The organism is Micromonospora sp. WMMD737 (assembly GCF_049179055.1).
GTDB classification, from domain to species: domain Bacteria; phylum Actinomycetota; class Actinomycetes; order Mycobacteriales; family Micromonosporaceae; genus Micromonospora; species Micromonospora reichwaldensis.
In genome coordinates this window covers 1-56,824 of the sequence record NZ_JBMHMH010000001.1, presented here as the reverse complement: position 1 = coordinate 56,824, position 56,824 = coordinate 1, and the positions used below count along the sequence as shown (strand labels likewise).

The following is a 56,824-nucleotide window of genomic DNA, read 5'->3' as shown; positions in this document are numbered from 1 at the left end:
CGGTGGTTGGTGCGCCTCTCAGGTTGAGATTCGCGGTGGTGGTGTGTGACTTTGGGTTGGTCTCTGTGACCTGGGTTACCGGACCGCCCGCTGCGGGTGTGTAGGCGATGGTGGTGGTCTGGTCCAGGCCGTCGGCGGAGGTCAGGACGCGGCCGAGGGCGTCGTAAGTGGCGGTCGACCGCTTCAGGTATGTGGGGGTCGTGCCGGTGAAACCCGACAGCGCTTCCGTACGGGTGGGCAGGCCCCGGCTACCGATGGTGCCGAGCGGATTGGTGTCGTAGTAGGTGCGGCTGCCGGACAGGGTGTCGTTGGGGCCCGGCGTGGCGGCGCAGGTCGTCGTCGTTGTCTGTGACGGAAAGTCGATGAGCCAGGCCGTCGTGTTGCGGGCGTACTCGTAGGTGGTGCAAGTGTCGTCGGTGGCGACGTTGATGTCGCCGTGGTCGGCGACGCCAGTGATGGTGCCGTAGGTGGTCTCGTAGGTGTTGACCGTCCTGGTCGTCCGCCACGTCGACGACGCGGCCAGCCAGGTCATGGACCTGGTGGTGCCGGCGTCGGTGTAGAAGGCGTAGGCGCTGGATGGCTGCGCGACAGCGGCGGCGGACTGGCGGTGCGCGGTTTGATGCTGCCACGGTGCGGTGATCGACTTGCTGCGGGCCGCACCGGCGGCGCCGTCGTATTCGATCTCCTCGTGCAGGATGCCGGCGAGGTGCGAGTGGTCCTCGGTCGCCTCACCCAACGAGTTCGTGATCTTCGCGTCTCGGATGCCCTCGCCGTTGTCGGTGCGGTCGCCGTCCATCCCGCGGAAGTACAGAGACTTGGTCCGGGATTGAGGCGTACCGGTAGCACCGGCGGTGACGGTCACGGTGGACCAGCCACGAAAGTCCGACCAGGTCCGCTTGTCCAGCGGGCTGGCCCAGGTGGCGGCGCCGTCGCTGTGATGCCACAGCACCGTGGTGGAGGATCCGTCGGTCGAGTAACTGTAGGTTTCCTCGAGGTCCGGGTTGCCGCCGACGAGGTCCTTGTCGACGACCTTCGTGACGCGGTACTTGTTCCACCAGGACCAGCCGGGGGCCGGTGCGAGCGGCGGGTAGTAGTACTGGGGGAAGCAGCGCTTGGAGTTGACGTCGGGGTCTGCCTGCGAGGTGACGGTGCAGTCGGACCCTTCGTAGGTCACGACGGTTTCGCCACCGTGCTCGTCACTGACGCGGGTGATGCGGTAGCGGTTGACCATCGGCACGCCGGCGGACAGGTTGTAGTCGGTGCGGTTGGCGTAGCGGGTACCACCGAAGTCGATCATCGGTAGGGCCTTGCTGCCACCGTCCTTACCGGTCTTGACGATGTTCGCCAACCACAGTGCCGGGCTGACTGACGCCTCTCCCGTGGCGGGGAACTGGTGGGTCAGGGTCCACTCGTCGATCGGAGCGTGGGTGGATCCGTTCCACACCTGGGTGGTGACCTTCGCCAGCCGCTTCGTCGTCCAGAACGACGGGCTGAGGTTGCTGGCGCACGACGTGGCGGTGGTTGCGCAGTTGAGGTCCCATGGCGTGTCTGGCCAGTTCGCCACCGTGGGCGTCGTCCCGGACCAGCAGGACGTCAGGCACCGATCACCTGGCGAGAACACCACTTGCATACCCGGGGTGCCGGTGGTTTCCTGGCCGACGCGGGTGCCGTACTCGATGCGCTCCAACCTGCCGCCGCGCTCGTAGACCGCGGTGGTGTTGGCGTTGTTCGCCAACCCTGTGCGGGCCTGCTCCCGGCTGTACCAGTAGGACATCGAGTTTTGGTGCGGATCCACGACGTGGTCGAGGTTCCACCGCCACCCCTGCGAACAGTAGGAAGATGCGAAGCCGCCATTGCGCCAGCAGGGCTCAGCCGCGCTGTTGCCGAACACCGGGGCGGTCCACACCGATGCGGTCTCTCGCTGGTTCGCGGTCCACCCCGGCAGGCGGGTGCGGCCGAAGTAGTACTGCACCCCGTCGGTGGTGGTCAGCCGCCAGTGCTCGCCGTTGTCGTCGCCGTTCTTGAGACGGACCGGATCGGTGATGTTGACCGACACGCCGGTCTTCCACCCTCCGGTGCCATTGCCCGTGAACAGGTAGACGTCCTTACTGCTGGCCTGGCGCCACATCACGTCGGACTTAGCGTCGCCGTCGTGGTCACCACCGGAGAAGACGATGTCGGCGCTGCCCGGGCCGGAAGCAATCTGCGTACCAATGCCCGAGATCCACCCGCCGGTGCCGTTGCCGGTAAACAACATCAAGTTCTTGGTCGTGCCGTCACGGGTGATCACGTCGACCTTGTTGTCACCGTTGAAGTCACCCGGCGAAAGCATCAGGTCCTGGCTGTTGAAGCCCGTGCCGATCTGCTCGCTTTGAGCGGTCACCCAGCCGCCGGTGCCGTTGCCGCGCATCATGAACAGCACCCCGTCAGAGGCCCGGCGCCACAGCACATCGACCTTGCCGTCACCGCTGAAGTCACCGCGACCGAACATCACATTCGCGGTGCTGAACGAGCCGATCTGCTCGCTGGTGCCTGAGAGAAAGCCTCCAGCGCCGTTACCACGTAGCAGCCACAACGTGCCATCCGACGCCTTGCGCCACAGCACATCCGGATTCCCGTCGCCCGTAAAGTCGCCCGGAGAGAAGACGATGTTCGCGGCGTCGAACGAGCCGACCTTCGTCGCCGCGCCATCGTTCAGCCAACCGCCGGCTCCGTCACCACGCACTAGGTAGAGATCCGCGTCGGCAGCCCGACGCAGAAGCACATCCGTCTTGCCGTCGCCGTCGAAGTCGCCGGGTGAAAACATGTCGGTGGCGGCGTTCCAGTCCGCGCCATCCTGCAACAGCTCGACACGACTGCCATCGTCGTCGGCCAACCGCCACGAACCGCTGGCCGTGTCGCGCACCAACTCCGTGGAGCGGCCCTGCCACACCAGCGTCGCGTTGTCCTGCCTCCAGCACAGATCCCCGGTCGCGTTGGTGTAGGTCGGGGCCGGCAGCTGGTCGTCCTTGCACGAGCGGTACGACCGCTCGACATAGCCCGGCTCGAAGCCCCAGCCCTCCCCCAGCCACGACGTCTGCCCATTCTCACCGTTCGTGCGGCCGTCCACCGCCCCGGACGAGTAGCTGAACTCCACCTCCGGCTCCACGCCAGCCGGAGCCGCCGGAACGTCCACCTCATACGAATAGCTGAAGTCGCCGGACGGCTTGCCTGCCTGCCATCCCGACGATCCGGCCAACGAAGTCTTGGCAAACGACCCAGTCTCGCCATCCGTGCCGGCCACCAACGCCACCACCGCATCAGCAGCGATCTCACTATCGGCCGAGTTCAGGGAGTTGAAGTCGCTGCCAGTACTGGCAGCGAGATCCACGCCCGCTGACAGCACACCGGAGGTGGCGTCGTTCGTCGACGGAAGCACTTCCTCAACACCGCAACCCGCAGCCGTGCCCGCCCGCTCACCGGAGCAAGGCGTCAACCGCGCCAACCGCAGCCGCGAAGCCCAATCCGCCCCGTACGCATCCCGAAAACCTGAGTAGTCCACCTCAAGACGCACACGCGCACGACTCTCGCCGTCGTCCACCCGGTCCAACCGCAACAACACCGGCACACCCGCCGCCGTCGACTCCGCCCGATCAGCCACCTGCACCCGCATCTGCGCAGGCGCCGGCAACGGCACAGCCGCATCCGCCGTAAACCGAAGCGGAAGATCCCCCACCAACTCACGCTCGCCCCCGCCAGGATCGGGCGAAGCAGGCTCAACATCCAACACCGCAGACGCGGGCCCCGGCAAAGAAGCAGGCTCCGTCTCCCACTGCTGCCCGTCAGACGCAGACACTCCACGCTCCCGCGCAGCCAGCCTCTGCACCGGCACCGAACGATCCTTCACCGCCCCCGGCGAAGACGGGCGCGCCACCGCAGGCACAGGCGGCAACAGCGTCACCGCCAGCAACGACGCCACCGCCAGAGACCCCCAGCGAACCGCCTTCTCCAGACGGACAAACAGAGACGACGCACCAACGCCATCAACCACTCGGGGCCTCCCCAGCCACACAACACGTGATCGCGAAGGCTAGGGAGATCAACCCCATCGGTCAAGATCGATCACAAACTGCAACCACAAATATCACTAAAGCTACCCAATCACCTTCACCAGAAACACACTCCGTGACCGTTTGGAGTCCAGCCAACCCGACTTACGGCTAATGCCCACAAGTTAAAGCGAATCGGACGCCGCCATGAATGCGATTCCGCGAAGACACCATCGGTGCAGACAACAGTAATCGTCATCTCGGTCAAATCATCGAATTCAGGCCTGCCAGCAACCAGCCGACCAGTCGGCCACCGAATTGAGACTGTTCGTCGACAGGATCCTGATCTCCGGCGGATTGAGGTAACGAGGCCGCAACGCCGATCTCCCACGAACCGAGAAGCCACCCCCGGCAGCTAACTCAATCCGCTACGCTCCTCCCAAGCACACTTCTTGCTAGATGAAGTGCACTTCACTGGCGATGCAGAGAGCTAAGCACGGACTACGCAGCGGCGTCAACTACAGTTCCGGGTTACGGCTACGAGTGGCTGCAGTTGGGAGGCTCCATGAAGAACACACCAGCCGACCAGACCGAGGCCGCGACCTCCGACCTTATCCAAGGCAGACTCCGCGCCCTCTTCGCCGCCAGCCCTCCAGGCCGACCGCCATACACAGAACACGAAGTCGCGGTCGCACTGACCAAAGCCGGCCACAGAATCACCGCAAACGGCATCCGACACCTACTCAGAGCCGAACGCATCAACCCCAAAGCATCGACACTCCGTGGCCTCGCAGAGTTCTTCAACGTGCCAGTCGGCTACCTCCTAGGCGACAGCAGACAACCCGAAGAGCCCAACCCCCAGATCCGCCTGATGACACGATCAATCACGATGCTCTCACCCGCCGCACAAGACGGCCTTCAAATGATCATTGACAACCTTCTTCGAGTTGAAGAGGGCGCACGGGGCACTGAAAGCAAGAGGCACCCACAGCGATCCGATTGAGCCCCCGCAAGCACCACCCATAGCGCCACTGTTCGCCCTCCTGCCGTGGGCCTCGCAAGCCGCCGACCGAACGATCGCCGCTCACCCAGCAGCGCTCGCCACACACCAGCGCTACGATGAAGCAGCACCTCGCCCACTCGGTTTCGGATGAGGATCTCGCAGAACCTAGTGATGCAAAATCGACTTGTTGATCTTTAGCGTCGCAGGTCAGCAAGTCTGCTCCCCGCGCATGCGGGGGTGGTCCCCAGGGGTGCTCCCGCTGGGGCGCGATGTCGTCCTGCTCCCCGCGCATGCGGGGGTGGTCCGGCACTGCCCGAGATCCGCGCGCACCAGAAGGACTGCTCCCCGCGCATGCGGGGGTGGTCCGTAGGTGACGACGATGACGACGCCAGGCGAGCCCTGCTCCCCGCGCATGCGGGGGTGGTCCGGTGCGTGAAGAGGCGTGGGACATCGCGGCCAATGCCGGCCCGCGCCGCCGCGTACTGCTCCCCGCGCATGCGGGGGTGGTCCCCGCGATGGACGTGGTGGGAGCGCCCGCCACGCCTGCTCCCCGCGCATGCGGGGGTGGTCCGCCCCCGACCCGCCAGGGCCGAGGGCTCGTCGTCTGCTCCCCGCGCATGCGGGGGTGGTCCCCGAGGATGGAGACGCGACCGGTGACCAAGGTCCTGCTCCCCGCGCATGCGGGGGTGGTCCGTCAGCGGCACCACCACGAGCAGGGGATGGGCGCTGCTCCCCGCGCATGCGGGGGTGGTCCCTCCGACAGCGTCTCCAGCACCCGCAGCGTCCCCTGCTCCCCGCGCATGCGGGGGTGGTCCTGATCCGCACAGCTGTGGCGGGCACGTCCAGGGCTGCTCCCCGCGCATGCGGGGGTGGTCCGAAGTTGGGCGGCAAGGTGGTCCGGTCGTGGCCCTGCTCCCCGCGCATGCGGGGGTGGTCCGTCGCTGGCGTCGGCGGTGCCGGTGGTGGCCTTCTGCTCCCCACGCATGCGGGGGTGGTCCCCGCCACCATCGACAGCGACGCCACGTCAGCCCCTGCTCCCCGCGCATGCGGGGGTGGTCCCATGAAGGGGCCGGGACATGGCAGAGGACAGCACCTGCTCCCCGCGCATGCGGGGGTGGTCCTGCCGGCCGTAGCCCGACCAAGGTCTTGCATGACTGCTCCCCGCGCATGCGGGGGTGGTCCTGGCCGCCGAACGGAACTACTGGAAGGCGGTGACTGCTCCCCGCGCATGCGGGGGTGGTCCCGGCGCCGCGAAGGGCTTCAACACGGCGAAGGGCTGCTCCCCGCGCATGCGGGGGTGGTCCCGTGTTCTTGGCCGACAACGTGCGGCCGTACCCCTGCTCCCCGCGCAAGCGGGGGTGGTCCGGACCCCGCGTGCCCGTGTGGGGAGTACCAGGCCTGCTCCCCGCGCATGCGGGGGTGGTCCCGAAGCGGCTCCGCCCGCACATCGCCAAGGCGACTGCTCCCCGCGCATGCGGGGGTGGTCCGACAACGACATCCGGGCCACCCTCGGGGCCGTCCTGCTCCCCGCGCATGCGGGGGTGGTCCGATTTCCGGCCCCGGCGAGTTCCGGAACTGACCCTGCTCCCCGCGCATGCGGGGGTGGTCCGACGGCCGTCTGGAACCTGCGCACGGGGCAGACCTGCTCCCCGCGCATGCGGGGGTGGTCCCGCGAACGGTCCCGTCGTGTGGCTGGACGTCGTCTGCTCCCCGCGCATGCGGGGGTAGTCCGCCCCTGAACCCGAGCCCGATTAGCAGCGTTCTCTGCTCCCCGCGCATGCGGGGGTGGTCCGGAAGGCCCCCTGACTCTCGGAGTTTCCCGAGGCTGCTCCCCGCGCATGCGGGGGTGGTCCCGTGTAGGCGCCGTCGTCGGACGGCTCGACGTGCTGCTCCCCGCGCATGCGGGGGTGGTCCGCCGGCGGCGTCACGCACCAGGGTGTCGAAGACTGCTCCCCGCGCATGCGGGGGTGGTCCCTGCGCCGCCGTGAAGACGCTGTTCGCGACGGCCTGCTCCCCGCGCATGCGGGGGTGGTCCCTGCGCCGCCGTGAAGACGCTGTTCGCGACGGCCTGCTCCCCGCGCATGCGGGGGTGGTCCCACGATGCCCTCCACCTCCTGGACCCGCGCGATCTGCTCCCCGCGCATGCGGGGGTGGTCCGTGCTGGACGCGATCGGCAAGGGGGCCGACGAACTGCTCCCCGCGCATGCGGGGGTGGTCCCGACGGCCCGCTGCGGCCGGTACGCACCTCGACCTGCTCCCCGCGCATGCGGGGGTGGTCCCGATTTCGTGCTCGGCACCGCCAACCACGTCGTCTGCTCCCCGCGCATGCGGGGGTGGTCCCCGCAGGTGGATGCACTCCCGCTGCTCGGGAGTCTGCTCCCCGCGCATGCGGGGGTGGTCCTCCTCGTCGACCGACAGCTCACCGCGCTTGATCCTGCTCCCCGCGCATGCGGGGGTGGTCCTACTCGATCTTCCGGCCCCTGGTGGTGAAGCTGCTGCTCCCCGCGCATGCGGGGGTGGTCCGGTACGTGTCGATCCACTTCCGGATGCGGGCCTCTGCTCCCCGCGCATGCGGGGGTGGTCCGGTGTAGAGGTTGTGGGTCACCCCGCCCACGCGCTGCTCCCCGCGCATGCGGGGGTGGTCCGTGCCCGTTGACGAGGGGCAGGTGCACGACGTCCTGCTCCCCGCGCATGCGGGGGTGGTCCGCTCCAGTCGGTCATCAGGACCACGCCGAAGAACTGCTCCCCGCGCATGCGGGGGTGGTCCTTCGACGTTGCCGGTCACCACCAGCGGCGCGGCCTGCTCCCCGCGCATGCGGGGGTGGTCCCGGTGGGCGGGGCATGTCTCCTCCTCGGAGAGTCTGCTCCCCGCGCATGCGGGGGTGGTCCCGGCCACGGGGCAGCTCGGCGGTTGCGGTCGACCTGTTCCCCGCGCATGCGGGGGTGGTCCCTTCGCCGTCGACAACCGCTGCGTCAGGCCCGCCTGCTCCCCGCGCATGCGGGGGTGGTCCTTCGAACGGAGTCCGGCTGGCGCACGGAGCATCCTGCTCCCCGCGCATTCGGGGGTGGTCCCTTCGCCGTCGACAACCGCTGCGTCAGGCCCGCCTGCTCCCCGCGCATGCGGGGGTGGTCCTTCGAACGGAGTCCGGCTGGCGCACGGAGCATCCTGCTCCCCGCGCATGCGGGGGTGGTCCCGCAAAGCCGAAGCCCGCACCATCGCCGCCGCCCTGCTCCCCGCGCATGCGGGGATGGTCCGTCGCGGTTGTTCCTGCCGTGGGCGGAACGCATCTGCTCCCCGTGCATGCGGGGGTGGTCCCGCGTCGTGGTCGCGTACCAGTCGGGGATTACGCTGCTCCCCGCGCATACGGGGGTGGTCCCGGGGTGCCCAGCGGCACCTGCAAGAGCCCGTCCTGCTCGCCGCGCATGCGGGGGTGGTCCCACGGCGGCCACCGGCCGCACCACCGAAAGGACCTGCTCCCCGCACATGCGGGGGTGGTCCACCGTGGATGACCTGGTGACGTGGCTGCGTGCCCTGCTCCCCGCGCACGCGGGGGTGGTCCCGGGTTCTCGCCATCCTCGCCGTCGCCCCTCACCTGCTCCCCGCGCACGCGGGGGTGGTCCCCCGGGCGCGGCCACCGCGTGGCCGGTCTGGACCTGCTCCCCGCGCACGCGGGGGTGGTCCCAGGCCCTCCTGGAAGGCCAGGAACCGGAGGGTCTGCTCCTCGCGCACGCGGGGGTGGTCCTTGGATCGTGGAGATCCAACTGAACGGGGCATCCTGCTCCCCGCGCACGCGGGGGTGGCCCGCGCGAGGCGATCCGCCAGGGCCGGATCCGCCGCTGCTCCCCGCGCACGCGGGGGTGGTCCGGAGACGAAGTGGCTCGACGGTGAGTGCTTCGTCTGCTCCCCGCGCACGCGGGGGTGGTCCCCACGGCCCGCTCTTGATCTTCACGTACCGGGCCTGCTCCCCGCGCACGCGGGGGTGGTCCCCGGGTCGGCGCGACGTACGTGCCGTAGGTGACCTGCTCCCTGCACACCCGGGGGTGGTCCACGCAACGGCACGACGGTGTTCACGACGCATGCCTGCTCCCCGCGCACGCGAGGGTGGTCCGCCGGAATTTCCATCCCCGTTGCCCTCGTCACCTGCTCCCCGCGCACGCGGGGTAGTCCACCCCACCCCGGCGAGTCCGTGCGTATGGCCGTCTGTTCCCGTGCACGCGGGGTGGTCGAGCTGGGCGTCGAGGTCGAGGAAAAGGGCTGCTCCCCGCGCATCCAGGGGTGGTCCGGGCTTCGCTTGACCCCCTCGTGAACTGGGTTTCTGCTCCCCGCGACTGCTCACCACACACGCGCGGAGGCGGTCCCGCGCTGGCGAGACGTCCAGTGGGTCCGCGTCGCTGCTCCCAGCGCATGCGGGATGGTCCCGACCAGCTCGTGCGGTATGCCGGGTGGCAGGACTGCTCCCTGCGCAGGCGGGGGTGATCCGGCGGCCCCGATGTCCCGGCCATGAGCGGCGGTCTGCTCCCGCCCATGCGAGGTGATCCCAACACCGTCGCCGTCCGCGGCCCCCGCGCACGCGGTAGTTATCCGATCGCGCTAGGCACGGAGAGCGTACGGGGGATTTGCTCCGCGGGGGGTAGCCCTCTCCGCCCCGACATCGCTGCGGCCCTGCTACCGCGCACCGATGGGATGGTACGTCGCAGATGACGGCGACGACGCCGTGCCACGCTGCGCCCTGAGCGCGGGTGATAGAGCGGCTGATGGGCCCCGCGGGGTGAGGTTCTGCTCCCGCGAACGCAAGGCTGATCGCTGATCGCGCCGTACCCGCGTGACGATCTTGCTTCCCAGCACACGCGACGCCAAGAGTCCTCGAGCTCTCGTACCTATCGCTGCACGCCAGGCACACAGGGGTCTCCCCAACCCGAACTCGCCCCATCGACTACGTGTCGCATTCTCACCGTCGACCAAGGATGGATCGCCTTGCCTGTTGGCGTCCTCTACGCTGGTCGCCCACGGCGCCCGAACCGGCGGCGCTTGGCCGCCTTGCTCCAGCCTCCAGCGATCGCAGGGTTGACCATCGGGTCAGCGGGGCGCCGCATCAGGGTCACTCCATCCACATCTACCGGAATCCAGTGATGGTCGTGGGCGAGGAACGATAGCCGCTGTTCTCCGCGGACCTGGAAGACCATCAACGCCCTGCCCGCACCAGCCATGTCGATAACGCGAGCCCATAGCCTGTCGCGTACACGGGTGCTTACATGCCCGACGTACACGCCAGCGGAGATCTCGAACAGCCACTGCGTCAGATGCCCGCGCAGTCCGGGCGGGCAGGCGGTGAGGATGATGACGGTCACCAGAAGTCGACCTCGCCAATGTCGGCGTAGTTTCGACCTGCTGTCAGTTCGATGCCGGTGTCATCCCAGAGGCGTAGGGAATCTTCGTCCTCGATCTCACCGCCGGGCTGGGGTTGAAGCAGCAACATGCGGATGTCACGTACACACCGCGCGAGGATGGCTCCGTCGTGCACGCGGTCACGTACCGCGCGTCGGGTGTCGGTGCCGATGTCGGTCGAGCCGCTTGCCACCACGTCGAAGGCAACGGGGATTGTTATTTCAGCCTTGTACAGGTCAGCGATGTCGTACACGAAAGCGCGTTCGTGCCCGGTGTGAACGAAGCCGAGACCAGGCGCGGCTCCAAGCGCGACGATGACCGTGTGCACGATGCCGTACAGGCAGGCGTGGGCGGCCGACAGCGCTTGGTTGATGGGGTCGCTGCCGGCAAAGTCGGTCCGGTCGTAGTCGCGGTGGCGCCAGGCGACACCAGTCCGCTCGGCATGCTCACGGTATGTCCGGCGGACTCGTGCGCCCTCTTTGCCGCGCAGTTGCTGCATCGTGAGGTTGGCGGTGTTCTCGCCGGGGAAGCGCATCGCGTACATGGTGCGGGCTACGGCGAGCCGGCGGTCTCGATGGCTGACCGCAGCGGCCTGCGCGACGAGCAGACGGCTGGACGCCGCGAGTGATCGTCCGTGCGCGTAGTAGCGCACGCCCCGCTCGCCGACCCAGACGGCGGTGGCTCCATGGTCGGCGAGCAGGGCGATGGCCTGGTGGGTGATGCTGGTGCCGGGCCCGAGCAGCAGCACACCCACCGAGGCAGCCGGAATGTGCACAACGCCTTGATCATCGGTGGCGGTGATCGCGTTGCTGTCCCGGTGGATCACGCTGCGTTCGAGGTAGAGGAAGCTGATCCGGTCCTCGGCTCGGGTAAGGTCGCCGAGCTCGGCTGGCGGCACGCCTGGGATCTTCATCGGTCAGCCCGGATTCAGCCTGCGGGAGCGAGAGTCAGCAGGCCGCAGCCGTACGCCTTCGCATGTCCGATCCCGCTGGTCAACGCTCTGCGAAAGGCGTCTGCATCGGTAACGTGGAGGATGCCGTCGTAGGTCACCGTCGTGAGAGTGACAGCGCCCATGCCTCGTCTGAAGGTTTGCGTCTGGCGGCGGTGCAGCCGCAGGTTAGGGCGACCGTCCTGCTGGGTCGCCAGGGCGAAGCCGTTCCGGGCGGCTCGGCTGGCCAACCATCCGACCTGATCCTCTTCGCGAAGGTAACCGAAGCGCTGTGTCTCCTTGGCGTCGGTGGTCTTACGCCCGTTGTGTGTGGGGTTCGCGGTGAGCCGAAACGCCCAATCCTGGCCGGGACGAAGCGAGCCGAGCAGCCCGCCGTAGTCGCGGGTTACCCAGGTCTCCGTGGTGGGCCAGCCGGCCTGCTCGACCAGATGGGTGAGGTCGGGTCGGCCGGGGCTGACGATGTAGAGGTGGACGGTGGCGGTGGCTGGGGTGTCGAGCCGCCACAACGTACGGGTGCCGTCCCGTTCGTGGTCCTCCGCGACGGCGAAGGCGGCGCGGACCGCCGCGTGCATGGCATGTGGTGAAGAGAGCAGCTTCCGTGCACCTCTGCGAGCGGGGTTGATCTGAAATCGGGTGAGGAATGCTCAGCCTCCCAGCAGGCTCAGCGGGTCGTGCTCGGCGACGCCGGCCCGTTCCGCGAGGTCGTTGGTGACGTCGACGTGCCGGCGCAGCACCGACCGCCAGGTGTGCTGCCGATGTGCGGGATCGAAGCTGACCGGCTCGTCGGGCAGGGTCTCCGTGACCGGCTCGCCGGGCCGGGCGTCGCGGATGATCTCCAACCGGACCGTGCGGGCCGCTTTGCGGCGGTGCCACTCGGCGGCGAGCCACGGCCATGACGTCAGGGCGTCGTCGACAGTGCCTTCGTGTACGCCGAGGCTGATCGGGAGGGTCGGCGGGCACGAGCGGCGACCGAGATAGAGCGGAAACCGGGGCCGTTTGAGTGCCTCCATCAGACCGTGCAGAAGCTCCTGCTCACCGCTGACGGCGGCGAGAAAAGCGGCGTCGGAGAGGTAGAAGCGGTAGGTGAGTGGCGCGCTGTCGCGTCCGTCGAGAGAACGGGCGGTCTGGAAGTCCCGCAGGATCTGCCCGGGCTGGTCCAGCCGTACCCCGAACTCCAGGCCCAGCAATTCGGTAAGCGGCTCAGTGCGTCGGATGCCCTTGGCGGCGGCGAGCAGGCCGATCACTCCGCTCTTGGTCGGTGCGACCTCGGTGCCCCGGCGAGCAAACCGGCTGGACGACCCCCACGACTGGAGTGGGCCCGCCAGCCTCAACAACAACACACTCATGCTGGCTGTCCGAGCGCCACAGCGACCTGCTCTCCCACTCCGGTGACCAACTCGCTGAAGCTGACCGCCTTGCCGAGGTCGGCCAGCACCGCGGTCTTGTCACCGACCTGGGTGACCCAGCTGCCGACCGGCCGCTCGCCGAACGCGTTCTCGACGGCCGTGGTGTGCTTCGCCAGTGCTGCTGCGGCCAGTTCGATTCGCCCGGCCGCGTGCGTCTCCCGCACGGGCGTCTCGAACGCCCCGACCAGGTTGATCGCTTGCGTGTCACGCAGCCGCACCAGCACCGCGTCGGGCAACGTACGGTGGGCGAACGTGTTCTGCTTGCCAGTCGGCATGCTACGCGCGAACGCCGTCAGGAACGCCTCGACCGCAGCTCGGGTCGCGCCCGCGTCGCCGAGGGTGCGGTGCAGCGCGTCCACGTCGACGGTCGCGTACCGGTACAGGGTGGACGAGTTGAATTCGATGGTGCCGATCATGCCCGCGCCGGTCTCGGCGGCGTCCGCCTTGCGGTCGTCGACGGCGGTGAAGTAGTCGAACTCGTTGTCGACGGCGTGCACGCTGATGGCGTGGGCCACCTGGCATGCGGCGTCGACGTTGATGTCTGTCATGTCGGCCACCATCCGGCCGAACATCGCGATGTCGACTGAGTGTTCGGTGTTGGCCAGTGCCTTGAACCGGTTCTTGTCGAGATTGGTGCCGGCTCGGGAGGCTTCCAGTGCTGCGGCGGCGAGGTTTTCCACCTGCCGGTGGCTCAGGAACATGAGGTAACCGGACTCGACGTCCTTCGCCTCGCTCTTCTTCTTCTCCGCCTTGGCGAGGCCGGCAGCCACGAAGACCTCGGCGGCCAGCGTGGATGCGGCCTCGTCGGACAGGCTGGGGTCGAGGGCCTTGATCCGCGCCGCGAGGGACTCGCCCACGCGCTTGGTCCGTTCGCCGAGCTGGGAGCGGTCGAGCAGGCCTGCGAACGCTAGCCGGATTGCGCGCTTCCATGCCTGGCTGGACACCCGCGCGCGCCGTACGCCGCCGTAGACGGCGGTCTTGGGTGAGCCGGTGTCGTCTCGGTTGAGGTTGCTCGGTGGCACCGTCTGCAGCGCGTAGACGTCAATGATGGTGCGGCTCATGACAGGTTCTCCTCGTGGGCGTCGGTGGCGGGGGTCTCAACGTCAGTGCTGGGCCGGCTGCGGAAGAACTCGCGGCCCCAGATGGCCTGGACCTGAGGCCGGCCGGTGGGCAGGCGCAGGGTCTGCAGGTCGTCGGCGAGCAGGCCGTAGTCGAGTGGGATCTGCGGTTCACGCAGCATCGTGATCAGGCTGCGCAGGTGGTAAATGCCCTCGTGGTAGGTGCTGGCAGTGCCGAGCGCGGCGAACCGGCGCCGTACACCGTCTGGCCCAGCCGACACGCGGACGAGCTCAGCCAGGGCCTGGCCAAGCCCTCGTCCATCCAAATGCATCCGTTCCCGGCGCGACTGCTGATGCAACGCGTACAGGGTCACCGCGTCATGCATGGCGTACTCGGCGTCGGTGGCAACGGCATCGTCTGCCGGCCGGTAACCCAGCAGGTCTTCCGGGACCTGCAGGTAGCGCTCGAGCGTGTAGTCGAAGCCTGGTGCCCGACCAATGCCGCGCCGCAGCCGGGCAAGTGCGCTGACCGCCTCCGGCTGGGGCGCCTCACGCAACAGCCGCACCTGCAGGGCACTGACCGTCCGTGCGACATGTTCGCCGAGGCCTCTGCGACGGCGTGCCCACGGTCTACGTGCCGGGGCGTCCGGCCGGCTGGTCTCTGTCACTGTCATACTGCCTCCTCCTGCCTCTGATGCTCGAGTTCAGCCGCCATCGGCAGCGCCTTGGCCAGACCGAGGCGGAACCACGCCTCCGCCTGCGAGCTCGAGAAATGCACATCCCTCCCGGCGCGATCGACGCCAGGCCGGCCGGCCCAGGCCGCCGGGCCGGCAGCGGCGACCATGTCACTGCCCAGCCGTTTCACGGCCCGCCGCACCAAGCGCTGCCACGAGGCTCGCTCGGCCACCGGATCGCTGTCCGGTCCGAGCCGTGCCAGCCAGTCCCGGAACGCGCGATCCAACAGGGCGTATCCACGTTCAGCCGCGCGTTCGGCATCGCCGCTGTCGATGTCCCGGCTACCGGCGGCGCGCACCAGGTTGTCGGCGAGCCGGCGTAGCACCTTCACTGCGGACTCGGCGTCGCCGGCAGCGTCGACCGCCGCCGCACGCAGGGCGGAGTCCTCGACCAGCAGCAGCACGTTCATGGTCAGCGCGTCGCTGAACACCTCGTCGACGACCGCCTGCTGGGTGCCGTAGGTGACGCTGGTGGCGCGCGTTCGTGCCTGGAAGTTCGACCCGACAACCCCGGTGACGGTCAGCCGGGCCAGCCACTGCACCACCATCGGCGACAGCCGCTGTGGCGCCTCGGCGCCGGGAAGCGGCGGCGCCGGCAGCAGGGTCTGCAGCCCTCGCCACAGCGCCCGGCTGTGGTCGTGCGGCCGGGGCAGGTAGATCGGGGTCCGCTTCTGCTCACGCTCGCGTGGCCCGCTGCGTCCCCAGACGCTCATCGGCTCCAGCAGGTGTCGATCCTGCCACTCCAACCGATCACCGTTGGAGATCATGGCGCCGGTAACGCCACCAGCATCGCCGAACAGCCGGATCCGTCGTGACTGCCAGGTGTAAAGACTGAGCAGCCCGTGCGGGCCGCGTGCCGAGTCTGCCTCCTCGACGGCCGTCTGCGGCTCGCGCTCCCACACCGGCAGGTCCCGCTCGTCGGATACCTGCCAGCCGGGCGCGATCGGCACCAGATTGAGCAGCAGCGTCTCCAACAGGGTCGCGCCCTCGATGTGCACGCCGCCCAACGCCCCGAGCGACGCCACCCCGATGGGATAGCCCCGCCCACCTTTGACCCGCGGGTCTCCGACCGCTCCCGTCTTGATTCCGGAGGGGTCGTACGCCTGGCAGTGCACCACCCAGCGGGCCGCCTCGGCCAGCGCAATCGACTCCATGCCCTGTCCGGCGCGAGTCGTCAGGAACGGCATACCGTTCGGCACGTCGGCGATGAGGCGCTCAAGTCCGTACGTGTTGTTCTTGGCCGCCCGCAGATCGGCCACCTGGTAGAACGGGTGCTCCGGATGCAGCAGATCGAACCGGTCGCGGAAGACGCCGAGGTAGTCGGCAATGTCGGCGACCGGCAGCCGCCGGTCCCGCCACAGTGCCCGCCAAGCGGCCTCACCCGGTGGGCCGCCCGTCGTCCGGTGCAGGATCGCCAACGCGAGCCGCAAGATCGCGAACGTCTGCGTGGGCAGTTCACAGGCAATCATGCGGACGTCGCCGGCCTGTTCGAACAGGCCGAGCAGCGACACGTCCCGTCGCTGTCCCTCGGCGTCCAGTACCGGAATCCACGCCTCGTCTACCAGCGAAAATCCGGCTGGGTGCGGTAGGCCGCTCACTGGCAGCACCTCCTTTGCGTCTACGGTCGAAGGGAACTCAGGTGTTGGCACGGGTAACGCGCAGCCCTTCCTCCGGGTGGTAGTGCAGGTCGAAGCCGGCCACCGTGGCGGTCCCGTCGGTGTCGATGTCGAGCACTAGCTCGCCGGCCAGCCAGTGACTGTCCTGCCAGGCGCTGAGGTCGGTACGCCGTTCCAACTCGGCGATCACCTCATCGATCACGTCCGTGGCAGTCATCGCGCGCGGCAGTGGTGAAGTGACCCCCTGAAGCCGGACACCTCCTGACTTGGCATTCTGCCGAGGAGGAGGAAACGCTGTGGCTCGACAGAGCAAGTACCCCGAGGAGTTCCGGCGCCAGGCCGCGGCATTGGTGCTCGACTCCGGTCGCCCGATCCGTGACGTCGGTCGGGAGTTGGGCGTCAACCACGAGACGCTGCGCAACTGGGTCGACCGGCTGCGGCAGGAGCGCGACGGCGGCCGGCCCAGCGACCTGGCCGCTGACGAGCGGGCCGAGCTGATCCGGTTGCGGCGCCAGGTCGCCCAGCTGGAACTGGAGAAGGAGATCCTGAAAAAAGCCGCGGTCTTCTTCGCACGCGAGACGGAGCGGTGAACCGTGCCGACGTGTACCGGTTCATCGACGCGGAGAAGACCACCTACCCGGTCCGTCTGCTCTGCCGGCTCCTCGGCGTCGGCCACAGCGCCTTCTACCAGTGGTTACGCGCCGGCCGGCAACGCGCCACCGACAGAGAACGCCACGACCACGCCCGGGTCGAGCTGACCCGGCAGGCCTGGTCGGAGCACCGCGGCGTCTACGGCGCCCGCCGGCTGACCGCAGAGCTGCACGAGCGCGGCCACCGCTGGAACCGCAAAGCGGTAGCGAGGCTGATGCGCCTGGCCGGCATCGAGGGCGCCCACCGGCGCCGACGCGGCAAGCCCCGCCGCAAAGCCGCCTCGACCGCGACCGCCCCGGACCTGGTCCAGCGGCAGTTCAGCACGACCGCACCGAACCGGCTCTGGGTCGCCGACATCTCTTACCTGCGCACCTGGGAAGGCTTCCTCTACCTCGCGGTCGTGGTCGACGCCTACTCCCGCCGCGTCGTCGGGTGGGCAATGGCCGATCACCTGCGCACCGAGCTGATCCTCGACGCCGTCGGCATGGCCATCCAGCACCGCCGACCCGCCCGCGAGCAGCTGGTTCACCACTCCGACCGCGGAGCCCAGTACACCTCGTTCGAGTTCGGCCGCATCCTGCGCTCCTGCGGCGTCCTGGCCTCAATGGGTTCGGTCGCCGACTGCTACGACAACGCCATGGCCGAGTCGTTCTTCGCCACCCTCAAGACCGAGTTGGTCTATACCCGGGCCTGGCCATCGCGGCATGAACTGGAGATGGAGGTGTTCTCCTACATCGAGGGCTTCTACAACCCTCGCCGTCGGCACAGCCGTCTGGGTAACGTCAGCCCCGACACCTACGAGAAGCTCCACCAAGAGTCCCTGACAGACATCGAGGTGTCCGGCCGATAGGGGTCACTTCAGCTGTCCGGTCTCAGCGAGGTTAGCGGGTTCTCGGCGAGTTGACAGGCTTCCCGATGAGTGTGCGTGTATTTGGTCTCGACCGGCAGTCAGCTGTGTGCCGATCGGGCACTACGGCGCGGCGACTGTTGCGGCAATGGCCGCGTACTTGCGGTCCGGGCGGTCCGGGGACTGCTGCTGCAAGCGCTGAAGTTCGGTGAAACCAGCCTTTGCCAGGCGGGCAGAGAATGTGTCTACGGGCCAGCGGTATGCCGTGTGGACCTTGTGGTCGAACGCGGCCACATCGTCGTCGCTGTCGAAGAAGCCGATCACCAGGTTCCCGGAAGGAGGCAGCATCCGGCGGAACTCGGCGAGTACCGCATCCAGCTCCGATGGCGGTAGGTGGATGGTCGAGTACCAGGAGAGGATGCCTGCCACCGAGTGGTCGGGAAGGTCCAGGTCCGTCATTGATCCGAGCTGGAACGCCGGCCCGGGAAAGTGGGTCCGGGCGTAGCCGATGAACTCAGGTACCAAGTCGACGCCGGTCACGTTGGCGCCGAGCGAATGCAGGTAGGCGCTCCAATGCCCGGGGCCGCAACCGAGATCGAGCACGGCGCCGTCCAAGCCGACGAGGTGGTCTCGGACAAGGGCCGTGTCATCCACGTGGGCCTGCCAGTCACCATCGAACAGGGCGATGTACTGCTCGGACATGTGCGAGTAGGCGTCGCGGACCGGCTGGTTGCTCACGGCGCCACTCTAAAGTCTGCCCGCGTTCCGCCCCGAACCCAGTACGCGTCCGGGTTGAGGTGGCACGTCCGGTACGGTGCCGGGGTGCTGCGCGCGGTGCCGGGCCTGGGTGGGCCGCTGACGGCTGAGTTCGAGGTCGGCTACGTCGGCGCCGAGGGATCGGAGGTCCGCACCTCCTTGATCGACTCGGCGGGGGTGCTGTTCGAGCTGGTCAAGCCGGTACGCGGCTTCCCGTCGTACAAGCGGCAGCGCAACTTCCCGGGCTTGTGGTGGTCGTCGACGACCGGCGCTCACGTCGGGTACGAGTCGTGGCTGGAGCGCGATCACCTGATGCTGCTCGACTTCGACCCGGCGGTGGCCGGGATCACGTCGCAGCCGTTCTGGCTGTTCTGGAACGACGAGGCTTCCGGCCGGCGCCGTTCGCACGCGCCGGACTACTTCGCCCGGCTGGCCGACGGGCGGGGCCTGGTGGTGGACTGCCGACCAGTCGACCGGATCAAGCCGCGTGACGCTGCGGCGTTCGCCGTGACTGGCCGGGCGTGTGAGCTGGTCGGATGGGAGTATCGGCTGGTCGGCGCGCCGGAGCTGGTGATGGTGCGCAATGTGCGCTGGCTGGCCGGTTACCGGCATCCGCGGTACCGGCTGCCGGCGGTGGGCGCGGCGTTGCGGGAGGTGTTCGCCGAGCCCGCGCCGTTGATGGACGGTGCTGGTGCGGCGGGTGAGCCGATCGCGGTCCTGCCGGTGTTGTTCCACCTGCTGTGGTGCGGTGAGCTGGCCTGTGACCTCGGGGTACGGCTGCACGAGGCGACCATCGTGACCACGGCCGGGGCCTGCTGATGGGCGCGGGCAAGTTGCCGGTGCTGCGTGTCGGGGAGTGGGTGCGTTTCGACGGCGACGAGCACCAGGTGGTGGCGCTGGCCGGCACGTCGGTGCGGCTGCGCTCGCGGGGTGGGGTTGCGCAGGTGGTGCTGCTGGCGTTCCTGCTCGCCGCCGCGGACTTCGAGCTGCTCGACGAGCAGCAGGCGGTGCCGGCGGTGGAACCGCTGGGGCTGCTGGAGACCCTGCCGCACGAGGTGCTCGAGCGGGCCCGGCGCTGGGAGCGGCACCTCGTCGAGGTGGTCACCGGCCGGGCACCGGAAGCGCCGGAGGGCGCCGGGCCGCGGCCGGGTTACGACCCAGCGGCGAGCACGCTGAAGGACCGCGACGCGGCCAAGGCCGTCGAGCTGAGCGCCGCCGGGCAGCCGACCTCGGCGCGGACGGTGACGCGGATGCGGCTGCGCTACGCCGAGCAGGGCCTGTGGGGGCTGGTCGACCAGCGATACACCCGCGGCAGCGACCCGGTCGGCCGGGCCGAAGAGCGGCTGGTCACGGCGATCCGCGCCGAACTGGACGCGCAGACGCACGCCTCGACGGGCACCCGCGGGCGCCTGATGCGACGGGTGCGCACCGCGCTGGACGCCGAGCACGGGCCCGGGGTGGTGCCGATTCCGGGTCGCAGCGCGTTCTACGAGCTGGTCGGCGTGCTGGCCGGCGGGCGGCACTCGTTCGGCGCGGCGACCACGCGCCGGTCCCTGGCCAACCGGCCGGTTGCGCCGTTCACCCCGACGTTCGCCACCCGGCCCGGTGAGCTGGTGCAGATCGACTCCACGCCGCTGGACGTGATGGTGCTGCTGGACTCCGGCGTCCCCGGCCGCCCCGAGCTGACGATGGTCGTCGACGTGGCCACCCGCACCATCGCTGCGGCGGTGCTGCGCCCGGCCGGCACCAAGGCCGTCGACGCCGCGTTGCTGCTGGCCCGCACGCTGGTCCCTGAGCCGATGTGGCCCGGCTGGTCGGCCGCGCTGCGCATGTCCGCCTCCCGGCTGCCGCACACGCGGCTGCTCGACATCGACGCCCGGCTGGAGACCGCCGCGGCCAAGCCGGTGATCGTCCCGGAGACGATCGTCATCGACCACGGCCGGGTGTTCGTCTCCGAGGTGTTCTCCCGCGCTTGCGACCGGCTGGGCATCTCTATCCAGCCGGCCCGCAAGGGCACCCCGACCGACAAGCCGCTGGTCGAGCGGCAGTTCTCCTCTATCGCCAGCCTGTTCTGCTAGCACGTCGCCGGCTACACCGGTGGCAACGTCACCCGCCGCGGCGACCGGATCACCGACGAGCCGCTCTGGAGCCTGCCCGAGCTGCAAGACCTGCTCGACGAGTGGATCGTCGCCGGGTGGCAGCACCGGCCCCATGACGGGCTCCGCGACCCGCACGCGCCGCGCCGGGCGTTCAGCCCGAACGACGCCTACGCCGCGATGGTCGCCGTGTCTGGCTACCTGCCCCTGACGCTGTCCGGGACCGACTACCTGGAGCTGCTGCCGGTGCACTGGCGCCACGTCAACGAGTACGGCATCACCATCGACCACCGCACCTACGACGACGACGCCCTGCCCCACGGCGAACGCTCCACCGTCGCTGAGCAGGGCGGGCGCTGGGAAGTGCACTACGACCCCTACGACCTGTCCCACGTCTATGTCCGCACCCCGGCCGGCTGGATCACCGCGGCCTGGACGCACCTGCCGATCGTCAGCGCGCCGTTCGCCGACTTCACCTGGCGCCACGCCCGCCGGATGGCCGCCGCCCGCGGCCTGCCCGACGACAACGAGACCGAGGTCGCCCGGGTCCTCGACGAGCTGCTCACCCGCGCCGGCAACGGGCCGCAGAACAAGGCCACGGCCCGCGTCGCGGCCCGCACCCGGGCGGCACGCCGCCGGGTGCTGCCCGAGGCGCAGGTCATCGACCTGCCCACGCCCGCACCCGCACCCGGCGCCGGGCCGGCGCCGGTGGAGCCGTTCGGGCTGTTCGACGTCGACGCCGAAGCCGAGCGCTGGCTATGACCCGGCGCAGGGCCACAGTCCCGGCTCCCGTCTCGGTGCGCCTCCGCCGCAAACGTCCCTTCCGATTGAGAGGCAAAGGCCACGCCCCGATGGAGCACCTGAGCCAGCCCGACCAGCCCAAGCAGGTCCTGGCCGACGAGCCGTTGACCACCAAGGAGGGCTGGGCGCGGTTCGTGGACCGTCGGCCCACCCCGCCGGCCGCCGGCGACGGGACCGACACCGACGACGCGCGCATCGACTACCTGTCCGAGCTGGTCATGGTCAACACCCCGGTCGTTGCCGAGGTCGTGGCGACGGCACGGCGCTTGGTGCTGCTCAACCGCCGTCAGCTGTCCGCACGCCGCGGGCTGATCGTCACCGGCGTCCCGGGCACCGGCAAGACCACCGCAATCACCGCGCTGGGCCGCACCCACGAAGTCGCGGTGCGTCGCCGGCACCCGCACGAGAAGAACCGGCTGCCGGTCGTCTACGTCACCGTCTCGCCCGCGGCCACACCCCGGATGCTGGCCGTCGAGTTCGCCCGCTTATTCGGTCTGCCGCTGGGCCGCCGGGCCAACATCACCGACGTGACCAACGCAGTCTGCGCGACCGCCGCTCACGTCGGTGTCGAGCTGGTCCTGGTCGACGAGGTGCACAACCTCAACCTCGCCACCCGCGCCGGGGCCGAGGTGTCCGACCAGCTCAAATACTTCGCCGAGCGGCTGCCCGCCACGTTCATCTACGCCGGCGTCAACGTCGAACGCGTCGGCCTGTTCGCCGGCCCCCGAGGTCAGCAGCTCGCCAGCCGGTTCACCACCATCCCCACCACCGCGTTCGCCTACGGCACCGCCGACCAACGCGCCGCCTGGCACGCCCTGGTCGCCAGCCTGGAAGCCACTCTGCCGCTGCGCGCCCACCAGCCCAGAACGCTCGCCGCGCTTGACGAGTACCTGCACCGGCGCACCGCCGGCATGATCGGCAGCCTGTCGCACCTGGTCCGCGGCGCCGCCATCGACGCCATCCTCGACGGCACCGAACACCTGACCCGCGCCCACCTCGACCGGGTCCGCCTCGACCACGCCGCCGAGGCATACGCCGCGACCCACCCCAGCCCCGCACCGGCGCCACGGGCGCCGGCCGCCACGACCGCATGATCCGAAGGTTGCCGATCACGGTTCGGCCTGCCCAGCAGGAAACCGTCACCTCCTACGTCCGGCGCCTCGCCGCACTGCACTCCATCGGCTACCGAGACCTCTGGCAGCACCTCAGCGCTTCGGTGCCCTACAGCGGCACCAGCAAGCGCCGCCAGCTCATCGTCGCGCAGCGGCTCGTCGCCGCAACCGGCCACCAACTCGCCGCGCTCGCGCACGCGATGCCCGAACTGCGTGACCCCGCCCCGCGCTGGCGGGAGTTGCGTCACCTTCCCCAACGGGCCTGCCCCGTCTGCACCGCACGGCACCCGGGCGGGCCGGTCGTCCGGTTCTTCGCCCACCACGAGTTCGTCTGCACCCGCCACGGCTACTGGATCGGCCCGCCGGTCCCCACCATCCCGGACCTACGTCCTCGACAGCTCGCGCGGCTGGTCCTCGAACTCGTCACCGCGCAGCGACGGCACACTCGGCTGCTGCGCCGCCGAGGCTGGCGGCACGTCTTCAACGCGTTCGACGTCTCCATCGCCGTCTGCGTCGACCGGCGGTTTCAGCAACGTATCGACTTTCCCGGACGCCGCAGTTGGCAGGAACGCATCGACCTGCTCATCCCTACCCGCACCCGGTTCAACACCTCGGTGTTCCTCGCCGCGTTCTACCCCGAGATCGTCAACCTTGCGCGGCTGTTCTGCTCGCCTACGTGGCGGGCCGTTGCCCGCCGGGCGCTGACCTCCGCGGAGCACCGGCTCACCATCACCGCCGAGATCAGCCGGCAGATCGGACCTGAGCCCGTCCCCCATGACTGGCCCGTCACCCAGGAGTGGACCGGGTACGAAACAGACCGTTGGCTGCGGGCGATGGCCGGCCTGCCGGATGTCGTCGTGCCCAACCGCACGTTCCCGCAGACCCGCCGGGTCACCTTCGACGGCGTCCCGGTCAACCACGCCACCTCCGACGAGACCCTCGCCAAGAAAGCCAACAAGGAGTTCAACAAGCGCCGCCATGTTCCGAGCTGGGCGCTACCGAACTACGCCGACCGGCCCACCAACCACGACCTGCCGCTCGACTACCAACCCGAGCCCGAACACCACCCACGCCTCAGCCTGTCGCAACTGCTGGACGCACTCATCGCCGACAGTGCCAAGTAGATCCGGACGACTAACCTGATCTTGTCCGCGCGGACCTGGCACAACCGCAGCTCAGGCACCGACACCAGTGCCACTTTCCGCCGGACGGGACAGCTGTCGGACACAGTGGTCCGGTTGCGCTCGGACGCTGGTGAACAACTCATGCTCGCCCGACACCTTGTCGGTCGCCTGGCTTCGCGGTCCTCGACGCCGAGGGCCCCAGCGGTCGACCCGTTCGGGCTGCTCGACGATCTACCGAAAGCGGTGCTGGCCGCGGCGAAGCGGGAAGTGGCTGCTGACGTACTCGATCCGGGCGAGCTTGACCTCGCGCTGCGGGTCGGTGGACTCTTTCCACGTCTTGGTCCGCTGGAAGGTGATCCGGTGCCGGTGCAGGATCTGCCGCAGCCGTTCCCGCCCGATCCGGACCCGTCGGGTGGAGTGAACGCGCAGGTGGTCGGCGAGCTTGCGGACACTCCACCGGATGAATGGCCGCCCCAGCTTCTCGGGGCGGGTGTTGGCAGTCTCGACGATGAACTGTTCCTCGTCAGGACTGATCTGGCGGGGACGGCCACCCGCCCACCGAGGGTCCAGGCTGGCCATCCCCATCTCATTGAACCTGTGGATGACCTGCCGGATCGTGTCCTCGTCGGCCTGAACGAGACGAGCGATCGCCGGCACCGTGTTCCCGCCGGCCGAGGCGAGCACCACCATCGCCCGCCGTAACCGGATCGGAGAGCCGGTACCTCTACGAGTAATCCTCAGCAGCTGCTGCCCCTCCTGGTCACGGAGCCGCCGAACGCGAACGAGTTCTGCCACCGCCACAGCCTGACCGCCACAGCCTGACCGCCACCGCACTACCGGCCTGGCGACCCAGACGGCATGTCATCCGACGTCGCCAACGACGTGGGGCACCAGCGGTGGGTCACGGAGAAGTAAGGTGGGCGGTGATCTTCGTCAGGAACCGGCGTTTCGGCCTGCTCTGGACCAGCACGCTACTGTCCAACCTGGGCAACTGGCTGATGATCGTCGCGGTGCCGGTCTACGTCTATACGATGACCGGGTCGACGCTCAGCAGTGGTTTCGCCTTCGTCGCGCAGACCCTTCCCGCGATCGTCTTCGCGCCCCTGGCCGGGGTGGTGGCCGACCGGTGGGACCGGCGGGCGGTCATGGTCGGGGCGGACCTGCTGCGCATGGTCATAGTGCTGGCGCTGCTCGTGGTCGACGATCCGGGCATGCTGTGGCTGCTCTACACGGCGATGTTCTTCGAGAGCGCGATCGGGCACTTCTTCCAGCCGGCGGCCCGGGCGGCGGTGCCCGGCATCGTCGGTCGGGGCGTTGAACTGGAGGCGGCGAACGCCTGGAACACGGTTGCGGGCGGCCTCGTCCGCCTCGCCGGCGCGCCCCTGGGCGGCGCGCTCTACGCCCTCGTGGGTTTCGACGGCCTGGTGCTGATCGACTCCGCGACGTACCTGCTCTCCGCCGTGCTGATCTTCGGAATGGGCCGGCTGCGGGTGGCCGACAATGGGCGCCAGCGGAACACGTCCTCCTGGTTGGCCGTCTTCTGGGATCAGGTCCGGGAGGGCCTGGCTTTTCTCTTCAGGCACTCTGTCCTCCGCGCGACGCTCATCGTCTCCAGCCTCTTCCTGTCGGCCAACGCCGCACTGAACGTGCTTCTGGTGCCGTACGTCCTCGACGTCCTTAACGGCGACGCCGGCGACGTAGGCGTTCTGATGGCGGCACTCGGCGGCGGCTTCCTGGCCAGCGCGTACGTCGGCAACGTGCTGTCCCGCAGTGGGCTTCTCCGGCTGTCGTTCACCGGTTGCCTGGCGGTGATCACCCTCTGCTTCGCCGGGCTCTTCCTCATCCATCACTTCGTCGCCGCGCTGGTCTTCATCGCCCTGGCCGGTCTGCCCGGTGGCGCGCTGCTGATGCTGGTCCAGGTCCAGGTTCAACGCCAGACCCCGGACCGCCAACTCGGTCGGGTCGGATCCGCCTTCTCGGCAGCCGAGATGGCCGCGACCGTCGTCGGCGCCTCGAAGGGCAGCATCGCCGGACAACAACTGCCCCTCACCACCACCGTCTGGCTCGTGATCGGCGTGCTGGCGGCCAGCGCGGTGCTCGCCGCCGCGCTGCTACCCACCCGACCCGGACTGGCGGCAGCGAAGCCGGAGGCTGCAGCGGAACCGGCGATGGCGAAAACCGGTGACAATGGCTGACCCCCATGCATTGGCGGTGCGGGTTCTCGCGTCGATCGCCGCGACCCAATGGAGCCCACACTGACCTACTGGTAGTCCCGGCTGGCTCTGGAGCCCTCCCCCACGATCGCCTTACACAGGCACCTCGTCCAGCCTCCTGAACCTCCTGGTGGCCGAGCCGCCGCGCACAGAACGGGTTCTGCCGCCGCCACAGCCTGAATGCCACCACAATGCCGGCCTGGCGACCAGACGGCATGTCATCCAACACCGTGAACGTTCGTGGTCACGGCACTAGGTGACCCTCGTCGGCCGCCGGATCACCCGACCTGGCGCGACCAAGCTGCCGAACTCCTCTCCCGCGAATCTGTGGCACTGCCGGTTGCGTTGCCGTCAACCCAGGCAGCGGCGGCCGGTGTTGGATGAACGAGGCGCTACCAACGCTCCGGCCTCCGCAACCAAGGAGAGGTAGCGCCACAAGCAACGCCCAGGCCACATGGTCGTGTCGAGGCATGTCGGACCATGCCTCTCCAGCCGGACGCCCCGGTGTCCGCTCCCCTCGACCAAGGAGCAGGGTGATGACCGTCAGCACTCTCAACCAGGACGAGCTACTCCAACTACCCGCGATGGTCGATCTCGCGACCGCCGCTCGCGCTCTCGGCGTTGGCCGCACGAAGGCTTACGAACTGGCGAAGAGCGGTGCCTTCCCCTGCCCGGTGCTTCGGATCGGGATCACCTACCGCGTACGCACCGCGGACCTGCTCAGGCTCGTCGGCATCGAACGGCAGCAGCACGGCGGCGAGGCCCGTCCAGCCCCGACGGACACGTGACTACGCCTCACGCTGACCGCTGGCCCCGTCAGGCCCAGCGGCCGCCCACGCAGGCCGGTACCGCCCGGCGAGCACGTCGTCGACGAGCAACGCGAGAATCCCGGAGGGCGTGAGGTCAGGCCGCATAACTACCAGCCTCTCCATCTCGGAAGGCGTGAGCCGGATCTTGACCTGCTGATCCCGCTTCTCGCGTGCCGGCAACGGCGGCAGGTTCTCGGCGACAGGGCGCTGTCGCGGCATGCCTCAACTCCTCGGCGAGTGCTCGAACGGCTGGATGACGAGTTGAGGTTCCCACATCCCACATCGCCTATCACCAACCGCCATCTCACGGGCTGCCTTGGGACCGAAAATTGGTACCCTTTTTGGGTACCATCAGGGTCAAGCTCGCCGCTGTTTCAGACACTGAAGGCAGGGCGTTAGCCCCTCCCCCGCGAAAGGAGCAGGACCAACGTGAGCACCTCGGACCCGATCAAGAAGGTCACTCTTCGCAGCGGCAAGACCCGCTACCGGTTCGTCATCGACGTCGGGCGCAAGCCGGACGGACGTCGGGACCAGCGGACCTACACCTTCGATACCAGGAAGGAAGCCAAGGCGGAGTACGCGCGGATCAAGCACGAGACCGACCGCGGCACGTACGTCAAACCCGGCAAGGTCACGGTCGACGAGTTCCTCGACGAATGGTTGACGTCTGCCACCCGCGATGTCGAGAAGGCCACCGCCGCCAACTACCGCGATGCGCTCCTGCCGGTCCGCGCTCGTCTCGGCAGCAAGCCGCTCCAAGACGTCACCGAGGCTGACATCGAGGCGCTGATCGACTGGATGCTGACGGAGGGCCGGCGGCGCGGCGGCAAGCCGGGAACGGGACTGGGCGTCCGTTCGGTGCGCCTGACGCTCGGCCGTCTCAGGACCGCGCTGAATGTGGCGGTTCGCCGCCAACTCGTGGTGCGCAACGTCGCAGCGTTTGTGACCATCCCAAGGGCGGCAGCGAAGGCCGACGCCGAGACGCGGGCACAGCGCAAGCCCTGGACCCAGAAGGAGGTGAAGACGTTCCTGACGGGCATCGCGGGCGAGCGCCTGCACGCCCCCTGCCTGCTGTCGCTGATGGGCCTGCGCCCGGCCGAGGTGTGTGGGTTGCGCTGGTCCGATGTCGACTTCGAGGCCGGCACGATCGCGGCCGGGGAGAACACGCGGACGCTCGTCGATGGCGAGATCGAGGAGAAGGAGGCCAAGTCGGCGGCCGGCAAACGCGGCCTACCGATGCCGGCGACGGCCGTGAAGGCTCTGAAGGCGTTCCAGACCCTACAGAAGAAGGAGCGCCTGAAGGCGGGTGACGTCTACGTCGACAGCGGCTACGTCCTGGTCGACGAGCTCGGCCAGCCGCAACGTACCGACTGGTTCCGCCGCCGGGTGTACGAGCTGATGGCGAAGGTGGGGGTTCGCAAGGTCCGGCCGTACGACGCGCGGCACGCCTGCCTGACCTACCTCGCCGGCGCCGGAGTACCGGACGTCGTGCTGGCGGCCTGGGCCGGTCACGCGGACGGCGGCACGCTGGCCAAGCGGGTCTACGTCCACCCGGACAGCAGCCACCTCAAGGTGGCGGCCGAGCACCTCGAATCAGGCCTGTTCGGCTGACTCCCGTGACACGAAATTCAGCAGCACGCGCGTACGTGATGAATTGTGAGACGGAACAGCAAGAAGGCCCCGACTCACCGAAGTGAATCAAGGCCCTGACCTGCTGCTTTACTGTCGGGACGGCCGGATTCGAACCGACGACCCCTTGACCCCCAGGACGCTTCGGTAAGCGTTCCCGCACGTCACACACGCTATCCCCAAGATCAGGCCGTGCAGCCGAAGGCATACCGACCACCACCGCGCACGACGTGTGGTCCCCACCTGGTCCCCGGATCCGGACGGGCATCCAGCCACATTCACGGCGCTCGCCAGCCGGGCAACTCGCCGTACTATGCACGGATGCCTGCGAGTCAAGCCAGTCGCCAGAAGCAAGGTGCCATCGAAGGAGCGCCTTGCCCCATCAAGGACGCGCATCGCCGCCTAATGGACTGCCATGTGCATTGGCACATGACCGCAGAGAAATACATGGATCCAGAAGGCTTCCGCCTAAACCTGAATTCCCTGATCCAGAATTTGCGAAACGTCACCTGGCTGCTACAGAAGCAGAAGAGCAATCTTCCGGACTTTCAAGAATGGTACGGCGCATGGCAAGACTCAGTCAAGGCAGACCCCGCGATGGGTTGGGTTGTTAAAGCCCGAAACCGAATCGTCAAGGAAGCCGATCTCGAAATTCACAGTGAAGCGCGAGTAAGAATTTCATACGACTGGACCCACGAGTACGAAAAGACCTTCCGTTTCCCACCACGCTTCACCACCAGACAGATCCTGCGGACAATCCTGACCCAAAATGCATTGCGACCCGAGGGCACTATCTCCATAGATCGCCGCTGGGTCGATCGCATGCTGCCCGATTGGGAACTGCTGGATGCCACGTCCCGCGCATACAGCCGTATCGCCCACGTGATTGGCACCGCCCACAGCAAGGCGGGCGTGGACACCTGCAACCTCCCGACACGTGAACCAAGCTGCGTGGATTCGCACACAGGGACGCGAGCTATTTGCATGGATCCAGTTGACCAGAATCGCGCACTGCATGTCGACCTGAAGTCGGGATATGAGATTGCCGAGATACGGGTACCCATAGGCATAACCACCGAGGAACAGGTTAGAGGAGCTGTCGAGAAATACGGGATGGATTTTGACCCTGGATCGGGGGACGCCATAGCGCGCGTTCCGAATCTCCTAAAGACTGCAAAAATGGTTCTGAGCGTTGATGAATCCCACCACACATTCGCTTATCTTCTGATTGACGATCGAGTGGTCGCTCAACTGCCGATGCAATTTCCGAATCAGGAAACCAAGCGGCTAGCCCTACAGCGACTCGCCGACGAAGTTCGCAGAGAAAGCGCTAACGGCCTAATTCTCGTCGGGGAACAATGGGTGGCATTCGTACACCCCGATGAAGACTTCAACGCACCAGGGTTCAAACCCGCAAGAGACCGGCCGGATCGCGAGGAAGCCATCACCGTGACAGCGATGACAAAAGATGGTCGCCTCCTACAGGCATTTTCTATCTTCAAGGACCGGGGAGGAAAGCGAACTTTTGACGAAGACAACTTCACTGACCTTGGCGGGGCGATCCCTAATTTCCTGCTGCCCGTTGCGCGCGTCTGGGAGATAGGTCCATTTAAGTCTGACGCCTAATCCCTCACCCGTCCTTGGCGTTTCCTACCGGCTGATGAGTGCAGTGGGAATGTCGGCGGTCCCGATCACCTGGCGCGGACCGATGAACCGCCGTGCGACCAGTAGTCCCGCCTCGTGCGCCTGAATGCCCGCATGGCTTGCCGAGGCATCCGCGAGCAGCCAAGGCGTGAGGTCGTGCTCAAATGCGTCCACCGCACCCTTCAAGACGCAGCTTTCGGTAGCGATCCCACAGAAGTAGAACTCTTCCCATCCGCGCTGCTTGAACAGCGCCACACCCTCCGAGGTGAATGGACTATAGATCCTTTTGTCAAGCGTTACGCCCTGATCTACGTACGGGCGCAACTCGGGCACGAAATCGATGTCAGGGGAAGACTGAAGCCGTTGCCAACCAAAGAAGCGCTCGAACGGACTTCCTGGATAGTTCAGGTACCGGGTGAATAGCGTGTCGCCGCCAACTGCCTGCCAACGGCGCACCAGGTCGACAACGACAGGAACGACGTGTGCTGATTGCTCACGCACAAAACCGTTTTGCATGTCGGTCACGACAAGTACAGGGCGACCCGATGTCATTGGATTAACCTCGATCCGTCTCACGGAGGGTTTCGATGGCTTGGTCTAGGGCTGGCATGAGATCGCACGTCCGCAGGATCGCCCGACGCATCGCCTGATGCTGTCCGGGCTCACGCAGGCGGGAAATAGTGAGGCGAGAGCGCACCCCCCGAAGGTAGCGCCAACCATACTCGGACGGCACCTGCGGGTCTTGCCCCTGCTCGACCTGACGGGCGATCGCGTCGCTATACGCCCACATGGATTGGATCGCTAGCTCGCAGGAGATTACCTCAGCCTCCGTCAAGGAACGCTCGGCAGCGATCGGATGGTAGACGACTCCGGACCATGAGGCGTAGCCCACCGAGATGCCCTGCAAGCCGAACGACTCGATGCCCACGTGATCGTACGCCTCGGATAGCAACGACTGCTCGATCAGTTCGGCGTGCGCCAGGTGTTCGTCATCCATAGGGCGGTCACGGTGTAGCAACACCTTCGGCGTCGACATGATGCGTAGCGCAGTTCCCAGCAACTCTGCCGGCCAGGCTGGCTCAACGACCCAGTGAGCACCGAGCACATACACCGCAGACTCATCTTCGACCGGCGCAATGGGCGCGAGGTAGTCGATAGCCCAATTGATGTTGTCGCCGTACGACGCTACCCGCCACGCGGCCAGCGCCGCAATCGTGGACAGCTGCACAGGCTCGACAAGGTGGAAGACCACCGACCCGCAGGGCCAGACGTACAGGGTGCAGTCACCTTCCGGGTGCTCGACGGGTACCGAGTAGCAGGTATGCCACTCCCCCACCGCTGGCGCGCAGCCTGCGACCTCCCGCAGGCGGGCAGCGCCGTCGGCGCCGACAAACGCCGTCACGAACTTGTGAGATCGCGCCGAGAAGTGCGGCCGGTCCTCAGCGCCACTGGTTAGCTCACCGAATAGGTCGTGGGGCTTCGCTCCGTACGCCAGGCAGTAGAGCTGCCGGTAAATCGGGTCGGTGACCGCGACGCGGCCGGTCTCGTGGCGGTACATCGCTTTCTCGATGGCCTCGACCGTGGGCGTCTCTCGGATGCCGCGCTGTTGGCCAATGCGGTGCAGCTCTCGCGCCGCTCGCTTGCGTGACTCCCAGCCGGCCGCCTTACGGCGGTTGACCAGCACAAGGTTCGGCTTGTACTGCCGAGGGACCTCAGTGGACATACCCCATGTCCTTACGTGTCCGTGCGTAGGAGATGCCCGAAACGATGCCGGCCAGGCAGTCTCATTGCCAGGCGAGCAAGGTGCCGCCGCAGACGGGAGCCGAGGACGGGAGGCACCAGATGATCCGACCTAGCCGATGGTGCCTCTACGTGGCCTCTCGGCCTGCCACTTTCGGATGGTCTCGGGCTGCCAGGCTGGGGACCGGCCGAACATCCGATCAGGTGCGGGCGCCTGCCCCCGTGAGACGTAAGAAGCCCAGGTTGCACGACTGATCGGGGCACCTACCGAAGCGAGGTAGGTGCGTACGTGGTCCGTCGTCCACCAGTCGGCGGGCAGGTCAGCGTCAGTCATCAGTACAAGCCTACGCGGTATGAGTGCTTGCCCGAATACAACGTGACGCTGTAGCGTCACGAATACAACGTCAGGTTGTACCGGCCGGATGGCTCGGGGGACGACGGCACACGTTGCCGCACGCCCATGAGACGCCGGATCAGGCCGTTCATTGACAACTCCACAGCGACAGGAATGAGCACGCGTGAGGCCGCCGAGCGGCACTCCCTGCCTTGAACCACCTGGTGGTCGACCCCGGTATGTCCCGGGCGAGCGGGGCGAGCGAAGCGGTTAGCGCGTGCTGCACAACCTCGGTTTCCGGGCTGGTAGCACGTCTGCTACTCGGTCGCGGCACCGGCTCGGTTCCGAGGGTTCCCCCCGCCGTTTTGACCTGTACCGGAGGTTCCTGTGCGAACGCACCTCGCTCCCGTGACCGCCGAGCCGACCGCTGCCGACTTGGCCGCGATCGACACGGAGTGGCCGTTGATCGCGGCCGAACTGGACGTGCTCGACGCCGAAATCACGATGCTGTACGCCGAGGACCACGGCGGCCCGACCGCGTTGGACTGGCGGCGGCTGCGCCGGGCCGAGGCCCGCGTTACCCGCGCCGCCGCCGAGCTGGCCGCCGGCACCCTCGCCGGCCCGCACCGCGCGGCCTGATGTCGCGCATCCGCGCCGCCTTTTACGACCCGGAGGGCACGCGGTACGGCATCCCCACCTACTGGTGGCGCGGCGCACCGCCCGGCTACGCCACCCGCCGCCAACTACGCGCCGCCGGCCTACGGCCCGGTGGTCAGCCGATCGCCGCCCAGGTGCTCTGGCGCGGTGTTGGCGGTACCCGCGCCGCGTACCTGTACCGGGTCGACCTGGCCCGTCCGAAGCGCACCGCCACCCCCGCCCAGCTGCGGGCGGTCCGCGCCGCGCTGACCGCCCGCCGCACCTGCCGCATCTGCCGTCAGGTGCGGCCGTACTACATCCCGCGCTCGCTCGGCGAGTGCCTTGAATGCGCCCACCCGATGGAGGCCGCCGCATGACTTGCCGCACCTACACCCACCCGAGCGTTCTGGACGGCATCGCCGCCGGGGCGCCGTGGGCCGACCCGACCATGGACCCCACCGCCATCGACTGGTCCGCCCGCCGGGCCACGGCCGCACTTCCGTTCCCGCTGGTCGACGGGAGGCCGGTCAACCCGTACGCGCCGACGGGGATCCGCTACGGCCGCAACCAGCTTGGTCACTGGGGCGAGCAGGTCTGCGCCGACGCCCTGGTGTCGCTCTGGGACGAGAACCGGCACCGCTGGATCGTGATGGTGGAGCGCGGTGACGGCCACGGCTGGGCGTTGCCCGGCGGCTACGTCGACCCCGGCGAGACGCCGGCCGATGCCGCCGTGCGGGAGCTGGCCGAGGAAACCGGCCTGATCCTTCCCGATGCCCGCTGGGAGCTGTCGGCGCCGCGCTACGTGCCCGACCCCCGCGCCTCGGATGAGGCATGGATGGTCACCGTCCTTGCCCGCACCTGGATCGGCCACCACCGCCGCGGCGACTTCCCGCCGGTGACCGGCGCGGACGACGCCCGGCGGGCGTTGTGGCTGCCCGCCGACGACTACGACGTGCTCGCCGACTACCTCGCCGACGCCTACGACGGTCAGGTGTTCCCCGCCCACCGTGGCCTGCTCGCCGCCGAGTTGGACGAGGTGACCCGGTGACGGCACTGGAGCCGCAGCGGACCCGCAAGCCGGTGTCCGGCAGCGGCGACGTGTTCAAGTCCGCCGGCTCCGGTGGCTTCACCGGCTCCGCGAAGGCGGGCCGCACATGGGGCGTCAGCGAGCACCGGCCCCACCCGACCCCCCGACCCGCTACCCGAAAGGACACCACCCGATGACCGCCCCCACGATCAACGGCACCCGCTACCCGCAGCCGGTAGACGCCCTCCTGCCGGCCGCCCGCGCCCTGGACCTGCCCGACGGACAGCAGTTCCCGTCGCGTAACCGGCTGATGCGGGAGTTCCACATCGGTGCGCCGAAGGCTGATGACCTGCTCGCCCGCCTCAAGGCCGAGCACGCCCAGCGCACCCGCACCGAGCAGATCCGTACGGCGATGATCGTCCGGGGTGCTCTGCTGCCCCTCACCGACGCCCCGGCCGACCTCGGCGAGCCGGCTGCGGTGCCGCTGGACTACGCCGAGCCGATCGGCCCGCACCCGGCACCCGCCCCGGTCGCACCCGAGCACACCCCACCGGCCGACCCGACCCCGGGCACCCCGACGAAGATCACGCCCGCCGAGCAGGTCGAGCAGGTCACGGTGGTCGGTCACCCGGACACGCCCACCCCGTCCGCGCCGGTCCGACCGGCGGTGGTGTGGCCGGTGATCCTGCTGGCGCTGCCCGCGTTCGTGGCGATCTGGTCCGGGTGGGTCGGACTCGGCGGACTCACCGGGTTCGGCGTGGTGCACCCGCTGCCCGGCATCGCGGACGGGTTCAGCCTGAACACCGCGATCACCCTGCCGATCGGTGTCGAGACCTACGGCGCGTATGCCCTCTACGTGTGGCTGTCCGGTCGGGTGCCGGACGCGGCGCGACGGTTCGCCAAGTGGTCCGCGCTCGGCTCCCTCGCCGTCGGCGCGCTTGGCCAGGTCGCCTACCACCTGCTCGTCGCGGCCGGCATCGAATCGGCCCCGTGGTGGATCACCACCGCCGTCGCGTGCCTCCCGGTCGCGGTGCTCGGCATGGGAGCCGCCCTCGCCCACCTCGTCCGCACCCACGACTAGCTATGCCCGGCGGCGCGGCCCATGGCCTCAGAAACCGCGCCGCGCCGCCGGCCCTCACCCCTCAGCCAAAGACCTCAGGAGAGACCACCCATGTTCGCAGACCCCACCGGCCGTCACGCTGCCGCCTTCGCTGCTGTGTTCGTCGCCCTCTACGTCGCCCACCAGGTTGCCGATCACTGGGTACAGACACAGCACCAGGCCGACTGCAAGGGCCAGCCTGGCTGGCCGGGCCGTATCGCCTGCGCCGCCCACGTCGCCACCTACACCCTCACCGCCGTACTGGCCCTCGTCTTCCTGGTGGCCGGTACCGGCCTGCGGCTCGACCCGTCCGGCGTGGCGGTCGGGCTGACCATCTCCGCCGTCTCCCACTACGTCGCCGACCGGCGCACCCCGCTCCAGCGCATCGCCGCCGCTCTCGGCTCGGCCCGCTTCTACGCCCTCGGCGCACCTCGGCCCGGCCGCGACGACAACCCGAGCTTGGGCACCGGCGCCTACGCCCTCGACCAGTCATGGCATATCGGCTGGCTGTTCATCGCCGCCCTGTTCTGCGCCGCCTAACCCGACCCCTCAGCGAAGGAGAAAGCCCTGATGGCAAGCATCTCGATCGGCTCCAGCGGCGGGCGCATCACCACCGGCACCTCGCAGTTGTGGTGCCCGGCCTGCGGCAACGAAAGCAACTGGCGCGACATCACCGCCGACAGCCAGCGCACGCACGCGACCTGCGGCGACTGCGGCAACCGCATCTCCGTCAAGAGCTGACCGCTCCCGTCGTCACCGGCTCATCACCCGGTGACGCGCGGAAGCCGCCAGACCCCCTGGACGGCCCAACCGAAGGAGCACCCCCGCTATGGGCAAGCGCACCAACGTCGCCTCCGGCACCGACCGCGTCGCCGTGCAGGCCGGTGAGGTCACCGGCCGCCGCGACACCAGCAAGACCCCCAAGGACACCGACACCAAGCCGGGCCGGACCGAGAACACCGTCACCGGTAACGCCCGCGTCGGCATTCAGGCCGACACCGTGACCGGCCCCATCCGCATCCGCTTCTGACCCGGCCCGGCGGCGCGGCCCCTGGCGACCAACCTGCGCCGCGCCGCCGGCCCTCAACCCCCGACCCTGACGGATCAGATGGAGGAACCCCCATCATGACGTCCCCCCACGATGACGACCGATTCGACTGGCAGGCTGCCGAAGCCGACATCACCGGCCCGGATGCGGAGGTGGTCGACCTGGACGCCGCCCGCGCCGCCCGCACCACCGACCCCGACGACGACGGCGGGCCGGCGCTGGTCGACTCGCCTGACGCGCAGAAGTCCCCGCGGTTCACCCTCTCCGGTGTGCGCGCCGGGCAGCGGCGCCCGATCCTGCCCGCGTGGCTGCGGTCGCGCGCCGAGCTGCGCGACGTGATGCGGTGGGCGGTGGGGCACCTGCTGCACACCAGCGCCTACCACGCCACCCGCCTACCCAAGTACGGCGGCAAGCTGCTGCTACGCGCCCCCGCCGGTGCCGCCCGGATCGCCTCGGGTGCGACCCGGTGGCTGTTCGATTGGGAAGGCGAGCAGTTGCGGCAGTCGACCTCCCAGACCCGCGACGGCGAGCTGTACCTGAAGCTGTCGCGTCAGCGTGACCGGCGGGTGCGGTGGCGCGGCATCGTCGCCACCTTCACCCTCGCCGTCACCCTCGCCGGTGGTGTCGCGGTGGCGTTCGCGCCGCCGTGGTCCCGCTGGGCGGTGCTCGCGATGCTGGTGACGTTGTGTGGGATGTTCGGGCAGCCGGCCGACAAGCCGCTACTCGACACCGCCGTGGTCATCCCCCGCGTCGCCCGGCTCACCTCCGATGTGGTGGTGCGCGCCCTGGCCGTGCTCGGTATTTCCGGCATCACTCAGGCCATCGCCAAGCAGGGACAGCGCGCTATCGCGTTCACCGCGCCGATCGTGCGCGACGGGCCGGGGTGGCGGGCCGACATCGACCTGCCGCCCGGTGTGACGGCCGGGGACGTGATCGAGCGCCGGGACCGGCTCGCCGCCGGCCTCACCCGCCCTCTCGGCTGTGTGTGGCCGGAGGGACAGCCGGAGGTGCACCCGGGCCGGCTGCTGCTGTGGGTGGGCGATCAGGACATGGCCGCCACCCCGCCGAAGCCGTGGCCGCTGCTCAAGGCCACGGGCGGGTTCGACCTGGGCCGTCCGGTGCCGTTCGGCACCGACCCACGCGGCCGGGTCATCTCCTTCGAACTGCCGTACACGAACCTGCTCATCGGGTCGATTCCCGGCTACGGCAAGACCGCTGCCACGCAGGTGCCGATGCTCGCCGCCGCCCTCGACCCGTACGCGGAACTGTGGTGCTTCGACTTCAAGGGCACCGGCGGCCTCGACCCCCTGGAGAAGGTGTCCGCCCGGTACGCGTCGGGGCAGGACGACGACACCGCCGAGGAAGGGCTGTTGGCGTTGCGGGAGCTGCGCAAGGAGTGCCAGCGCCGCGCCGCCGTCATCAAGGGACTCCCGAAAGCGGTGTGCCCGGACAACAAGGTCACCCCCGAACTTGCCCGCCGCAAGAAGTTGGGCCTTCACTGGCTGGTCGTCGCCCTCGATGAGGTGCAGGAACTCTTCTCGCACCCGGAGTTCGGCAAGGAAGCCGGCGAACTGGCCGAGAAAATCATCAAGCTCGGTCGCGCCCTGGGCGTCATCCTCGTCGTCGCCACCCAACGGCCCGACGCCAAGAGCCTGCCCACCGGCGTCTCGGCGAACGCCGGTACGCGGTTCTGCCTGCGGGTCATGGGCCAGATCGAAAACGACATGATCCTGGGCACCTCGGCCTACAAGAACGGCATCCGGGCGACCATGTTCGCCAAGAAGGACAAGGGCGTCGGCTACCTCGTCGGCGCCGCCGACGACGCGCAGATCGTTCGCACCTTCTACGTCGACGGCCCCACCGCCGAGAAGATCACCGACCGGGCACGCGCCCTACGCGAAGCCGCCGGCACCCTTACCGGCCACGCCATCGGACAGACCCCGGCCACCCCGGCGGCACGCCGAGACACCCTGCTCGACGACATCCTCACCGTCGTCCCCGCGACCGAGCCGAAGGTATGGGCCGAGACGCTCACCGAGCGGCTCGCCGACCTCAACCGTGAGGCGTACGGGGAGCTGACCCGCGATCAGCTCACGGCAGCACTCAAGCCCTACGGCATCACCACCGGGCAGGTATGGGGCACCGACCCGGCCACCGGCAAGGGCGCCAACCGGCGCGGCATCGAACGGACCCACATCGCCGATGCGGTCGCGGAGCGTAATAAGCGGCGCGGCGACAAAGCCGCCTAACCCGGACAGCGTGCGGTCGCTAGGTCTAGCGGCACCCCCCGCTAGACCTAGCACCCCCGCTAGCAACCAATCCCAACCCTGGCCAGCGCCCTAGTTCCTAGCGGCGTCAGCCTTCCACACCCTCGAAACGGCCTGTGGAGGCATCCTGTGACCACCATCCTGCCGCTCGCTAGCCTCGCCGCCCTCGGTTACGCAACGTGGTATCTGATCCTGTGCGCGGCGTCGCCGTGGGGACGCTGCCGCCGCTGCCGTGGTGCGCGTTTTCACCGCACGAGCATCGGCACCCGTCGCGACTGCACCCGCTGCGACGGCACCGGCATCCGCGTACGCGCCGGCCGTCGGCTGCTCGACTACATCCGCGCCGAGTACCGCGACGGCCACCCGTGAACCGCCGCGCCGGGCACACCGACTGGTGCGGCAGGGACCACCGCTGCAACCTCGGCGAGCACCGCTCCGACGAAATCGTGGTCGACGTCGCCGGCCACGCCCGCGCCGTCCTCGTCAGGGTGCGTACCGCCACCGGCCGGGAGCACGCCGAGGTACGCGTCAGGGTCGCCCTCGCCCCCGGCGAACTGGCCGCCCGCCGCCAGTTGGTCGGGCTACTCGGTGACCTGCGCCAGGCCGTGACCCGGGCGGCCATTGCGGCCCGGCCTCGACCCGGGCGGGCCGGGCAGTGACCGGCGGGCGGTGCCGCCACTGGATCGGCACCGCCGCCCGCTACTGCCACACCACCCATGACGTCCGGCCCTGCCTGCAAGGCCCCCGCTGCCCGGCTCACACGCCCTCAGCGCTCGCGGGGCGGCCAGAGCCGCCCTCTACGCCCCTGTGTCCGCCATCGACCGAAGGAAGGGACCTCATGCCCGATCCTGGCCTGTTGGCCGCTGCTCTTGCCCACGCCGCGCGCGGATGGCACGTCTTCCCGCTGCGCCCCGACGACAAGCGACCCGCCTTCCCCGACCACACCGCCGACACCTGCACCCAGCTCGACCCGCGCTGCCACGCCGCCGGCCAACACCTCGGCTGGGAACCCCGCGCCACGACCGACCCGAACCGCATCCGGCGCGCATGGTCGACGCGCCCCTACGGCGTCGGTATCGCGTGCGGCCCGTCCGCGCTGGCGGTGGTCGACCTGGACGTGCCGAAGCGCCCCGACGACACCCCGCCCGCCGAATGGGCCGGGGCGCGTAACGGCCTGGACGTACTCACCACCCTCGCCGCCCGCCACGGCGGCAGCATCGACACCACATACACCGTCACCACCGGCCGGGGCGGAAGTCACCTGTACTACCGCCACCCGACCGGCGGCCCCGAGTTGCGCAACACGACCGGCGAGCGGGGCGGGTTGGGGTGGAAGGTCGACACCCGCGCGCACGGCGGCTACGTCGTCGCCGCCGGCAGCACCGTCGCCGGCCGCCCGTACACGGTGGCGCTGGACTGCGAACCGGCGCCGCTGCCCGCATGGCTGGCCGGGCTACTCACCCCCGCCCCAAGACCGGCCTACCGACCCGCCCCGGTGGCACTGCCGGCCGACCGGCACGGCCCCTACGTGGCAGCGGCGATCCGCCGCCAGGTCGCCCACCTCACCGCCGCCCCGGACGGGCAGCGCAACCACGCCCTGTTCACCTCCGCCGTCGCCCTCGGCCAGCTGGCCGCCGGCGGGGCGCTCACCGACGACGATGTGACCGCCGTTTTGGAACCGGCTGCGTTGTCGATCGGCCTGCGGCCCGCCGAGGTCGCTCGCACGATCGCGTCCGGCCTGCGCACCGGGGCACGTAACCCGCGAAGTCTCGCCACCATCGGAAGGGCGGCGGCATGACCACCCGCCTACAGATCGGCTCCGGGCCGGAGACCATCCGCGTGCTCAAGGCCGCGCTCGTCGACGGGTTGCTACCCGACACGTACGTGTCGGCCGGGTCGCTGGTCCACATGGAGGCCGTCTCCGGTGGCCTGGCCACCGCCGCTGACGAAGATTCGCCGCTGCCGGTGTCGGCGAGCATGGTCAACCCCGCCGGCCTGGCCGGGCTGCTCGCGGAACACGCCTACGTGTACCGGCTCAAGACCCGCAAGAGCGACACCGGCGACCCGGAGATGTTTGAAGACGAGGTGACCCCGCCCCGCGACATCCTGTCGTCGGTGCTGGCCGGCAAGACGTGGCCGGGCGTGCCGCCGCTGCGCGGGATCATCGGTGCCCCGGTGCTGCGCCGTGACGGCACCCTGTTGCAGCGGCCCGGCTACGACCCGGCGACTGGCCTCTACCTCGCGTCCAAGGTGGCGCTGCCGCCCGTGCCGGATGAGCCCACCGCCGAGCAGGTGGAGGAGGCGCGTACGTTCCTGCTCGGCCGGTTCCTGCGTGACTTCCCGTGGGCGTCCGCTGCCGATCGAGCGAACTACGTGGCGCTGCTGGCCACGCCGATCCTGCGGCACTTCACCCGCAGCCTGACGCCGTTCGCGCTCATCGACGCCACCATGCCGTCATCCGGGAAGACGATCCTCACCGCCGGGCCGGGAATGCTCTACGGCCAGCGCGTCATGACCTGGGCCTACTCCGACGAAGAACTCCGCAAAAGCATCACCGCGGTTCTCGCCGAGCAGGTCGGCGTGGTCATCTGGGACAACCTCGCCGAAGGCACCGTCATCGACTCCGCCGTGCTCGCCCAACTCGTCACCTCCGGCGTGTGGTCCGACCGACAGCTAGGGGCGTCGCGCAACGTCGCCACCGTCAACGACCGGCTATGGATGGCCACCGGCAACAACTTGCAAGTCGGCGGGGACATGGCGTCCCGCACGGTGCGGGTGCACCTCGACCCGAACATGCCCCGCCCCGAGCTGCGCGACCAACGAGGGTTCGGCATCCCCCACCTCGACCAGTGGATCACCGACCCCGCCAACCAACTCACCGTCCTGTGGCACCTCCTGGTCCTCGTGCTCGACTGGACGCGGCGAGGTGCGCCACGGGTGACGGGGTTGTCGATGCGGCAGTTCACGCCGTGGGCGCAAGCCCTCGGCGGGTTCCTCGCGCACCACGGCATCGACGGGTTCCTCACCAACGCCGCCGACATCCGTGAAATCGATGAAGACGAAACGCGCTGGCGCGCATTCCTCACCTGCTGGCACGACCGCCACGGCAGCCGTGCAATGACCGCCGCCGAACTCCGCCAAGACGCCGAACCCATGCACCTCGGCAGCGACGTCAACGACCCGTGGGACGGGCAGTTCATCACCACCCACAACGGCCGGCTACCCAACCCGCTGCAACTCGGCCGGCTGCTCACCGGGCAGGCCGGACGCTGGCGCGGCGATCACGTCATCCGAGCCGGCAAGAACGACCGCGGCGACCGGTCCGTGTTCTGGGTCGAACGCCACCAGGGGTGAAACCCGCTGAACCATCTCCGCATCTCCGCAACGCCGCACCAACCCCGCTCCACCAGGGGAAACACTCTGCGGAGATCAAAACCTAGAGGATCATCGATCTCCGCATCTCCGCAACCGACTGCGGAGATGACGGCCTCTTGCGGAGATGACCCCTCAACGGAACTCCGCATCTCCGCAAGCATTCGCCCAGCTCACAGCCATGTTTGCGGAGATGCGGAGATGCGGAGATGGTTCAGCCCTCCCGCGCAGCAACACACCAACCACCCGCCGCCCGCCGACGTAGGGCGGCCCGCTGAGAGCCACACAGACACTCCGGCGCATCCCTTCACCCCCGCCCGCCGCAGATCTTGGCTTCATGGCGCTCTCAGGGGGCCGCCCAGCGCGTCCCTACAGCCTGACCTTCCCAACCCTTTCTCGATGGCACCTCTCGCCCGAAAGGCGCTCACCGTGCGACTCGTGACGCAGAACTTCCCGCCAGAAACGCCCACCTCACCGGAGGTAGAGAACGTCATGCGGCTCTCGCCGAAGCCGTTCATGTCCACCGAGGAGCTTGCCGGACTGCTCGACGTCGACCCGTCGACCATCCGGCGGTGGCGTACTGTCCCGCCCTTGCAGGGTCCGCCGTTCATTCAGATTTCCGACCGCGTGGTGAAGTACGCGACGGCCGACGTAGAGCGATGGCTCTCCGCTCGCCGGGTCTATCCGAAGGCGGCATGATGGCCCCTCCGCAGCAGGCACCTATCGGCGTGCACCTCGCCTCCGATGTGGAGTTCCGTCCAGGCCGAGATCGTCCCTACCGGGCGCGCGTCCGATGGGTCGACCCAACCACAAAGCGCCGGCTGTCCAAGTCGACGACGGTCGCCACCCCCGAAGAGGCCCAAGCATGGATCGACAGGATGGCCAGTGCAGCGCAAGGCGGCGTCGACCCAGTCGCCGCGACAAAGCGACTGGCCGAATACGGCGAGGGCGTGATGACGCTGGCGCTACGTGGCCTGGAGCGGAAGACGCTAGATCCATACCTCGCCGGCTGGCGGAAACGGGTGGTGCCCGCCCTCGGTCACATCCCCGTACGAATGATCACGAACGGTGCCGTTGACCGGGCCGTGCACGGCTGGATTGCCGACGAGTGCAGCCGTTCCACGGTCAAGAATAGTCTTGCCGTGCTGGTCCGGGTGATGGAGCAGGGCGTACGGGACGGCATCATCCCACGCAATCCCGCACAGGTAACCGGTTGGCAGCGCGAATACCGGCAAGCAGAAGACGAGTTGGACGACCCGCGCACGCTCGCCCTGCCCGACTGGGAATCGCTGACCACGCTCGCCGCCGCGCTGGTGGAACGATCCGCCAACGCCTTTCCCGGATGGGGAGACGTCGTCATCTTCGCCGCCTGCACAGCGGCCAGAATCGGCGAGGTTTCCGGCGTCCGCGCCGAGGACATCGACCGGAAATTGTGGATGTGGACGGTACGCCGACAAACCACGCCCAGCCCCGGCGGCCTGGTCGACAAGGGCACCAAGGGGAAGCGCGCACGCGTGGTTCCGCTGATCGAGGAAGTGCGACCGATCGTCGCTCGCCGCCTGGACTCGGTCGCCGAGCCGCACTCCCGACTGTTCACCGGGCCGCGTGGTGGACGGATCAGCACCGCCGTGCTGCGGGACGCGACGCACTGGGACGAGGTGGTGACAAAGCTGGGCTACGAACATCTACGCCGGCACGACCTGCGGCACACCGGGCTGACCTGGATGGCTGACGCCGGGGTACCGGTGCACGTTTTACGGAAGATCGCCGGGCATGGGTCGCTCACCACGACCCAGAGGTATCTTCACCCGGACCGACAGACCATCACGGATGCCGGCACCGCACTAAGTGCCCATCTAAAGGCTCGCCACTCGGGTTACTCTGGACTACTCGCGATCTAACAGCGGCGTCTCTATCGTGCTGGAGCGGGTCAAAGTTTCCCGCTCCAGCACAGCCATACAGGGAGCCCACGACAAGACATTAAAAGGCCGTCTCCGCAGCCAGTATCGCAAGCGAAGCTTATCGAAGTTCGTAGGCCCGAATCAGGTGCGGCCGTTCACTGAGGAGAGCCTCCAAGCTGGCATCGTTCCAGACTTCAATAACTGGGCGCCCATTCCGCGCGTTATGCCGTTCAATCCAAGTCACAGCATCTGCTGTGAATCTGCCACTCGTAGCGATGACAAGCACATCGAACGGCGGATCTTGCCAATGCCCCAAACTCACTACCGCCTGGTTTGCATCCACATCGCGCACCGAAGTTGAAAGCCAATGCTTACACTGGATTGCAACCCTCTGCGAACTGTGACCGCTCAATGGGTCTTTACGTAGACGCACTGCGCTTATATCGCGACCGTGGTCCGGAGCGTTGGTATGCATCAGCCAATCAACGTTCTCATACCCTTCCGTTTCAACCACCAATTGAAAGATGAGTCGTTCAAAGGTTGCCGAGTCGATCTTCCCCCAAGAAAGCTCAAGCCCTGCTCGCCTAGGAGGAAGATCGACCGGCGAATAGGACATCGGATCGTCGAGCCTTAACGCTCTTGAAAAGAGAATATGCGACAAGGTGGACAGCGGCAGACGCGAGTCTCTGTGATAAACACTCACTTGCCAGCCTTGAGCGTAGGCTCGGTCCACTTCCCCCGAGATCCTCGTCACCGCGCTATTAGCAGCCTGCTTTGCGGGGACCCTCTCCCTTGCGAGGTAGGCAGCACTTTCCTTTGCGGCTCGCCAAATGAAGTAAAATACCTGACCGATGGAGAACCATTTAAGAGCGCGACGAAATACATCGTCCGTCTTCTGCCCCGGCGTGAAATCCAAGCCATGACGTTCAAGCATATGGACTAGGTAAGCTTTGCACTCAGCAACAGCCACGTCGACCCAGAACCTAGAGAACTGACCAATCCACCGATCGGGCCAAGCTTCACGAGACACGACTTCAGCGAAACTCTTTAGATATTTCTCGGCCCGGTCCTCAAGAGGACCACTACCCGGCAGGTAGTAAGAAACAAGTGCGGGATAGTGGGAGTCGCCTAGGGTGCCATCATCGTTCCAAACGAAGGCATCGCGCGATGAGGAAGGATGCAGCCGCAACAGCCCCGAATCGGTCAATGAACTAAGCAGGCTGAAGTCATAGTCGAAAGTTGGGGTCAAACGATCGGTACGCTTGGCTACTGGAATGGTGATCCCGCGCGAGGTTTCTTCAGCGTCTTCGAGAATCGCTGCCAGAGCAAATGCCACTGGCATATCAAGGTTCTCGGCACGAGGTGCCAACTCGCCCTCCACGACAGGAAAGCGTTCGAGGATGATCGCAGCAAAGGCAGCCTCCTCGCGCTGCCGCTGCTCTTCCCGCCTTCGCTGCTTCTCTTCGCTGCAACTCCGGCACGGAAGATTCGCGTTCCTGGCGCCTGTCGTCCACTGCGCCCGTGACCTGTAGACGAAGCCCTTACCACAGTGGTTGCAGCGACGTTCCAATGACACTGCATAGCATGCCTCGGAGACGATCTTGCTTATCTTGAAGGGTTCGTTAAATCGTTCAGCTAGGGCTTTGACGGTGTATAGGAACGCACCGTCCTCCCCCGTGGCCCAGTACATCGAGCAGAGTTCGGCAAGGTGTTCATGCTCTGAATGGAGCTTGACCTCGAACCCTGACACAAGCCCTCCTGACCCCGGAGCGACGCTCGATCAGGGGCATGGCGACCACTTTGGGTCCCCAAGTGGTCCCCAGCCACCAGAAGCAGGGCATCTCCGCTTCAGCGGAGATGCCACTGACCTGCTACTTCACACCGTCGGGACGGCCGGATTCGAACCGACGACCCCTTGACCCCCAGGACGCTTCGGTAAGCGTTCCCGCACGTCACACACGCTATCCCCAAGATCAGGCCGTGCAGCCGAAGGCATACCGACCACCACCGCGCACGACGTGTGGTCCCCACCTGGTCCCCGGATCCGGACGGGCATCCAGCCACATTCACGGCGCTCGCCAGCCGGGCAACTCGCCGTACTATGCACGGATGCCTGCGAGTCAAGCCAGTCGCCAGAAGCAAGGTGCCATCGAAGGAGCGCCTTGCCCCATCAAGGACGCGCATCGCCGCCTAATGGACTGCCATGTGCATTGGCACATGACCGCAGAGAAATACATGGATCCAGAAGGCTTCCGCCTAAACCTGAATTCCCTGATCCAGAATTTGCGAAACGTCACCTGGCTGCTACAGAAGCAGAAGAGCAATCTTCCGGACTTTCAAGAATGGTACGGCGCATGGCAAGACTCAGTCAAGGCAGACCCCGCGATGGGTTGGGTTGTTAAAGCCCGAAACCGAATCGTCAAGGAAGCCGATCTCGAAATTCACAGTGAAGCGCGAGTAAGAATTTCATACGACTGGACCCACGAGTACGAAAAGACCTTCCGTTTCCCACCACGCTTCACCACCAGACAGATCCTGCGGACAATCCTGACCCAAAATGCATTGCGACCCGAGGGCACTATCTCCATAGATCGCCGCTGGGTCGATCGCATGCTGCCCGATTGGGAACTGCTGGATGCCACGTCCCGCGCATACAGCCGTATCGCCCACGTGATTGGCACCGCCCACAGCAAGGCGGGCGTGGACACCTGCAACCTCCCGACACGTGAACCAAGCTGCGTGGATTCGCACACAGGGACGCGAGCTATTTGCATGGATCCAGTTGACCAGAATCGCGCACTGCATGTCGACCTGAAGTCGGGATATGAGATTGCCGAGATACGGGTACCCATAGGCATAACCACCGAGGAACAGGTTAGAGGAGCTGTCGAGAAATACGGGATGGATTTTGACCCTGGATCGGGGGACGCCATAGCGCGCGTTCCGAATCTCCTAAAGACTGCAAAAATGGTTCTGAGCGTTGATGAATCCCACCACACATTCGCTTATCTTCTGATTGACGATCGAGTGGTCGCTCAACTGCCGATGCAATTTCCGAATCAGGAAACCAAGCGGCTAGCCCTACAGCGACTCGCCGACGAAGTTCGCAGAGAAAGCGCTAACGGCCTAATTCTCGTCGGGGAACAATGGGTGGCATTCGTACACCCCGATGAAGACTTCAACGCACCAGGGTTCAAACCCGCAAGAGACCGGCCGGATCGCGAGGAAGCCATCACCGTGACAGCGATGACAAAAGATGGTCGCCTCCTACAGGCATTTTCTATCTTCAAGGACCGGGGAGGAAAGCGAACTTTTGACGAAGACAACTTCACTGACCTTGGCGGGGCGATCCCTAATTTCCTGCTGCCCGTTGCGCGCGTCTGGGAGATAGGTCCATTTAAGTCTGACGCCTAATCCCTCACCCGTCCTTGGCGTTTCCTACCGGCTGATGAGTGCAGTGGGAATGTCGGCGGTCCCGATCACCTGGCGCGGACCGATGAACCGCCGTGCGACCAGTAGTCCCGCCTCGTGCGCCTGAATGCCCGCATGGCTTGCCGAGGCATCCGCGAGCAGCCAAGGCGTGAGGTCGTGCTCAAATGCGTCCACCGCACCCTTCAAGACGCAGCTTTCGGTAGCGATCCCACAGAAGTAGAACTCTTCCCATCCGCGCTGCTTGAACAGCGCCACACCCTCCGAGGTGAATGGACTATAGATCCTTTTGTCAAGCGTTACGCCCTGATCTACGTACGGGCGCAACTCGGGCACGAAATCGATGTCAGGGGAAGACTGAAGCCGTTGCCAACCAAAGAAGCGCTCGAACGGACTTCCTGGATAGTTCAGGTACCGGGTGAATAGCGTGTCGCCGCCAACTGCCTGCCAACGGCGCACCAGGTCGACAACGACAGGAACGACGTGTGCTGATTGCTCACGCACAAAACCGTTTTGCATGTCGGTCACGACAAGTACAGGGCGACCCGATGTCATTGGATTAACCTCGATCCGTCTCACGGAGGGTTTCGATGGCTTGGTCTAGGGCTGGCATGAGATCGCACGTCCGCAGGATCGCCCGACGCATCGCCTGATGCTGTCCGGGCTCACGCAGGCGGGAAATAGTGAGGCGAGAGCGCACCCCCCGAAGGTAGCGCCAACCATACTCGGACGGCACCTGCGGGTCTTGCCCCTGCTCGACCTGACGGGCGATCGCGTCGCTATACGCCCACATGGATTGGATCGCTAGCTCGCAGGAGATTACCTCAGCCTCCGTCAAGGAACGCTCGGCAGCGATCGGATGGTAGACGACTCCGGACCATGAGGCGTAGCCCACCGAGATGCCCTGCAAGCCGAACGACTCGATGCCCACGTGATCGTACGCCTCGGATAGCAACGACTGCTCGATCAGTTCGGCGTGCGCCAGGTGTTCGTCATCCATAGGGCGGTCACGGTGTAGCAACACCTTCGGCGTCGACATGATGCGTAGCGCAGTTCCCAGCAACTCTGCCGGCCAGGCTGGCTCAACGACCCAGTGAGCACCGAGCACATACACCGCAGACTCATCTTCGACCGGCGCAATGGGCGCGAGGTAGTCGATAGCCCAATTGATGTTGTCGCCGTACGACGCTACCCGCCACGCGGCCAGCGCCGCAATCGTGGACAGCTGCACAGGCTCGACAAGGTGGAAGACCACCGACCCGCAGGGCCAGACGTACAGGGTGCAGTCACCTTCCGGGTGCTCGACGGGTACCGAGTAGCAGGTATGCCACTCCCCCACCGCTGGCGCGCAGCCTGCGACCTCCCGCAGGCGGGCAGCGCCGTCGGCGCCGACAAACGCCGTCACGAACTTGTGAGATCGCGCCGAGAAGTGCGGCCGGTCCTCAGCGCCACTGGTTAGCTCACCGAATAGGTCGTGGGGCTTCGCTCCGTACGCCAGGCAGTAGAGCTGCCGGTAAATCGGGTCGGTGACCGCGACGCGGCCGGTCTCGTGGCGGTACATCGCTTTCTCGATGGCCTCGACCGTGGGCGTCTCTCGGATGCCGCGCTGTTGGCCAATGCGGTGCAGCTCTCGCGCCGCTCGCTTGCGTGACTCCCAGCCGGCCGCCTTACGGCGGTTGACCAGCACAAGGTTCGGCTTGTACTGCCGAGGGACCTCAGTGGACATACCCCATGTCCTTACGTGTCCGTGCGTAGGAGATGCCCGAAACGATGCCGGCCAGGCAGTCTCATTGCCAGGCGAGCAAGGTGCCGCCGCAGACGGGAGCCGAGGACGGGAGGCACCAGATGATCCGACCTAGCCGATGGTGCCTCTACGTGGCCTCTCGGCCTGCCACTTTCGGATGGTCTCGGGCTGCCAGGCTGGGGACCGGCCGAACATCCGATCAGGTGCGGGCGCCTGCCCCCGTGAGACGTAAGAAGCCCAGGTTGCACGACTGATCGGGGCACCTACCGAAGCGAGGTAGGTGCGTACGTGGTCCGTCGTCCACCAGTCGGCGGGCAGGTCAGCGTCAGTCATCAGTACAAGCCTACGCGGTATGAGTGCTTGCCCGAATACAACGTGACGCTGTAGCGTCACGAATACAACGTCAGGTTGTACCGGCCGGATGGCTCGGGGGACGACGGCACACGTTGCCGCACGCCCATGAGACGCCGGATCAGGCCGTTCATTGACAACTCCACAGCGACAGGAATGAGCACGCGTGAGGCCGCCGAGCGGCACTCCCTGCCTTGAACCACCTGGTGGTCGACCCCGGTATGTCCCGGGCGAGCGGGGCGAGCGAAGCGGTTAGCGCGTGCTGCACAACCTCGGTTTCCGGGCTGGTAGCACGTCTGCTACTCGGTCGCGGCACCGGCTCGGTTCCGAGGGTTCCCCCCGCCGTTTTGACCTGTACCGGAGGTTCCTGTGCGAACGCACCTCGCTCCCGTGACCGCCGAGCCGACCGCTGCCGACTTGGCCGCGATCGACACGGAGTGGCCGTTGATCGCGGCCGAACTGGACGTGCTCGACGCCGAAATCACGATGCTGTACGCCGAGGACCACGGCGGCCCGACCGCGTTGGACTGGCGGCGGCTGCGCCGGGCCGAGGCCCGCGTTACCCGCGCCGCCGCCGAGCTGGCCGCCGGCACCCTCGCCGGCCCGCACCGCGCGGCCTGATGTCGCGCATCCGCGCCGCCTTTTACGACCCGGAGGGCACGCGGTACGGCATCCCCACCTACTGGTGGCGCGGCGCACCGCCCGGCTACGCCACCCGCCGCCAACTACGCGCCGCCGGCCTACGGCCCGGTGGTCAGCCGATCGCCGCCCAGGTGCTCTGGCGCGGTGTTGGCGGTACCCGCGCCGCGTACCTGTACCGGGTCGACCTGGCCCGTCCGAAGCGCACCGCCACCCCCGCCCAGCTGCGGGCGGTCCGCGCCGCGCTGACCGCCCGCCGCACCTGCCGCATCTGCCGTCAGGTGCGGCCGTACTACATCCCGCGCTCGCTCGGCGAGTGCCTTGAATGCGCCCACCCGATGGAGGCCGCCGCATGACTTGCCGCACCTACACCCACCCGAGCGTTCTGGACGGCATCGCCGCCGGGGCGCCGTGGGCCGACCCGACCATGGACCCCACCGCCATCGACTGGTCCGCCCGCCGGGCCACGGCCGCACTTCCGTTCCCGCTGGTCGACGGGAGGCCGGTCAACCCGTACGCGCCGACGGGGATCCGCTACGGCCGCAACCAGCTTGGTCACTGGGGCGAGCAGGTCTGCGCCGACGCCCTGGTGTCGCTCTGGGACGAGAACCGGCACCGCTGGATCGTGATGGTGGAGCGCGGTGACGGCCACGGCTGGGCGTTGCCCGGCGGCTACGTCGACCCCGGCGAGACGCCGGCCGATGCCGCCGTGCGGGAGCTGGCCGAGGAAACCGGCCTGATCCTTCCCGATGCCCGCTGGGAGCTGTCGGCGCCGCGCTACGTGCCCGACCCCCGCGCCTCGGATGAGGCATGGATGGTCACCGTCCTTGCCCGCACCTGGATCGGCCACCACCGCCGCGGCGACTTCCCGCCGGTGACCGGCGCGGACGACGCCCGGCGGGCGTTGTGGCTGCCCGCCGACGACTACGACGTGCTCGCCGACTACCTCGCCGACGCCTACGACGGTCAGGTGTTCCCCGCCCACCGTGGCCTGCTCGCCGCCGAGTTGGACGAGGTGACCCGGTGACGGCACTGGAGCCGCAGCGGACCCGCAAGCCGGTGTCCGGCAGCGGCGACGTGTTCAAGTCCGCCGGCTCCGGTGGCTTCACCGGCTCCGCGAAGGCGGGCCGCACATGGGGCGTCAGCGAGCACCGGCCCCACCCGACCCCCCGACCCGCTACCCGAAAGGACACCACCCGATGACCGCCCCCACGATCAACGGCACCCGCTACCCGCAGCCGGTAGACGCCCTCCTGCCGGCCGCCCGCGCCCTGGACCTGCCCGACGGACAGCAGTTCCCGTCGCGTAACCGGCTGATGCGGGAGTTCCACATCGGTGCGCCGAAGGCTGATGACCTGCTCGCCCGCCTCAAGGCCGAGCACGCCCAGCGCACCCGCACCGAGCAGATCCGTACGGCGATGATCGTCCGGGGTGCTCTGCTGCCCCTCACCGACGCCCCGGCCGACCTCGGCGAGCCGGCTGCGGTGCCGCTGGACTACGCCGAGCCGATCGGCCCGCACCCGGCACCCGCCCCGGTCGCACCCGAGCACACCCCACCGGCCGACCCGACCCCGGGCACCCCGACGAAGATCACGCCCGCCGAGCAGGTCGAGCAGGTCACGGTGGTCGGTCACCCGGACACGCCCACCCCGTCCGCGCCGGTCCGACCGGCGGTGGTGTGGCCGGTGATCCTGCTGGCGCTGCCCGCGTTCGTGGCGATCTGGTCCGGGTGGGTCGGACTCGGCGGACTCACCGGGTTCGGCGTGGTGCACCCGCTGCCCGGCATCGCGGACGGGTTCAGCCTGAACACCGCGATCACCCTGCCGATCGGTGTCGAGACCTACGGCGCGTATGCCCTCTACGTGTGGCTGTCCGGTCGGGTGCCGGACGCGGCGCGACGGTTCGCCAAGTGGTCCGCGCTCGGCTCCCTCGCCGTCGGCGCGCTTGGCCAGGTCGCCTACCACCTGCTCGTCGCGGCCGGCATCGAATCGGCCCCGTGGTGGATCACCACCGCCGTCGCGTGCCTCCCGGTCGCGGTGCTCGGCATGGGAGCCGCCCTCGCCCACCTCGTCCGCACCCACGACTAGCTATGCCCGGCGGCGCGGCCCATGGCCTCAGAAACCGCGCCGCGCCGCCGGCCCTCACCCCTCAGCCAAAGACCTCAGGAGAGACCACCCATGTTCGCAGACCCCACCGGCCGTCACGCTGCCGCCTTCGCTGCTGTGTTCGTCGCCCTCTACGTCGCCCACCAGGTTGCCGATCACTGGGTACAGACACAGCACCAGGCCGACTGCAAGGGCCAGCCTGGCTGGCCGGGCCGTATCGCCTGCGCCGCCCACGTCGCCACCTACACCCTCACCGCCGTACTGGCCCTCGTCTTCCTGGTGGCCGGTACCGGCCTGCGGCTCGACCCGTCCGGCGTGGCGGTCGGGCTGACCATCTCCGCCGTCTCCCACTACGTCGCCGACCGGCGCACCCCGCTCCAGCGCATCGCCGCCGCTCTCGGCTCGGCCCGCTTCTACGCCCTCGGCGCACCTCGGCCCGGCCGCGACGACAACCCGAGCTTGGGCACCGGCGCCTACGCCCTCGACCAGTCATGGCATATCGGCTGGCTGTTCATCGCCGCCCTGTTCTGCGCCGCCTAACCCGACCCCTCAGCGAAGGAGAAAGCCCTGATGGCAAGCATCTCGATCGGCTCCAGCGGCGGGCGCATCACCACCGGCACCTCGCAGTTGTGGTGCCCGGCCTGCGGCAACGAAAGCAACTGGCGCGACATCACCGCCGACAGCCAGCGCACGCACGCGACCTGCGGCGACTGCGGCAACCGCATCTCCGTCAAGAGCTGACCGCTCCCGTCGTCACCGGCTCATCACCCGGTGACGCGCGGAAGCCGCCAGACCCCCTGGACGGCCCAACCGAAGGAGCACCCCCGCTATGGGCAAGCGCACCAACGTCGCCTCCGGCACCGACCGCGTCGCCGTGCAGGCCGGTGAGGTCACCGGCCGCCGCGACACCAGCAAGACCCCCAAGGACACCGACACCAAGCCGGGCCGGACCGAGAACACCGTCACCGGTAACGCCCGCGTCGGCATTCAGGCCGACACCGTGACCGGCCCCATCCGCATCCGCTTCTGACCCGGCCCGGCGGCGCGGCCCCTGGCGACCAACCTGCGCCGCGCCGCCGGCCCTCAACCCCCGACCCTGACGGATCAGATGGAGGAACCCCCATCATGACGTCCCCCCACGATGACGACCGATTCGACTGGCAGGCTGCCGAAGCCGACATCACCGGCCCGGATGCGGAGGTGGTCGACCTGGACGCCGCCCGCGCCGCCCGCACCACCGACCCCGACGACGACGGCGGGCCGGCGCTGGTCGACTCGCCTGACGCGCAGAAGTCCCCGCGGTTCACCCTCTCCGGTGTGCGCGCCGGGCAGCGGCGCCCGATCCTGCCCGCGTGGCTGCGGTCGCGCGCCGAGCTGCGCGACGTGATGCGGTGGGCGGTGGGGCACCTGCTGCACACCAGCGCCTACCACGCCACCCGCCTACCCAAGTACGGCGGCAAGCTGCTGCTACGCGCCCCCGCCGGTGCCGCCCGGATCGCCTCGGGTGCGACCCGGTGGCTGTTCGATTGGGAAGGCGAGCAGTTGCGGCAGTCGACCTCCCAGACCCGCGACGGCGAGCTGTACCTGAAGCTGTCGCGTCAGCGTGACCGGCGGGTGCGGTGGCGCGGCATCGTCGCCACCTTCACCCTCGCCGTCACCCTCGCCGGTGGTGTCGCGGTGGCGTTCGCGCCGCCGTGGTCCCGCTGGGCGGTGCTCGCGATGCTGGTGACGTTGTGTGGGATGTTCGGGCAGCCGGCCGACAAGCCGCTACTCGACACCGCCGTGGTCATCCCCCGCGTCGCCCGGCTCACCTCCGATGTGGTGGTGCGCGCCCTGGCCGTGCTCGGTATTTCCGGCATCACTCAGGCCATCGCCAAGCAGGGACAGCGCGCTATCGCGTTCACCGCGCCGATCGTGCGCGACGGGCCGGGGTGGCGGGCCGACATCGACCTGCCGCCCGGTGTGACGGCCGGGGACGTGATCGAGCGCCGGGACCGGCTCGCCGCCGGCCTCACCCGCCCTCTCGGCTGTGTGTGGCCGGAGGGACAGCCGGAGGTGCACCCGGGCCGGCTGCTGCTGTGGGTGGGCGATCAGGACATGGCCGCCACCCCGCCGAAGCCGTGGCCGCTGCTCAAGGCCACGGGCGGGTTCGACCTGGGCCGTCCGGTGCCGTTCGGCACCGACCCACGCGGCCGGGTCATCTCCTTCGAACTGCCGTACACGAACCTGCTCATCGGGTCGATTCCCGGCTACGGCAAGACCGCTGCCACGCAGGTGCCGATGCTCGCCGCCGCCCTCGACCCGTACGCGGAACTGTGGTGCTTCGACTTCAAGGGCACCGGCGGCCTCGACCCCCTGGAGAAGGTGTCCGCCCGGTACGCGTCGGGGCAGGACGACGACACCGCCGAGGAAGGGCTGTTGGCGTTGCGGGAGCTGCGCAAGGAGTGCCAGCGCCGCGCCGCCGTCATCAAGGGACTCCCGAAAGCGGTGTGCCCGGACAACAAGGTCACCCCCGAACTTGCCCGCCGCAAGAAGTTGGGCCTTCACTGGCTGGTCGTCGCCCTCGATGAGGTGCAGGAACTCTTCTCGCACCCGGAGTTCGGCAAGGAAGCCGGCGAACTGGCCGAGAAAATCATCAAGCTCGGTCGCGCCCTGGGCGTCATCCTCGTCGTCGCCACCCAACGGCCCGACGCCAAGAGCCTGCCCACCGGCGTCTCGGCGAACGCCGGTACGCGGTTCTGCCTGCGGGTCATGGGCCAGATCGAAAACGACATGATCCTGGGCACCTCGGCCTACAAGAACGGCATCCGGGCGACCATGTTCGCCAAGAAGGACAAGGGCGTCGGCTACCTCGTCGGCGCCGCCGACGACGCGCAGATCGTTCGCACCTTCTACGTCGACGGCCCCACCGCCGAGAAGATCACCGACCGGGCACGCGCCCTACGCGAAGCCGCCGGCACCCTTACCGGCCACGCCATCGGACAGACCCCGGCCACCCCGGCGGCACGCCGAGACACCCTGCTCGACGACATCCTCACCGTCGTCCCCGCGACCGAGCCGAAGGTATGGGCCGAGACGCTCACCGAGCGGCTCGCCGACCTCAACCGTGAGGCGTACGGGGAGCTGACCCGCGATCAGCTCACGGCAGCACTCAAGCCCTACGGCATCACCACCGGGCAGGTATGGGGCACCGACCCGGCCACCGGCAAGGGCGCCAACCGGCGCGGCATCGAACGGACCCACATCGCCGATGCGGTCGCGGAGCGTAATAAGCGGCGCGGCGACAAAGCCGCCTAACCCGGACAGCGTGCGGTCGCTAGGTCTAGCGGCACCCCCCGCTAGACCTAGCACCCCCGCTAGCAACCAATCCCAACCCTGGCCAGCGCCCTAGTTCCTAGCGGCGTCAGCCTTCCACACCCTCGAAACGGCCTGTGGAGGCATCCTGTGACCACCATCCTGCCGCTCGCTAGCCTCGCCGCCCTCGGTTACGCAACGTGGTATCTGATCCTGTGCGCGGCGTCGCCGTGGGGACGCTGCCGCCGCTGCCGTGGTGCGCGTTTTCACCGCACGAGCATCGGCACCCGTCGCGACTGCACCCGCTGCGACGGCACCGGCATCCGCGTACGCGCCGGCCGTCGGCTGCTCGACTACATCCGCGCCGAGTACCGCGACGGCCACCCGTGAACCGCCGCGCCGGGCACACCGACTGGTGCGGCAGGGACCACCGCTGCAACCTCGGCGAGCACCGCTCCGACGAAATCGTGGTCGACGTCGCCGGCCACGCCCGCGCCGTCCTCGTCAGGGTGCGTACCGCCACCGGCCGGGAGCACGCCGAGGTACGCGTCAGGGTCGCCCTCGCCCCCGGCGAACTGGCCGCCCGCCGCCAGTTGGTCGGGCTACTCGGTGACCTGCGCCAGGCCGTGACCCGGGCGGCCATTGCGGCCCGGCCTCGACCCGGGCGGGCCGGGCAGTGACCGGCGGGCGGTGCCGCCACTGGATCGGCACCGCCGCCCGCTACTGCCACACCACCCATGACGTCCGGCCCTGCCTGCAAGGCCCCCGCTGCCCGGCTCACACGCCCTCAGCGCTCGCGGGGCGGCCAGAGCCGCCCTCTACGCCCCTGTGTCCGCCATCGACCGAAGGAAGGGACCTCATGCCCGATCCTGGCCTGTTGGCCGCTGCTCTTGCCCACGCCGCGCGCGGATGGCACGTCTTCCCGCTGCGCCCCGACGACAAGCGACCCGCCTTCCCCGACCACACCGCCGACACCTGCACCCAGCTCGACCCGCGCTGCCACGCCGCCGGCCAACACCTCGGCTGGGAACCCCGCGCCACGACCGACCCGAACCGCATCCGGCGCGCATGGTCGACGCGCCCCTACGGCGTCGGTATCGCGTGCGGCCCGTCCGCGCTGGCGGTGGTCGACCTGGACGTGCCGAAGCGCCCCGACGACACCCCGCCCGCCGAATGGGCCGGGGCGCGTAACGGCCTGGACGTACTCACCACCCTCGCCGCCCGCCACGGCGGCAGCATCGACACCACATACACCGTCACCACCGGCCGGGGCGGAAGTCACCTGTACTACCGCCACCCGACCGGCGGCCCCGAGTTGCGCAACACGACCGGCGAGCGGGGCGGGTTGGGGTGGAAGGTCGACACCCGCGCGCACGGCGGCTACGTCGTCGCCGCCGGCAGCACCGTCGCCGGCCGCCCGTACACGGTGGCGCTGGACTGCGAACCGGCGCCGCTGCCCGCATGGCTGGCCGGGCTACTCACCCCCGCCCCAAGACCGGCCTACCGACCCGCCCCGGTGGCACTGCCGGCCGACCGGCACGGCCCCTACGTGGCAGCGGCGATCCGCCGCCAGGTCGCCCACCTCACCGCCGCCCCGGACGGGCAGCGCAACCACGCCCTGTTCACCTCCGCCGTCGCCCTCGGCCAGCTGGCCGCCGGCGGGGCGCTCACCGACGACGATGTGACCGCCGTTTTGGAACCGGCTGCGTTGTCGATCGGCCTGCGGCCCGCCGAGGTCGCTCGCACGATCGCGTCCGGCCTGCGCACCGGGGCACGTAACCCGCGAAGTCTCGCCACCATCGGAAGGGCGGCGGCATGACCACCCGCCTACAGATCGGCTCCGGGCCGGAGACCATCCGCGTGCTCAAGGCCGCGCTCGTCGACGGGTTGCTACCCGACACGTACGTGTCGGCCGGGTCGCTGGTCCACATGGAGGCCGTCTCCGGTGGCCTGGCCACCGCCGCTGACGAAGATTC

Annotated in this window: 56 protein-coding genes, 1 pseudogene and 1 CRISPR repeat array (1 of these 58 cut by a window edge); of the genes and pseudogenes, 40 read left to right on the top strand and 17 right to left on the bottom strand. The window is 68.3% G+C overall.

What is annotated here, in order from left to right; translation table 11 throughout:
* A protein-coding gene (locus ACN27A_RS00285; protein WP_421448788.1) for an FG-GAP-like repeat-containing protein crosses the window boundary here: on the bottom strand, nt 1–4,030 show its 5' portion. Its footprint begins 3,503 nt before the window's first position; the window shows 4,030 of its 7,533 coding nt (coding positions 1–4,030); it begins with the start codon at nt 4,028–4,030; its stop codon lies off the left edge, out of view.
* Nucleotides 4,031–4,593: 563 nt separating this feature from the next.
* Here ACN27A_RS00285 and ACN27A_RS00280 point away from each other — a divergent pair.
* Complete coding sequence (locus ACN27A_RS00280) at nt 4,594–5,031, top strand: hypothetical protein (RefSeq protein ID WP_421448787.1); 438 nt, start codon at nt 4,594–4,596, stop codon at nt 5,029–5,031.
* A gap of 216 nt (nt 5,032–5,247) precedes the next feature.
* Nucleotides 5,248–9,140: a CRISPR direct-repeat array (repeat unit 28 nt; unit sequence CTGCTCCCCGCGCATGCGGGGGTGGTCC).
* A gap of 883 nt (nt 9,141–10,023) precedes the next feature.
* On the opposite strand, the gene cas2e is transcribed toward ACN27A_RS00280, so the two are convergent.
* From cas2e to ACN27A_RS00240, 8 genes and pseudogenes are all read right to left on the bottom strand, one after another.
* Complete coding sequence (gene cas2e / locus ACN27A_RS00275) at nt 10,024–10,380, bottom strand: type I-E CRISPR-associated endoribonuclease Cas2e (RefSeq protein ID WP_421448784.1); 357 nt, start codon at nt 10,378–10,380, stop codon at nt 10,024–10,026.
* Entirely contained in the window at nt 10,377–11,330 is a 954-nt protein-coding gene (gene cas1e, locus ACN27A_RS00270) for a type I-E CRISPR-associated endonuclease Cas1e (RefSeq protein WP_421448782.1), read from the bottom strand. Before cas1e ends, cas2e begins: the two co-directional genes overlap by 4 nt.
* A 14-nt stretch (nt 11,331–11,344) precedes the next feature.
* Nucleotides 11,345–11,995: pseudogene (cas6e, locus tag ACN27A_RS00265) on the bottom strand (type I-E CRISPR-associated protein Cas6/Cse3/CasE); the annotation flags it as partial.
* A gap of 15 nt (nt 11,996–12,010) precedes the next feature.
* Nucleotides 12,011–12,712, bottom strand: a complete 702-nt coding sequence (gene cas5e / locus ACN27A_RS00260; RefSeq protein WP_421448781.1) for a type I-E CRISPR-associated protein Cas5/CasD — start codon at nt 12,710–12,712, stop codon at nt 12,011–12,013.
* Nucleotides 12,709–13,833 carry a type I-E CRISPR-associated protein Cas7/Cse4/CasC gene (cas7e, locus tag ACN27A_RS00255; protein ID WP_421448778.1) on the bottom strand — a complete coding sequence of 375 codons (1,125 nt, stop codon included), beginning with the start codon at nt 13,831–13,833 and terminating at the stop codon, nt 12,709–12,711. Before cas7e ends, cas5e begins: the two co-directional genes overlap by 4 nt.
* Nucleotides 13,830–14,504: a type I-E CRISPR-associated protein Cse2/CasB gene (gene casB, locus ACN27A_RS00250; protein WP_421448777.1), complete on the bottom strand. Its 675-nt coding sequence runs from the start codon at nt 14,502–14,504 to the stop codon at nt 13,830–13,832. Before casB ends, cas7e begins: the two co-directional genes overlap by 4 nt.
* Nucleotides 14,501–16,162 (bottom strand): type I-E CRISPR-associated protein Cse1/CasA, encoded by a 1,662-nt coding sequence (gene casA / locus ACN27A_RS00245; RefSeq protein ID WP_421448776.1) that lies wholly within the window; start codon nt 16,160–16,162, stop codon nt 14,501–14,503. The genes casB and casA overlap by 4 nt, the downstream gene beginning before the upstream one ends.
* Nucleotides 16,163–16,199: 37 nt before the next feature.
* Entirely contained in the window at nt 16,200–16,493 is a 294-nt protein-coding gene (locus ACN27A_RS00240; RefSeq protein WP_421448774.1) for a hypothetical protein, read from the bottom strand.
* On the opposite strand from ACN27A_RS00240, the gene ACN27A_RS00235 reads away from it, so the two are divergent.
* Both ACN27A_RS00235 and ACN27A_RS00230 read left to right on the top strand, forming a co-directional pair.
* A complete protein-coding gene (locus ACN27A_RS00235) occupies nt 16,477–16,770 on the top strand; it encodes a transposase (RefSeq protein WP_013289208.1) in 294 nt (97 codons plus the stop codon). The genes ACN27A_RS00240 and ACN27A_RS00235 overlap by 17 nt on opposite strands.
* Nucleotides 16,771–16,781: 11 nt before the next feature.
* On the top strand, nt 16,782–17,681 hold the full coding sequence (locus ACN27A_RS00230) for an IS3 family transposase (RefSeq protein WP_421448771.1): 900 nt from the start codon (nt 16,782–16,784) through the stop codon (nt 17,679–17,681).
* Nucleotides 17,682–17,801: 120 nt separating this feature from the next.
* Here ACN27A_RS00230 and ACN27A_RS00225 read toward each other — a convergent pair whose 3' ends face one another.
* Complete coding sequence (locus ACN27A_RS00225) at nt 17,802–18,380, bottom strand: class I SAM-dependent methyltransferase (protein ID WP_077938073.1); 579 nt, start codon at nt 18,378–18,380, stop codon at nt 17,802–17,804.
* A gap of 90 nt (nt 18,381–18,470) precedes the next feature.
* On the opposite strand from ACN27A_RS00225, the gene ACN27A_RS00220 reads away from it, so the two are divergent.
* The 5 genes from ACN27A_RS00220 (at nt 18,471) to ACN27A_RS00200 (ending at nt 23,567) form a co-directional block, all read left to right on the top strand.
* Nucleotides 18,471–19,253 carry a TnsA-like heteromeric transposase endonuclease subunit gene (locus ACN27A_RS00220; protein WP_421448769.1) on the top strand — a complete coding sequence of 261 codons (783 nt, stop codon included), beginning with the start codon at nt 18,471–18,473 and terminating at the stop codon, nt 19,251–19,253.
* On the top strand, nt 19,253–20,512 hold the full coding sequence (locus ACN27A_RS00215; RefSeq protein ID WP_421448767.1) for a hypothetical protein: 1,260 nt from the start codon (nt 19,253–19,255) through the stop codon (nt 20,510–20,512). The genes ACN27A_RS00220 and ACN27A_RS00215 overlap by 1 nt, the downstream gene beginning before the upstream one ends.
* A gap of 207 nt (nt 20,513–20,719) precedes the next feature.
* Nucleotides 20,720–21,292: a Mu transposase C-terminal domain-containing protein gene (locus ACN27A_RS00210; protein WP_421448765.1), complete on the top strand. Its 573-nt coding sequence runs from the start codon at nt 20,720–20,722 to the stop codon at nt 21,290–21,292.
* A gap of 89 nt (nt 21,293–21,381) precedes the next feature.
* Complete coding sequence (locus tag ACN27A_RS00205) at nt 21,382–22,425, top strand: TniB family NTP-binding protein (protein ID WP_421448763.1); 1,044 nt, start codon at nt 21,382–21,384, stop codon at nt 22,423–22,425.
* Nucleotides 22,426–22,433: 8 nt separating this feature from the next.
* Nucleotides 22,434–23,567: a TniQ family protein gene (locus tag ACN27A_RS00200; protein ID WP_421448761.1), complete on the top strand. Its 1,134-nt coding sequence runs from the start codon at nt 22,434–22,436 to the stop codon at nt 23,565–23,567.
* 231 nt (nt 23,568–23,798) lie between these two features.
* Here ACN27A_RS00200 and ACN27A_RS00195 read toward each other — a convergent pair whose 3' ends face one another.
* Nucleotides 23,799–24,257 (bottom strand): helix-turn-helix domain-containing protein, encoded by a 459-nt coding sequence (locus ACN27A_RS00195; protein ID WP_396803477.1) that lies wholly within the window; start codon nt 24,255–24,257, stop codon nt 23,799–23,801.
* Nucleotides 24,258–24,490: 233 nt separating this feature from the next.
* On the opposite strand from ACN27A_RS00195, the gene ACN27A_RS00190 reads away from it, so the two are divergent.
* Together ACN27A_RS00190 and ACN27A_RS00185 are read left to right on the top strand one after the other, a co-directional pair.
* The gene (locus ACN27A_RS00190) at nt 24,491–25,762 is read left to right on the top strand and encodes an MFS transporter (RefSeq protein WP_421448759.1); all 1,272 of its coding nucleotides are present in this window, start codon (nt 24,491–24,493) and stop codon (nt 25,760–25,762) included.
* 554 nt (nt 25,763–26,316) lie between these two features.
* The gene (locus ACN27A_RS00185) at nt 26,317–26,568 is read left to right on the top strand and encodes a helix-turn-helix transcriptional regulator (RefSeq protein WP_421448758.1); all 252 of its coding nucleotides are present in this window, start codon (nt 26,317–26,319) and stop codon (nt 26,566–26,568) included.
* Here ACN27A_RS00185 and ACN27A_RS00180 read toward each other — a convergent pair whose 3' ends face one another.
* Complete coding sequence (locus ACN27A_RS00180; RefSeq protein WP_421448755.1) at nt 26,569–26,808, bottom strand: hypothetical protein; 240 nt, start codon at nt 26,806–26,808, stop codon at nt 26,569–26,571.
* 210 nt (nt 26,809–27,018) lie between these two features.
* On the opposite strand from ACN27A_RS00180, the gene ACN27A_RS00175 reads away from it, so the two are divergent.
* Nucleotides 27,019–28,200 carry a tyrosine-type recombinase/integrase gene (locus ACN27A_RS00175; RefSeq protein ID WP_421448754.1) on the top strand — a complete coding sequence of 394 codons (1,182 nt, stop codon included), beginning with the start codon at nt 27,019–27,021 and terminating at the stop codon, nt 28,198–28,200.
* 339 nt (nt 28,201–28,539) lie between these two features.
* Nucleotides 28,540–29,844, top strand: a complete 1,305-nt coding sequence (locus ACN27A_RS00170) for a hypothetical protein (RefSeq protein WP_421448746.1) — start codon at nt 28,540–28,542, stop codon at nt 29,842–29,844.
* Between the two features lie 24 nt (nt 29,845–29,868).
* Here ACN27A_RS00170 and ACN27A_RS00165 read toward each other — a convergent pair whose 3' ends face one another.
* Together ACN27A_RS00165 and ACN27A_RS00160 are read right to left on the bottom strand one after the other, a co-directional pair.
* Nucleotides 29,869–30,414, bottom strand: coding sequence for a cysteine hydrolase (locus ACN27A_RS00165; RefSeq protein ID WP_421448744.1), 546 nt, complete (start codon nt 30,412–30,414; stop codon nt 29,869–29,871).
* Nucleotides 30,415–30,418: 4 nt separating this feature from the next.
* Nucleotides 30,419–31,585, bottom strand: a complete 1,167-nt coding sequence (locus ACN27A_RS00160) for a hypothetical protein (RefSeq protein WP_421448742.1) — start codon at nt 31,583–31,585, stop codon at nt 30,419–30,421.
* Between the two features lie 738 nt (nt 31,586–32,323).
* Between ACN27A_RS00160 and ACN27A_RS00155 the strand changes: the two genes are divergently transcribed.
* From ACN27A_RS00155 to ACN27A_RS00085, 15 genes are all read left to right on the top strand, one after another.
* Nucleotides 32,324–32,575 (top strand): DUF6284 family protein, encoded by a 252-nt coding sequence (locus tag ACN27A_RS00155; protein ID WP_421448741.1) that lies wholly within the window; start codon nt 32,324–32,326, stop codon nt 32,573–32,575.
* A complete protein-coding gene (locus ACN27A_RS00150; protein ID WP_421448738.1) occupies nt 32,575–32,949 on the top strand; it encodes an RRQRL motif-containing zinc-binding protein in 375 nt (124 codons plus the stop codon). Before ACN27A_RS00155 ends, ACN27A_RS00150 begins: the two co-directional genes overlap by 1 nt.
* Nucleotides 32,946–33,620, top strand: a complete 675-nt coding sequence (locus ACN27A_RS00145; protein ID WP_421448737.1) for an NUDIX domain-containing protein — start codon at nt 32,946–32,948, stop codon at nt 33,618–33,620. Before ACN27A_RS00150 ends, ACN27A_RS00145 begins: the two co-directional genes overlap by 4 nt.
* On the top strand, nt 33,617–33,796 hold the full coding sequence (locus ACN27A_RS00140; RefSeq protein ID WP_421448736.1) for a hypothetical protein: 180 nt from the start codon (nt 33,617–33,619) through the stop codon (nt 33,794–33,796). The genes ACN27A_RS00145 and ACN27A_RS00140 overlap by 4 nt, the downstream gene beginning before the upstream one ends.
* Nucleotides 33,793–34,680: an ABC transporter permease gene (locus ACN27A_RS00135; RefSeq protein WP_421448735.1), complete on the top strand. Its 888-nt coding sequence runs from the start codon at nt 33,793–33,795 to the stop codon at nt 34,678–34,680. Before ACN27A_RS00140 ends, ACN27A_RS00135 begins: the two co-directional genes overlap by 4 nt.
* Nucleotides 34,681–34,770: 90 nt before the next feature.
* Complete coding sequence (locus ACN27A_RS00130; RefSeq protein ID WP_421448734.1) at nt 34,771–35,238, top strand: DUF3307 domain-containing protein; 468 nt, start codon at nt 34,771–34,773, stop codon at nt 35,236–35,238.
* 30 nt (nt 35,239–35,268) lie between these two features.
* Nucleotides 35,269–35,439 carry a hypothetical protein gene (locus ACN27A_RS00125; protein WP_357084521.1) on the top strand — a complete coding sequence of 57 codons (171 nt, stop codon included), beginning with the start codon at nt 35,269–35,271 and terminating at the stop codon, nt 35,437–35,439.
* 88 nt (nt 35,440–35,527) lie between these two features.
* The gene (locus tag ACN27A_RS00120; protein ID WP_421448731.1) at nt 35,528–35,728 is read left to right on the top strand and encodes a hypothetical protein; all 201 of its coding nucleotides are present in this window, start codon (nt 35,528–35,530) and stop codon (nt 35,726–35,728) included.
* Between the two features lie 95 nt (nt 35,729–35,823).
* Nucleotides 35,824–37,995, top strand: coding sequence for a cell division protein FtsK (locus ACN27A_RS00115; RefSeq protein WP_421448730.1), 2,172 nt, complete (start codon nt 35,824–35,826; stop codon nt 37,993–37,995).
* A 147-nt stretch (nt 37,996–38,142) separates the two neighbouring features.
* Nucleotides 38,143–38,382 (top strand): hypothetical protein, encoded by a 240-nt coding sequence (locus tag ACN27A_RS00110; RefSeq protein WP_421448728.1) that lies wholly within the window; start codon nt 38,143–38,145, stop codon nt 38,380–38,382.
* Nucleotides 38,379–38,672 (top strand): hypothetical protein, encoded by a 294-nt coding sequence (locus ACN27A_RS00105; RefSeq protein ID WP_421448727.1) that lies wholly within the window; start codon nt 38,379–38,381, stop codon nt 38,670–38,672. The genes ACN27A_RS00110 and ACN27A_RS00105 overlap by 4 nt, the downstream gene beginning before the upstream one ends.
* 179 nt (nt 38,673–38,851) lie before the next feature.
* Nucleotides 38,852–39,811: a bifunctional DNA primase/polymerase gene (locus tag ACN27A_RS00100; protein WP_421448726.1), complete on the top strand. Its 960-nt coding sequence runs from the start codon at nt 38,852–38,854 to the stop codon at nt 39,809–39,811.
* Nucleotides 39,808–41,367, top strand: a complete 1,560-nt coding sequence (locus ACN27A_RS00095; protein ID WP_421448753.1) for a hypothetical protein — start codon at nt 39,808–39,810, stop codon at nt 41,365–41,367. The genes ACN27A_RS00100 and ACN27A_RS00095 overlap by 4 nt, the downstream gene beginning before the upstream one ends.
* 510 nt (nt 41,368–41,877) lie before the next feature.
* A complete protein-coding gene (locus tag ACN27A_RS00090) occupies nt 41,878–42,084 on the top strand; it encodes a helix-turn-helix transcriptional regulator (RefSeq protein ID WP_350928780.1) in 207 nt (68 codons plus the stop codon).
* Complete coding sequence (locus tag ACN27A_RS00085) at nt 42,084–43,286, top strand: tyrosine-type recombinase/integrase (RefSeq protein ID WP_421448751.1); 1,203 nt, start codon at nt 42,084–42,086, stop codon at nt 43,284–43,286. Before ACN27A_RS00090 ends, ACN27A_RS00085 begins: the two co-directional genes overlap by 1 nt.
* 118 nt (nt 43,287–43,404) lie before the next feature.
* Here the strand turns inward: ACN27A_RS00085 and ACN27A_RS00080 are convergent, their stop codons facing one another.
* Nucleotides 43,405–45,036, bottom strand: coding sequence for a restriction endonuclease (locus tag ACN27A_RS00080; protein WP_421448748.1), 1,632 nt, complete (start codon nt 45,034–45,036; stop codon nt 43,405–43,407).
* A 359-nt stretch (nt 45,037–45,395) separates the two neighbouring features.
* Here ACN27A_RS00080 and ACN27A_RS00075 point away from each other — a divergent pair, with 359 nt between their 5' ends.
* A complete protein-coding gene (locus ACN27A_RS00075; RefSeq protein ID WP_421448746.1) occupies nt 45,396–46,700 on the top strand; it encodes a hypothetical protein in 1,305 nt (434 codons plus the stop codon).
* Nucleotides 46,701–46,724: 24 nt separating this feature from the next.
* Here the strand turns inward: ACN27A_RS00075 and ACN27A_RS00070 are convergent, their stop codons facing one another.
* Together ACN27A_RS00070 and ACN27A_RS00065 are read right to left on the bottom strand one after the other, a co-directional pair.
* Complete coding sequence (locus ACN27A_RS00070; RefSeq protein WP_421448744.1) at nt 46,725–47,270, bottom strand: cysteine hydrolase; 546 nt, start codon at nt 47,268–47,270, stop codon at nt 46,725–46,727.
* A gap of 4 nt (nt 47,271–47,274) precedes the next feature.
* Complete coding sequence (locus ACN27A_RS00065) at nt 47,275–48,441, bottom strand: hypothetical protein (protein WP_421448742.1); 1,167 nt, start codon at nt 48,439–48,441, stop codon at nt 47,275–47,277.
* Between the two features lie 738 nt (nt 48,442–49,179).
* Here ACN27A_RS00065 and ACN27A_RS00060 point away from each other — a divergent pair.
* The 12 genes from ACN27A_RS00060 to ACN27A_RS00005 all read left to right on the top strand — a co-directional run bounded on the left by ACN27A_RS00060 (nt 49,180) and on the right by ACN27A_RS00005 (nt 56,667).
* Entirely contained in the window at nt 49,180–49,431 is a 252-nt protein-coding gene (locus ACN27A_RS00060; protein ID WP_421448741.1) for a DUF6284 family protein, read from the top strand.
* Complete coding sequence (locus ACN27A_RS00055) at nt 49,431–49,805, top strand: RRQRL motif-containing zinc-binding protein (protein ID WP_421448738.1); 375 nt, start codon at nt 49,431–49,433, stop codon at nt 49,803–49,805. Before ACN27A_RS00060 ends, ACN27A_RS00055 begins: the two co-directional genes overlap by 1 nt.
* A complete protein-coding gene (locus ACN27A_RS00050; RefSeq protein WP_421448737.1) occupies nt 49,802–50,476 on the top strand; it encodes an NUDIX domain-containing protein in 675 nt (224 codons plus the stop codon). Before ACN27A_RS00055 ends, ACN27A_RS00050 begins: the two co-directional genes overlap by 4 nt.
* On the top strand, nt 50,473–50,652 hold the full coding sequence (locus ACN27A_RS00045; RefSeq protein ID WP_421448736.1) for a hypothetical protein: 180 nt from the start codon (nt 50,473–50,475) through the stop codon (nt 50,650–50,652). Before ACN27A_RS00050 ends, ACN27A_RS00045 begins: the two co-directional genes overlap by 4 nt.
* Complete coding sequence (locus ACN27A_RS00040; protein WP_421448735.1) at nt 50,649–51,536, top strand: ABC transporter permease; 888 nt, start codon at nt 50,649–50,651, stop codon at nt 51,534–51,536. Before ACN27A_RS00045 ends, ACN27A_RS00040 begins: the two co-directional genes overlap by 4 nt.
* 90 nt (nt 51,537–51,626) lie before the next feature.
* Entirely contained in the window at nt 51,627–52,094 is a 468-nt protein-coding gene (locus ACN27A_RS00035) for a DUF3307 domain-containing protein (protein ID WP_421448734.1), read from the top strand.
* Nucleotides 52,095–52,124: 30 nt separating this feature from the next.
* On the top strand, nt 52,125–52,295 hold the full coding sequence (locus ACN27A_RS00030; RefSeq protein WP_357084521.1) for a hypothetical protein: 171 nt from the start codon (nt 52,125–52,127) through the stop codon (nt 52,293–52,295).
* A gap of 88 nt (nt 52,296–52,383) precedes the next feature.
* A complete protein-coding gene (locus tag ACN27A_RS00025) occupies nt 52,384–52,584 on the top strand; it encodes a hypothetical protein (protein ID WP_421448731.1) in 201 nt (66 codons plus the stop codon).
* Between the two features lie 95 nt (nt 52,585–52,679).
* Nucleotides 52,680–54,851, top strand: coding sequence for a cell division protein FtsK (locus ACN27A_RS00020; protein ID WP_421448730.1), 2,172 nt, complete (start codon nt 52,680–52,682; stop codon nt 54,849–54,851).
* 147 nt (nt 54,852–54,998) lie between these two features.
* Complete coding sequence (locus ACN27A_RS00015; protein ID WP_421448728.1) at nt 54,999–55,238, top strand: hypothetical protein; 240 nt, start codon at nt 54,999–55,001, stop codon at nt 55,236–55,238.
* Nucleotides 55,235–55,528 (top strand): hypothetical protein, encoded by a 294-nt coding sequence (locus tag ACN27A_RS00010; RefSeq protein ID WP_421448727.1) that lies wholly within the window; start codon nt 55,235–55,237, stop codon nt 55,526–55,528. Before ACN27A_RS00015 ends, ACN27A_RS00010 begins: the two co-directional genes overlap by 4 nt.
* 179 nt (nt 55,529–55,707) lie before the next feature.
* On the top strand, nt 55,708–56,667 hold the full coding sequence (locus ACN27A_RS00005) for a bifunctional DNA primase/polymerase (protein ID WP_421448726.1): 960 nt from the start codon (nt 55,708–55,710) through the stop codon (nt 56,665–56,667).
* Nucleotides 56,668–56,824: the final 157 nt, after the last annotated feature.

Coding starts and splice junctions, on each gene's coding strand:
- ACN27A_RS00065 (WP_421448742.1), bottom strand. CDS start 48,441: ATGTCCACTGAGGTCCCTCGGCAGTACAAGCCGAACCTTGTGCTGGTC.
- ACN27A_RS00185 (WP_421448758.1), top strand. CDS start 26,317: ATGACCGTCAGCACTCTCAACCAGGACGAGCTACTCCAACTACCCGCG.
- ACN27A_RS00150 (WP_421448738.1), top strand. CDS start 32,575: ATGTCGCGCATCCGCGCCGCCTTTTACGACCCGGAGGGCACGCGGTAC.
- ACN27A_RS00125 (WP_357084521.1), top strand. CDS start 35,269: ATGGCAAGCATCTCGATCGGCTCCAGCGGCGGGCGCATCACCACCGGC.
- ACN27A_RS00025 (WP_421448731.1), top strand. CDS start 52,384: ATGGGCAAGCGCACCAACGTCGCCTCCGGCACCGACCGCGTCGCCGTG.
- casB (WP_421448777.1), bottom strand. CDS start 14,504: ATGACAGTGACAGAGACCAGCCGGCCGGACGCCCCGGCACGTAGACCG.
- ACN27A_RS00120 (WP_421448731.1), top strand. CDS start 35,528: ATGGGCAAGCGCACCAACGTCGCCTCCGGCACCGACCGCGTCGCCGTG.
- ACN27A_RS00215 (WP_421448767.1), top strand. CDS start 19,253: ATGGGCGCGGGCAAGTTGCCGGTGCTGCGTGTCGGGGAGTGGGTGCGT.
- ACN27A_RS00145 (WP_421448737.1), top strand. CDS start 32,946: ATGACTTGCCGCACCTACACCCACCCGAGCGTTCTGGACGGCATCGCC.
- ACN27A_RS00095 (WP_421448753.1), top strand. CDS start 39,808: ATGACCACCCGCCTACAGATCGGCTCCGGGCCGGAGACCATCCGCGTG.
- ACN27A_RS00005 (WP_421448726.1), top strand. CDS start 55,708: ATGCCCGATCCTGGCCTGTTGGCCGCTGCTCTTGCCCACGCCGCGCGC.
- ACN27A_RS00100 (WP_421448726.1), top strand. CDS start 38,852: ATGCCCGATCCTGGCCTGTTGGCCGCTGCTCTTGCCCACGCCGCGCGC.
- ACN27A_RS00225 (WP_077938073.1), bottom strand. CDS start 18,380: ATGTCCGAGCAGTACATCGCCCTGTTCGATGGTGACTGGCAGGCCCAC.
- ACN27A_RS00280 (WP_421448787.1), top strand. CDS start 4,594: ATGAAGAACACACCAGCCGACCAGACCGAGGCCGCGACCTCCGACCTT.
- ACN27A_RS00020 (WP_421448730.1), top strand. CDS start 52,680: ATGACGTCCCCCCACGATGACGACCGATTCGACTGGCAGGCTGCCGAA.
- ACN27A_RS00205 (WP_421448763.1), top strand. CDS start 21,382: ATGGAGCACCTGAGCCAGCCCGACCAGCCCAAGCAGGTCCTGGCCGAC.
- ACN27A_RS00040 (WP_421448735.1), top strand. CDS start 50,649: ATGACCGCCCCCACGATCAACGGCACCCGCTACCCGCAGCCGGTAGAC.
- ACN27A_RS00075 (WP_421448746.1), top strand. CDS start 45,396: ATGCCTGCGAGTCAAGCCAGTCGCCAGAAGCAAGGTGCCATCGAAGGA.
- ACN27A_RS00055 (WP_421448738.1), top strand. CDS start 49,431: ATGTCGCGCATCCGCGCCGCCTTTTACGACCCGGAGGGCACGCGGTAC.
- ACN27A_RS00160 (WP_421448742.1), bottom strand. CDS start 31,585: ATGTCCACTGAGGTCCCTCGGCAGTACAAGCCGAACCTTGTGCTGGTC.
- ACN27A_RS00165 (WP_421448744.1), bottom strand. CDS start 30,414: ATGACATCGGGTCGCCCTGTACTTGTCGTGACCGACATGCAAAACGGT.
- ACN27A_RS00090 (WP_350928780.1), top strand. CDS start 41,878: ATGCGGCTCTCGCCGAAGCCGTTCATGTCCACCGAGGAGCTTGCCGGA.
- ACN27A_RS00195 (WP_396803477.1), bottom strand. CDS start 24,257: ATGGTGGTGCTCGCCTCGGCCGGCGGGAACACGGTGCCGGCGATCGCT.
- ACN27A_RS00130 (WP_421448734.1), top strand. CDS start 34,771: ATGTTCGCAGACCCCACCGGCCGTCACGCTGCCGCCTTCGCTGCTGTG.
- cas1e (WP_421448782.1), bottom strand. CDS start 11,330: ATGAAGATCCCAGGCGTGCCGCCAGCCGAGCTCGGCGACCTTACCCGA.
- ACN27A_RS00035 (WP_421448734.1), top strand. CDS start 51,627: ATGTTCGCAGACCCCACCGGCCGTCACGCTGCCGCCTTCGCTGCTGTG.
- ACN27A_RS00085 (WP_421448751.1), top strand. CDS start 42,084: ATGGCCCCTCCGCAGCAGGCACCTATCGGCGTGCACCTCGCCTCCGAT.
- ACN27A_RS00135 (WP_421448735.1), top strand. CDS start 33,793: ATGACCGCCCCCACGATCAACGGCACCCGCTACCCGCAGCCGGTAGAC.
- ACN27A_RS00115 (WP_421448730.1), top strand. CDS start 35,824: ATGACGTCCCCCCACGATGACGACCGATTCGACTGGCAGGCTGCCGAA.
- ACN27A_RS00030 (WP_357084521.1), top strand. CDS start 52,125: ATGGCAAGCATCTCGATCGGCTCCAGCGGCGGGCGCATCACCACCGGC.
- ACN27A_RS00050 (WP_421448737.1), top strand. CDS start 49,802: ATGACTTGCCGCACCTACACCCACCCGAGCGTTCTGGACGGCATCGCC.
- cas7e (WP_421448778.1), bottom strand. CDS start 13,833: ATGAGCCGCACCATCATTGACGTCTACGCGCTGCAGACGGTGCCACCG.
- cas5e (WP_421448781.1), bottom strand. CDS start 12,712: ATGAGTGTGTTGTTGTTGAGGCTGGCGGGCCCACTCCAGTCGTGGGGG.
- ACN27A_RS00070 (WP_421448744.1), bottom strand. CDS start 47,270: ATGACATCGGGTCGCCCTGTACTTGTCGTGACCGACATGCAAAACGGT.
- ACN27A_RS00170 (WP_421448746.1), top strand. CDS start 28,540: ATGCCTGCGAGTCAAGCCAGTCGCCAGAAGCAAGGTGCCATCGAAGGA.
- ACN27A_RS00180 (WP_421448755.1), bottom strand. CDS start 26,808: ATGCCGCGACAGCGCCCTGTCGCCGAGAACCTGCCGCCGTTGCCGGCA.